The sequence below is a fragment of the Bradyrhizobium sp. 160 genome (assembly GCF_023073735.1).
Taxonomy (GTDB): Bacteria; Pseudomonadota; Alphaproteobacteria; order Rhizobiales; family Xanthobacteraceae; genus Bradyrhizobium.
Genome location: NZ_JADPKD010000004.1, coordinates 1 through 57,671 on the forward strand (window position 1 = coordinate 1; position 57,671 = coordinate 57,671).

Consider the following 57,671-nt stretch of genomic DNA (forward strand, 5'->3'; position numbering starts at 1 on the left):
GCGGATCTTTGAACCGCAGAGGACCTGAACTGAGTCGCTGCATAAAACCCCCGTTCTGACCGTGTCGCGAGGGGGTCAATTCCTCGTGTCGTCAGGGGGGCAATTTTCCACGTCGCCCGACACCCGGAAGAGATGGTGCAGCTCAATCACCACTTTCTTAGGATCGATCGCAAACACCATGCGCGCATCTACGTGCGCTGAAGTCTCGTGGGATCGCTCGATGGGTGCGCCAAGCAAAGCTGCCGCACCGGAGTGACGTCGGCGCGCGGGAAGAATTTAGCCATCTCGCTGGCGGAGAGCGCAAGTGATTGTTTTGTTTCAGACAGGGCTTTAGCGGGTAAGCCTGTCGGTGCCACGCAGGGTCAGTTTTATAACAATCCGCATCCTAGCAGCTATCTAGCTCTACAGACGTGGGTTTTTGTATTCAACCACCGCTGGCACACTCGTTGCAGACCCTCGCGCAACAGGCGGCTGTTAGCCCTTTGCATCGACATGAAGAGGGGCAGGCCGCCCCCCTGATGGCACGCGAGCGAGTAAAGAAGACGATATGACCAATCGCTGGAGGGCAGGCATGACATCACCGAGACGCGTCTTGGTCAGCGATTCCGTCGACAAATCAACAGCGTCACGCATGGTGCTCGCAAGCGCTTAGCCGAGATGAGCTGCAACATCCTGATCGGCCGCTGGATCCGGAAGCCCGCGAAGTTGCGTTCGGTAGGACCGGCCATGGAGATTTGCACGCTTTACACCTCAACGCCGGATCGGAAATCCGTCGATCTACCGGAAAAGCGTCGCTTCTTCATTTGAGACGACAATGGAAAGGAAATTCGTATGAGCCGAGCAACTACCGAAAGCGTCGCAGAGATCAAGGCGCGCAACAAGCAGCTAATTGATGAGGTGTTGAAGGTCTACCCAGAGAAGACCGCCAAAAGGCGCGCCAAGCATCTGAGTGTTCACGAGGCGGGAAAGTCGGATTGTGGCGTCAAGTCCAATATTAAGTCCATTCCGGGCGTAATGACCATCCGCGGCTGCGCCTACGCGGGCTCCAAGGGCGTGGTCTGGGGGCCGATCAAGGACATGATCCACATTAGTCACGGTCCGGTCGGCTGTGGTCAGTACTCATGGGGCTCGCGGCGCAACTACTACGTCGGCACGACCGGCATCGACACGTTCGTGACACTGCAGTTCACTTCCGATTTCCAGGAAAAGGATATCGTGTTCGGCGGAGATAAAAAGGTCACAAAACTCATCGACGAGCTGCAGGAGCTGTTTCCTCTCAACAGGGGCATTACCATTCAGTCCGAATGTCCAATTGGTTTGATCGGTGACGATATCGAGGCAGTCTCCAGAGAAAAGTCAAAGCAATATGGCGGCAAAACCATCGTGCCTGTGCGGTGCGAGGGTTTTCGTGGAGTGTCACAATCGCTCGGCCATCACATCGCGAACGACGCCGTTCGAGATTGGATCTTCGACAAGAGCGCCCCAGAAGCCAGCTCTAAATTTGAGCCGACCCCATATGACGTCGCCATCATCGGTGACTACAACATCGGCGGCGACGCCTGGTCGTCACGGATCCTGCTCGAAGAAATGGGCCTGCGCGTCATCGCCCAGTGGTCCGGGGATGGATCTCTCGCTGAATTGGAGGCGACGCCGAAAGCGAAGCTCAACATATTGCATTGCTATCGCTCGATGAACTACATCTCACGGCACATGGAGGAAAAATTTGGGATTCCCTGGTGCGAGTACAACTTCTTCGGGCCTTCCAAAATCGCGGAGTCGCTGCGCAAAATTGCAAGCTTCTTCGATGATAAGATCGAGGAGGGCGCCGAGCGCGTCATCGCGAAATATCAGCCGCTGGTCGATGCGGTGACCGCGAAATACCGGCCGCGGCTCGATGGCAAGACCGTAATGCTGTTCGTAGGCGGCCTACGTCCTCGCCACGTCATCGGCGCGTATGAGGACCTCGGCATGGATGTTGTCGGCACAGGCTATGAGTTCGGTCACAACGACGACTATCAGCGCACCGCCCAGCACTACGTCAAGGACGGCACGCTGATCTACGACGATGTCACCGGCTACGAATTCGAGCGCTTCGTAGAAAAGATCCGGCCCGATCTCGTCGGCTCCGGTATCAAGGAAAAATACGTCTTCCAAAAAATGGGCGTGCCGTTCCGCCAAATGCATTCCTGGGACTACTCGGGTCCTTACCACGGTTATGACGGCTTCGCGATCTTCGCCCGAGACATGGATATGGCAATCAACTCCCCGATCTGGGGGAAGACCAGCGCACCTTGGAAGGACGCTCCGCGGCCGAGCCTCATGGCGGCGGAATAGGAAAGCCGACGCTCGGGCCCTTTCTTCCGCAGAGGAGGGAAGGGCAGGAGAACGAACACAAGAACCTGAAGAGTGCCATGATGACACAGAACGCCGAACACATCCTCGACCACTCTGAGCTTTTCCGGGGAGACGAATACCAGCAGATGCTGGCCAATAAGAAGGCGCTATTTGAGAATCCGCACGATCCCGCCGAAGTCGACCGTATTAGAGAATGGTCCAAGACCCCCGAATACCGCGAGAAGAACTTCGCCCGCGAGGCGCTAACTGTTAATCCGGCGAAGGCCTGCCAGCCGCTAGGTGCGGTGTTCGCCGCGCTCGGGTTCGAGCGCACACTGCCGTTCGTCCACGGCTCCCAGGGTTGCGTCGCGTATTATCGCAGCCATTTGTCGCGGCACTTCAAGGAGCCGACCTCGTGCGTCTCCTCGTCCATGACGGAAGACGCGGCTGTGTTCGGAGGGCTCAACAACCTGACCGACGGGCTTGCCAACAGCTACAACATGTACAAGCCGAAGATGATCGCGGTCGCCACGACCTGCATGGCGGAAGTCATTGGCGACGACCTCAACGCCTTCATCAAAACATCAAAGGAAAAAGGCTCAGTCCCCGCGGACTACGACGTACCATTCGCTCACACTCCTGCATTCGTCGGTAGCCACATTACGGGCTACGACAACACGCTCAAGGGCATCCTCGAGCATTTCTGGGATGGCAAAGCCGGCACGGCGCCTAAACTCCAGCGCAAAGCGAACAACTGGATCAACTTCATCGGTGGCTTCGATGGCTACACTGTCGGAAACATCCGTGAGATCAAGCGCATCTTCGAGCTGATGGGGATCGGCTACACGATCCTCGCGGATAACAGCGATGTGTTCGATACCCCCACCGACGGCGAGTTCCGCATGTATGATGGCGGCACCACACTAAAGGATGCCGCGAACGCAGTCCATGCGAAGGCAACCATTTCCATGCAGCAATATTGTACGGAGAAGACGTTGCCCTTCATCAAGGGGCACGACCAGGAGGTCGTCGCCTTCAATCACCCGCTGGGTGTCAGCGCCACGGACGATTTCCTGATGACGCTGTCGCGTATCACCAACAGGGCAATTCCCAATGCGCTGGAGCGGGAGCGCGGGCGTCTGGTAGACGCAATGGCTGACTCTAGCGCGCATGTTCACGGCAAGAAGTTCGCGATCTACGGCGATCCCGACCTCTGCTATGGCCTGGCCGCATTCTTGCTGGAGCTTGGCGCTGAGCCGACGCACGTGCTCTCGACCAACGGAAGTAAGGCCTGGGAGCAGAAGATGCAGGCGCTGTTCGCGAGCTCGCCGTTCGGTAAAAACTGCCGCGCCTTCCCGGGCAAGGATCTCTGGCACATGCGTTCGCTCCTGTTCACAGAACCAGTCGATTTCCTGATCGGTAACACCTATGGCAAGTATCTCGAGCGTGACACTGGAACGCCGCTAATCCGCATCGGGTTCCCCATCTTCGATCGCCATCATCACCATCGTTATCCAGTGTGGGGCTATCAGGGTAGCATGAATGTGCTGGTCAAGATTCTCGACAAGATCTTTGATGAGATCGATCGAAAAACCAGCTCAGTTGGCAAGACAGACTACAGCTTCGACATCATACGTTGAGGCGAGCGCCCCGCCTCATCGTCCGCAGGAACAGCGGCGCTGTGGCGGGGATCCCGGGTTATCCGCCGGACCATCCTCTTGGTCTGTGCGAATGTCTTGACATCCCCGAAAGAGACACCATGACTTCGCTTCCCGCGACCATACAGGACGTCTTTAACGAACCGGGCTGCGCTAGGAATGCGAGCAAGTCGAACGTCGAGCGCAAGAATGGATGCACCAAGCAGCTGAAGCCGGGCGGCGTCGCCGGTGGGTGTGCCTTTGATGGCGCCAAAGTCGCACTGCAGCCCTTCACCGACGTCGCCCATCTTGTGCATGGTCCAATCGCCTGTGAGGGCAATTCTTGGGACAATCGCGGTTCCGCCTCCTCCGGCTCCGAGCTGTGGCGCAGAAGCTTCACCACGGACATGAGCGAGACCGACATCGTGTTCGGCGGCGAGAAGCGGCTGTACAGGGCAGTCAAGGAGATCACAGAGAAATACGACCCGCAGGCCATCTTCGTCTACCAGACATGCGTGCCCGCAATGATCGGTGACGATATCGATGCGGTCTGCAAGGCAGCCTCCGCCAAACTTTGCAAACCGGTCATTCCCATCAATGCACCGGGATTTGTGGGGTCGAAGAACCTTGGCAACAAGCTCGCGGGCGAAGCACTGCTGGAGCACGTCATCGGTACCGGAGAGCCCGATTACACCACTGCGTATGACATCAACATCATCGGCGAATACAACCTGTCCGGCGAACTCTGGCAGGTCAAGCCGCTGCTCGATGAGCTCGGAATCCGGGTCCTGTCGTGCATCTCGGGGGACGGCAAGTATCGCGAGGTCGCTTATTCGCACCGAGCCAAAGCCGCGATGATGGTCTGCTCAAAGGCAATGATCAACGTCGCACGCAAGATGAGGCAGCGCTACGGCATCCCGTTTTTTGAAGGCTCATTCTACGGTATTGAGGATTCCAGCGATTCACTGCGCCAGATCGCGCGCATGCTGATCGAACGCGGCGCGCCGGCTGAGCTGATGGAGCGCACGCAAGCCCTGATCGCACGCGAAGAGACCAAAGCCTGGGCTGCCATTGAACGTTTCAAACCACGCTTTGCCGCCAAGAGGGTTGTTCTCATCACCGGTGGCGTGAAATCCTGGTCGATGGTGGCCGCTTTGCAAGAGGCCGGGCTCGAGATCGTCGGCACGTCCGTGAAGAAATCGACCAAGAAGGACAAGGAACGTATCAAGGAATTAATGGGCCAGGACGCCCACATGATCGAGGACATGTCGCCTCGCGAGATCTACAAGATGCTGAAGGACGCAAAAGCCGACATCATGCTCTCCGGCGGCAAGTCGCAATTCGTCGCACTAAAGGCGGCGATGCCGTGGCTCGATATCAACCAGGAGCGCTGCCACGCCTACATGGGGTATATCGGGATTGTCAATCTCATGGAGGAGATCGAGAAAGCGCTCTACAATCCGATATGGGATCAGCTCCGCCAACCCGCGCCATGGGATGAGTTCGACCGGAAGCGTCAGGCAAGGACGGTTGCGCAGATGTATGCGCAAGCCGCTGATCCAGTTCGGGACGCGAGCAAGAACGGCGTCAATACGATAAGTTCCTCCAATGAAAGTGAGGCCAGCGGTGGTGAGAGCGCGATTGAGGCGCATGGCCCGAATCTCGCCAAGCCCGCCAGGCCGTGCACCAATTCCACCGCACGGTGCGTTGCTTGTAAGGACATTCGTTCCGATCTGCAGCCCCCGGCACTGCAGGCGGCGGAGTAGGGGGACGACATGGCGATCGTCACTACCTCGAAGAAAGCCTGTTCGGTCAATCCGCTCAAAATGAGCCAGCCGATCGGCGGCTCATTTGCCTTCCTGGGCCTGCGCGGCGCGATGCCGCTTTTGCACGGCCCGCAAGGTTGCACCTCCTTCGGGCTGACGCTGTTCGTGCGCCATTTCAATGAAGCCGTGCCGATGCAGACGACCGCCATGAGCGAGGTTGCCACCGTGCTCGGTGGCCACGAGAATCTCGAACAGGCGATCCTCAACATCTACAATCGCGTCAAGCCCGAGATCATTGGCATCAATTCGACTGGCGTCACTGAGACCAACGGCGATGACGTCGAAGCCTTCATCCGGTTGATCCGACAGAAGCATCCGAAGCTCGAAAAGCTCCCCCTTGTCTACGTCTCGACCCCGGATTTCAAGGATGCCTTTCAGGATGGCTGGGGCAAGACAGTGGCGCGGATGATCGAGGTGCTTGTGGCTCCGGTCGACACAGCGAGATCGCGCGATATCTCCCGCGTCAACGTACTACCTGGTTGTCACCTCACGCCCGGCGATCTCGACGAGCTTCGCACGATTTTTGAGGATTTTGGGCTCAAGCCCTCGTTCCTGCCGGACGTTGCCGGTTCGCTGGACGGTCACATCCCCGACGAATTCACGCCCACCACGATCGGGGGCATTGGAGTGGACGAGATTGCGACCATGGGGCAGGTGGCCTGGACGATCGCGATCGGCGCGCAAATGCGCCGTGCGGCCGAGGCCATGCAGGTGCGGACAGGCACGCCGTTCCGCCTGTTCGAGCGGCTCTGTGGCCTTATCCCAAATGACGAATTCATCGCCTTCCTGAGCCAGATCAGCGGCCGGTCGGTGCCCTGGAAATATCGCCGGCAGCGTGGACAGCTGGCAGACGCCATGCTGGATGCACATTTCCATATCGGCGGCCGCAAGCTCGCGATCGGCGCCGAGCCGGACTTGTTATTCGATCTCTCCAGCTTGCTCCATGAGATGGGCGCACAGGTAAGGGCTGCGGTGACGACGACGAACTCACCGGTGCTCCAGCGGGTCAGGACCGAGGACGTCCTGATCGGCGATCTGGAGGATCTTGAAGAGCTTGCCAAGTCGCGTGACTGCGACCTCTTGATGTCGCATTCACATGGTCGCCAGGCCGCTTCGCGACTCAATGTCCCGTTCTTCCGGGTAGGCTTTCCGATGTTCGATCGCGTTGGCGCTGCGCACCTCACGATCGCTGGCTATCGCGGCACGCGCGATCTGATCTTTGACATCGCCAATTTGATCATCACCGACCGCGAAGCCAACCATGGGCCGACGCCCGACACCTGGCGACCAACCCGCGGCGGCCCGCAGGCCCATCCGCCCCAGTTACATTGAGCAGGGAGAGAAAACAACTCGGATGAAAGTTGCATTCGCCACTCAGGACTTGAAGCACGTCGATGCCCACTTCGGCTGGGCCAAGAACATCGCGATCTACGAGATCGGCCCGGACGGGCATCGATTTATTGAGGCGATCCAGTTCGACGGTGACCTCACCGAAGACGGCAATGAGGATAAGCTCGCGCCGAAGATCGAGGCGATCAGGGAGTGCGCAATCCTCTATGTTGCGGCGATTGGCGGCTCGGGTGCTGCGCGAGTCGTCGCCAGGAACATCCATCCGATGAAGGTGCTGCAGCCAGAGCCCATCCACGATCTTTGCGTCAAACTCGAGACCGTGCTGAAGGGGTCGCCGCCGCCCTGGCTACGGAAGCTGCTCACCAAAAGCCGGGAACGTACGGTGGATTTCGAAGCCTGAAGGAACAAAGATGGCCGATCCGTCTGAAGTCACTCCAGCCGCCGCCGCGGCGGAGGCGCCGTTTCTGAAAGAGCTCATCAAGATCTGGCGCGCCCAGGACACCCACGGCGCCTGGGAGGGCAAAAAGGATCTCGAGCTGCTCGAACCCTACGTTCTCGACAAGCGCAAGCGCCGTGCGTTGCCGATCGTCGGCAATCCCGACCCGGACACGACATGGCGGCTGGAGCTGTTCTTCGACGCCGTTGCGCTCTCGATCGAGAAGGCGACGGGTGTGATGATCTCGCCAATGCTGAAGATGCATCACGAAGGCTTCGGTCGGATCGTGCTGATCGGCGGCCGGCTCGTTGTCGTGAGCAAGCAGCTGCGCGACGTGCATCGCTTTGGTTTCGACGATCTCTCTGATCTCGCCAATCAAGGCGACAAATTCGTCAACAGTGGCGTTGAGATGATCCGTAAGTTCCCGGAAGTGGCGAGTTGTTGAGGCAAGTGTGAGCGATATCGAAACTCTGAAAGCGGAAATAAAGAAGCTGTCGGCCAAGGCGACCCAGGCCAAGATGGACCTCCACGACCTCTCCGAGGAGCTGCCGATCAACTGGTCGTCAATCCTGAGCGTGGCCCAGAAGGCCCACGCTGCCTTCAGCGAGCTCGAAAGCAAGCGCCAATATCTCCAGGCGCTGGACAAAACATAATGGACGGTTAGCCATGTCATTCAGGACCCGCGACGGTCGCAATTGGAGGCCGGACTACCTGGTTTCTATCGATCCCAAGAAGTGCATCGGCTGCGGCCGCTGCTACAAGATCTGCGGCCGTGAAGTCATGACGCTGAAGGGGCTAAGCGAGGGTGGCGAGATCATCGATCTCGACGAGGACGACGATGAGCTCGAAAAGAAGATCATGGTGCTGAAGGACGAAGGCGCTTGCATCGGCTGCAGCGCCTGCGCCCGGGTTTGCCCAACAAACTGTCAGACCCACACACCACCTGGTTGATTTAGCTTTCTCCGACGAGATCGACGAGTCAGTTGTCAGAAACAAGCTGGTAGGGAACGCCCAGATCCGACCTGTTCTGGCGTGAAGCCGGCAGTTGCCGAATCGGCCGCGACCTCGCATGGGCCCCGGCGGCGAAGGCCAGCAGGATCGTGAAAACGACAATGCCGACACCGTCGTTGAAGAGTGACTCGCCCTGCATCTCGACCTCGAGACTTTCAGCTGCCTTTACATTTTGAGCGTACGCATGACCGCCGATCGGATCGGTCAGGCTGATGAGCGCGCCAAACACCAGCGCCCAGGACAGCGGCAGCGACTGACCAAGGAGACCAGCGGCCTGCCAGAATAGAAAGCCAAGGATAAACGTCGACATGATCGTTGCGGAAGGTGGCAAGCACGATTACAGGGACGGCGCGGCTTACGAATGTTGCGAGATCGTCGTGGAGCGCTCCCGCGAAGAGCAAGAATGCTAGCATCCCATTCATGACGACCGACGTGAAGTCGATCTGGAGCACTGTCTTTGTTAGCGCTCCGAACAGATGCTGTTCTGGCGACGAACGCAGAGTTTCCGCGTTTACCTGACGCTTCTGGCTCGATTGCAAGGCTCGGGAATAGTGATGACGAAACAGTGGATCAGCATACCGTAGTCCTGTGCAAAAAAGCGGGCTTCGTGCCCCAACCATTTATTGGGTACGGTGTGCGCGGATCTCATCATGGCCTGGCTGCAACAGCAGTCCACTTGCGAGAGGCCGGATATATTTAAGCAATTGGAAGCATCATTCAGGAGAACTGATAACGAAGGTGTCGCCGGTCTGGCGTCTGACGACTATCCGACACTGTTCTGTCGCCTTTGTTGGTCCGCGACACCGGCCTATTTCGCCGACCTCTTGTCTGGCCTCAGGCTAATCCGCTGAAAAGCAATTACAATCTTTTTCTTCCGCTGGGTCGGCCAAATTGGCATGTGTATTGAAACCCTTCGTTGCGAGCTGGGAGCCGCCGACCGACCTTCATTTCATGGATGACACTGGCGATCGATGGAAAGAAGAAAGAAAAGCAAAATGTCAAATCCGCATCAGATAGCATTCTATGGGAAGTGGCCTCGGCGAAATCGCCCCGATGTTCTCCGCAATTTGCCGGCGCGCCTGGCGCGCGCCGGTCAGATCAGCCAGCCAACAGGTAACCAAGATGGACGTGCAAGAAACGACGGCAGCATGCCGGGACGCCTTCGCCGAACTGGCGTCGCCAAGGCGCATCCACGACCCGTATCCGTTTATGCACTGGTTGCGCGAGCACGATCCGGTGCATCGCGCGGCGTCGGGCCTCTTTCTGTTGAGCCGCCACTCCGACATCTACTGGGCGCTCACGGCCACGGGCGATGCGTTTCGGGCACCGGCGCCGGGCGAACTGGCGCGCTATTTCCCGCGTGCGGCGACCAGCCTGTCACTCAATCTGCTGGCGTCTACACTAGCGATGAAGGACCCGCCGACGCATACGCGTCTGCGCCGGCTGATCTCGCCCGATTTCACCATGCGCCAGATCGACAATCTGCGGCCGAGCATCGCGCGCATCGTCGCAGCGCGCCTGGACGGCATGGCGCCCGCGCTGGAGCGCGGGGAGGCGGTGGACCTGCATCGGGAATTCGCGCTGGCCTTGCCCATGCTGGTCTTGGCCGAACTGTTCGGCATGCCCCAGGATGAAATGTTCGGCCTGGCCGCCGTCATTGACCCCATTCTGAAAGGCCTGGGCCCGCACGCCAGCGAACTCCAGCTCGCCACGGCGGACGCGGCCAGCGCCAGGGTGCAGGCCTACTTCGGCGACCTCATACAGCGCAAGCGCACCGATCCCCGCCACGACATCGTTTCGATGCTGGTCGGCGCACGTGACGACGATGCCGACACGCTGTCGGATGCGGAGTTGATCAGCATGCTTTGGGGCATGCTGCTGGGCGGCTTCGCAACCACTGCTGCGACCATCGACCATGCGGTCCTGGCGATGCTGGCGTATCCCGAACAGCGGCACTGGCTTCAGGGAGACGCCGTGGGGGTGAAGGCATTCGTCGAAGAAGTCCTGCGCCGCGACTCGCCCGTCATGTTCAGCGCCACTCTGCGTATCGCCCAGCGCGACATCGAATTGGGCGGCGTGGTGATCCCGAAGAACGCGGACGTGCGCGTGCTGATCGCGGCCGGCAATCGCGACGCGGACGCCTTCGCCGATCCCGACCGCTTCGATCCCGCGCGGTTCTACGGCACCAGTCCTGGCATGTCGACCGACGGGAAGATCATGCTGAGCTTCGGCCACGGCATCCGCTTTTGCCTCGGTGCGCAACTGGCCAGGGTGCAGTTGGCCGAGAGCCTGCCGCGGATCCAGGCGCGCTTCCCCACGCTGGCATTGGCCGAGCCGCCGACGCGGGAGACCTCCGAGTTCCTTAGGACGTTCCGCGCGCTGCCGGTGCGGCTGCATGCGTAGGGGGGCTGAGATGCGCATCTTGGTCGACCAGGATCTGTGCGCAACCAGCGGGCAGTGCGTGCTGACGCTGCCGGGCACCTTTCGCCAACGCGAACCCGACGGCGTGGCCGAAGTGTGCGTGGCGACGGTCCCGCAGGCGCTGCACGCCGCCGTGCGACTCGCGGCCAGCCAGTGCCCGGTCGCCGCCATTCGGGTCATCGAAAGCGACGATGGTGATGACGAGTGCGCCAGCGTCGACCCTGCGCCTTCTCCTGCGGAGGCCGAGCGACATGCCGCGAAAGACCAACGCAATCCAGGAGGACACGGTGGCACGGTTTGAAGGCAAGGTGGCCGTAGTGACCGGCGCCGGCGCCGGCATTGGCAAGGCATGCGCCCTCGCCATCGCACGCGAGAGCACCAGAGTGGTGGTGGCCGACATTGATGGCTCGGCGGCCATCGCCTGCACCGCGCAGATCGCGGCCGAAGCGGGCCACGCGCTGGCCCTGGCCATGGACATCGCCGATGCGCAGGCGGTTTCAGCGCTGCTCGAGACGGCGGAGCGGCACTTCGCTGGGGTCGACCTGCTGGTGGAGTGACATGCATCTGACCCCGCGCCACCGTGCGATCCTCTACCTGGACCTGGCGGCCTGGGATCAGACCATGGCGACCAATCTGCGCGGCATGCTGCTCTGCTGCCGGCAGGCCATATCGCCCGCGGCGGTGGCGATCGTCAACATGTCGTCGTGCCAAGGGCTCAGCGGTGACACCGCGCAGACGTCCTACGCCGCGTCGAAGGCGGCGATGAAAATGCTGTCGGCCTCGCTCGCCACCCAGTACTGTCATGTGCAGATCCGCTGCAACGCATTGCGCCGGGTCTCGTCGTGACCGAGCGTCTCCTCGCCAAGCTGGACGAGTGCATGCAACGGCATCAGGGCCGGCTCCTGCCGCGCGTCGGCTGCACCGAGGGACGTGGCGGCGCTGGCGGCGCTGGCCGCGTTCCTGCTCTACGACGATGCTGCGTTCATCACCGGCCAGGTCGTGTGCATCGACGGCGGCATGCTGGCGCATGTGCCGACGTACGCCGACGATGGCAACAGCCGCGCCGCGCGGCCTGCCGGCACACCGCCGAAGCGGCCGCGGCGCCGCGCTGCTGATGGACATGCTGCTCAACCCGCTGGACCGTCGGCACCGGCTGCGGCACGACATCCCGGTCGTGCCCGGCGCGTTCCCCCTGGTCGGGCATCTTCCCGCCATCGTCTGCGACCTGCCGCGCCTGCTGCGGCGCGCGGAACGGACGCTGGGCAGCCACTTCTGGCTGGATTTCGGCCCTGCCGGACACCTGATGACCTGCGTGGATCCGGATGCGTTCGCACTGCTCCGGCACAAGGACGTGTCCTCGGCGCTGATCGAAGAGATCGCGCCCGAATTGCTTGGCGGAACGTTGGTTACCCAGGACGGCGGCGCGCACCGGCAGGCGCGCGATGCGATCAAGGCGGCGTTCCTGCCCAAGGGGCTGACCCAGGCCGGCATCGGCGACCTGTTCGTGCCCGTCATCCGGGCACGGGTGCAGGCGTGGCGCGATCGCGGCGACGCAACCATCCTGCGCGAAACCGGCGACCTGATGCTCAAGCTCATATTCAGCCTCATGGGAATCCCCGCGCAGGACCTGCCGGGATGGCATCGCAAGTACCGGCAAGTGGTGCAGTTGATCGTCGCGCCGCCGGTCGACCTGCCCGGACTGCCCTTGCGGCGCGGCCGCGCCGCCCGCGACTGGATCGACGCGCAGTTGCGCCAGTTCGTCCGCGACGTGCGCGCGCATCCCGCGCGCACGGGGTTGATCAACGAGATGGTGAGCGCTTTCGATCGCAGCGAAGATGCGCTCTCCGATGACGTCCTGGTCGCCAATATCCGCTTGCTGCTGCTTGCGGGTCACGACACCACTGCCTCAACGATGGCCTGGATGGTGATCGAGCTGGCGCGGCAGCCTGTGCTGTGGGACGCCCTGGTCGAGGAGGCGCAACGCGTGGGCGCGGTGCCGACCCGGCACGCGGACCTGGCGCAGTGTCCGGTCGCCGAGGCGCTGTTCCGCGAGACGCTGCGCGTGCATCCGACGGCCACGCTGCTGCCGCGTCGCGCGCTGCAGGAATTGCAACTCGGCCAACGGCGCATTCCCGCGGGCACCCATCTGTGCATCCCGCTGCTACATTTCTCGACCTCGGCGCTGCTGCACGAGGCGCCTGATCAGTTCCGCCTGGCGCGGTGGCTGCAACGCACGGAGCCGATCCAGCCGGTGGACATGCTGCAGTTCGGTACCGGCCCACACGTCTGCATCGGCTACCACTTGGTATGGCTGGAACTGGTGCAGTTCTGCATCGCCTTGGCGCTGACCATGCACAAGGCCGGGGTGCGGCCGCGGTTGCTGAGCGGCGTCGAAAAAGGCCGGCGCTATTACCCGACCGCACATCCGTCCATGACAATCCGCATCGAATTCTCATGAGCTGGCATCGCATCCCCGTGTGGCGAGGCAGCGGCGCCGGCGACGCGCGGCATTGCTGCACTCGGCGCGTGCGCTCGGTGCGACGCCGGCAACACCGCGGCGGCTCGGCGCTCGCCGTGGCCGTGTCAGGTACAAGGACATGAACAACATGCAGATCGGTTCTACGCTACAGGACGACCGAACTGGCGTTTCCGCGCTCGGCGGATTGGGCGCGCAGGTGCGCGGCGCGTCCGGCAGGCTGCTGCCGGAGATCTGGATGCAAGACGGCGCAAAGCGGGTCGAACAGACGCTGGCGCGTCTTCTCTGCGCCGAAGACAACGGTGAGACCGAGCTGATGGCGGCGATGCGCTACGCCACCTTGAATGGCGGCAAGCGCAGCCGCGCCTTGCTCTGTCTGGCTGCCGGCGCACTGGCTGACACGCCGGCGCACATGCTCGACAACGTCGGCGCCGCCATCGAGATGATGCATGCCTGTACCCTGGTCCACGACGACCTGCCCGCGATGGACGACGACGTGCTTCGCCGCGGCCTCCCGACCGTGCACGTCAAGTTCGGCGAAGCCACTGCGATCCTGGTCGGCGATGCGCTGCAGGCGCACGCCTTCCTGACCCTGGCGAGCCTGGATGCGCCGGGCGACAACCGTATCGCGCTCGTGCGCGAACTGGCGCAGGCGGTGTCCGCCGAGGGTGCCGCAGGCGGGCAGGCCATGGATCTGTCGCTGGTCGGAAAGCACGTCGAGCTGGACAGGATCGTGGCGATGCACCGGATGAAGAGCGGAGCGCTAGTGCGCGCGTCCGTTCGCATGGGCGCGCTATGCGCCATCGCGGAGGATGCCGCGCACGCTGCGCTGTACTGTGCGCTCGATCGCTACACCGCCTGTTTCGGCCTGGCGTTGCAGGTGGCCGACGACATTCTCGACGCGACAGCTGATACCGCGACGCTGGGCAAGACCCCCGGCAAGGACGCGGCGGCGCAGAAGCCGACCTGCGCGTCGATCATGGGGCTGCAGGCAGCGCGCCAGTTCGCGCTGGATTTGTTGCGCGACGCCGGGGAGGCCATCGCCCCGCTGGGCCCTCGTGCGGAACGGTTGGCGCAGATGCTGCAGCGGGCCAACGCGTATCTGTTCAAGCACGCGCCATGCGCATGAGCGCGCCCGTCCGCATGGAGTCGCCCCTGTGCCGCTGCGATCGCCCGGCGGCAGCGGTACATGCTGCATTGTGTCCGAATCCGCGGCGCCGATCGCAGCCGTTGCCCAGCACGGCCGCGGCGCGCTGCGCGCAAGCCTATGCGGCGGACCGGCGCCAGCATCGGCGCGTCGCCGCGCCGGAGCAGGGCGACCGTCCGGCGCTGCCCATGCGCCGGGCCGCGACGGGCCTGCGGCGACGTGCGCGGCGTCTGCCCGAACCGTCTGCAGAAGGAACATCCCGAGTGAACGCGCTGTCTGAACAGATCCTTTCCGAATTGCGCCACCTGCTGAGCGAGATGAGCGACGGCGGCAGCGTCGGCCCGTCCGTCTATGACACGGCGCGAGCTCTACAGTTCCGCGGCAACGTCACCGGTCGGCAGGACGCATACGCGTGGCTCATCGCGCAGCAACAGGCCGATGGAGGATGGGGAAGCGCGGACTTCCCGCTGTTCCGCCATGCGCCCACTTGGGCGGCGTTGCTGGCATTGCAGCGTGCCGATCCTCTTCCCGGCGCTGCCGACGCAGTCCAGGCTGCAACCCGGTTCCTCGAGCGCGAGCCCGATCCCTACGCGCAGACGGTGCCGGAAGACGCGCCGATCGGCGCGGAGCTGATCCTGCCGCAGTTGTGCGGCGAGGCCGCATCCTTGCTGGGCGGCGTGGCGTTTCCGCGCCACCCGGCGCTGTTGCCGTTGCGGCAAGCGTGCCTGGTCAAGCTGGGGGCGATGACGACGTTGCCGAGCGGCCATCCGTTGCTGCACTCCTGGGAAGCCTGGGGGACGTCGCCGACCACCGCATGCCCGGATGACGACGGCAGCATCGGCATCAGTCCGGCGGCCACCGCCGCGTGTCGTGCGCACGCCGTGACACAGGGGAGCACGCCGCAGGTCGCGCGCGCCGACGCGTATCTGCAGGCGGCATCGCGGGCGACGCGCAGCGGCATCGAAGGTGTCGTTCCCAACGTCTGGCCGATCAATGTGTTCGAGCCATGCTGGTCGCTCTACACCCTGCATCTGGCGGGGCTGTTCGCGCATCCCGCGCTCGCCGAGGCGGTGCGTGTGATCATCGCGCAGCTCGACGCCCGCCTGGGCATGCGCGGTCTGGGCCCGGCCTTGCACTTCGCGGCCGATGCGGACGACACCGCCGTTGCGTTGTGCGTCCTCCGCCTTGCAGGCCGCGACCCGGCGGTCGATCCGTTGCGCCATTTCGAAATTGGCGAGCTGTTCGTCACCTTCCCCGGCGAGCGCAATGCCTCGGTGTCGACCAACATCCATGCCCTGCATGCGTTGCGACTGTTGGGAAAGCCCGCCGCCGGCGCCAGCGCCTACGTCGAGGCCAATCGCAACACGCACGGTCTATGGGACAACGAAAAATGGCACGTTTCGTGGCTGTATCCCACCGCGCATGCGATCGCTGCGCTGGCGCAAGGCAAGCCCCAGTGGCGCGACGAGCGCGCGCTGGCGGCGCTGCTGCAGGCGCAGCGCGACGACGGCGGCTGGGGCGCCGGTCGCGCGTCCACATTCGAGGAAACCGCCTATGCGCTGTTCGCGTTGTACGTGATGGACGGGAGCGAAGAGCCGACGGGGCGCCGGCGCATCGCGCAGGCGGTGGCGCGTGCACTGGAGTGGATGCTCGCCCGCCATGCGGCGCATGCATTGCCGCAGACGTCGCTGTGGATCGGCAAGGAACTGTATTGCCCCACCCGGGTCGTGCGCGTGGCCGAACTCGCCGGGTTGTGGCTGGCGCTTCGTTGGGGGCGGCGCGTCCCGGCCGAGGGAGCAGGAGCGGCGCCATGAATCAGACCGAACGCGCGCTGCAGCAGGTGCTGGAGTGGGGGCGTTCCCTGACCGGGTTCGCCGACGAGCATGCCGTGGAAGCGGTCAGGGGCGGCCAGTACATCCTGCAGCGCATCCACCCGAGCCTGCGCGACACCAGCGCCCGCACCGGCCGCGATCCGCAGGACGAAACGCTGATCGTGGCGTTCTATCGCGAACTGGCGCTGCTGTTCTGGCTCGACGATTGCAACGACCTTGGCCTGATCGCGCCGGAGCAGCTCGCTGCGGTGGAGCAGGCGCTGGGGCAGGGCGCGCCGTGCGCGCTCCCCGGATTCGAGGGCTGCGCTGTGCTGCGTGCTTCGCTGGCCGCGCTCGCCTACGATCGTCGCGACTATGCTCAGCTTCTCGACGATACCCGGTGCTACTGCGCGGCGCTGCGCGCCGGACACGCGCAGGCGGCAGGGTCGGAACGCTGGTCCTACGCCGAGTACCTGCACAACGGCATCGATTCGATCGCCTACACGAACGTGTTCTGTTGCCTGTCGTTGCTGTGGGGGCTGAACATGGCGACCTTACGCGCGCGTCCGGCGTTTCGCCAGGTCCTGCGGCTCATCTCCGCGATAGGGCGCCTGCAGAACGATCTGCATGGACGCGACAAGGACAGGTCGGCCGGCGAGGCCGATAACGCGGCGATCCTGCTGCTGCAGCGCTATCCGGCTATGCCTGTGGTGGAGTTCCTCAACGACGAGCTGGCCGGCCATACGCGCATGCTGCACCGGGTGATGGCTTCAGAACGCTTTCCCGCGCCGTGGGGACCGTTGATCGAGGCCATGGCGGCCATCCGCGTGCACTACTACCAGACCTCGACCAGCCGCTACCGCAGCGACGCTGCGGGGGGAGGCCAGCGTGCGCCAGCCTGAACGCGCGGGAGGCGGCGGCGTTCGCGCGCTGCCGTCGGTCCGATCCGACGCAACGCCGTCGCCCGATGTGACGGATGGAGCGAGCATGAGCGACACCGCCCTGAGCCGGCGCAAGGACGACCATCTGGACATCGTGCTGGATCGGCGAACGGCGCCGGCCACGATCGCCGCCGGCTGGGAGTACATCCGTTTCGAACACAGCGCATTGCCCGAGTTGGACCTGACGCAGATCGACCTGCTCGCCTCGCTGCTGGGCAAGACCATGCGCGCGCCGCTGCTGATCAGCTCCATGACCGGCGGCATGTCACGCGCCGAGGCCATCAACCGGCATCTGAGCGAGGCAGCGCAAGCCTTGGGGATCGCCATGTGCGTCGGTTCGCAGCGCGTGAGCCTGCAATCCCGCAACTCCCAGGGGCTGACGCGGGCGCTGCGCCGCCTGGCCCCAGACATTCCCTTGCTGGCCAATATCGGCGCCGCGCAACTGCGCGAGACCGACGGCCTGGACCTGGCGCGCCGGGCGGTGGATGCGCTGGAGGCCGATGGACTCATCGTCCATCTCAATCCGCTGCAGGAAGCGGTACAGCCGGAGGGCGACCGCGACTGGCGCGGCGTCCTGGCGCAGATCGCTCGCGCCGCGCGTCGCCTCGCACACGCGGGGCGGAAAAAAAGAATCAACGGGCCTCCGCCTCAGCCAACCATGCCCGCAGTACGTCACGCCATCGTCGATCTCATCCTACGGCAGCGATCGCAGCGATGCCCCTACTGCAGAAGACGTATCCGTAAAAAACTGCAGCGCAAACCATTTCTGCCAAAGTAGTGCTAGGGTCCAGACTCAATTGAGCCAATATGCGACGAGAGCGGCGAGATGAACAGCGGCCAAGAAATTCCGGACGAGCTTGTCATATCGTGTGGCGATGCGCCGGAAGTCCTTGAGCCGGCAAAAGCAGCGTTCGATGACATTGCGGCCTTTGTAGGCGCGTTTGTTGAAGCGATGGATGACGACACGGTTGGATTTATTGGGAATGACGGGCTTGGCGCCGTGTCTAGCGATTTCGGCGCGAAGGTTGTCACCGTCGTACCCTTTGTCTGCGAGAAGCGCGCTCATGGGTGGTGCGAGCGCCAGAACATCGGGCGCAGCAGCGATGTCGGCATCCTGACCTGGGGTCAGATGCAGGACAACCGGTCGGCAGAGCGGATCGCTCAGCGCATGGATCTTTGTCGTACGGCCTCCCCGCGAGCGGCCGATTGGCTGATTGTGCTCCCCCCCCTTTTCCGCCGGAGCCACACCGATGAGCTTTGATCGAAGTCGAGTCGAGCGAGAGCACGACACCGTCCTTGCCAGGCTTAGCCAGCGCTTCGAAGATTGTGAACCATCGCCCGCGCTTGGCACCGCGGTTGAAGCGATTGTAGACGGTCTTGTAAGGGCCGTATTCACGCGGACAATCACGCCATCGCGCACCCGATTGCAGCATGTGAATGATGCCGCTGATGATGCGCCGGTCGTCGTCCCGATCGGGCCCCGTCAGTCCCGTCGGCAGACGAGGCTCGATACGTCCCCATGCTGATCATTCAGCCAAAACAACCCGCGCGCATTCTCTCGCCCAAAAATCAAAAATTCGCAGGAGAGGGAATCACGTGGCGCTATTTAGGTACAGTCCCTGGAACAGCTTCGGTTGGGCATTCTGTATAGCTTCGCTTCGTTCTCACAACATTGAGGACGTGCGGCCAAGTCTGCTCAGCTATCGCTTGGCCTGGCTCGATCAACCGGCACCCCGCCGTCGCATTTGAAGGCTCTGCGGAATTACATGTACGAGGCAAACCGCTTGACACTGGCTCGCTGGGTTCTCTCGAACGATGCAGCCTGCGCGTTATCCAATCTACGGGTCAGTTTCCATTATCCATGGGCGCAGCTCGTCGACAACTATCGGCTGGCGAGCATACGCGCGACATCTCTGCGCCACGCAGGCTGGCAAAGGCCTGGCGCACAGCCCCAAAGCCGATCCATACATCGTCGATCTGCCCTCTCAAATGTGACCGCGATCATGAACCGATGAGCATTGGAATGTCCGAATCCCCGTGGATGCAGTCAGCCAGACCGGCGCGGCCAGCCGCCCCTCGGCGCAATTGACGACGGTCGTCTTGGCCAACACACGACTAGCAGAGTGGCCGTGTGATCTCCCGAAAGCTAGGCCGATAAGTCCATCACCAGGTTGTCGGAGCCGGTTCCGGCGAAGCGGGTGCAGTGACTCTCTCCGCGGCATACTCGTCGAGCTGGCGAGAGAGAGGGTCTGAGGCGATGCTTCAGACGGGGCGATTTTCGCTTCTGTTCTTCACCGGCTCCATTTTGGCCAGGCCGTCCTCGTATGAAATTTCCGTGTATGATCCACCGATGTCCTTGGCCGCGTCGAGCAAGTAGTCGAGCCTACCGGCCGTACCAAGCTTCTTGATGTCATTCTTGTCGACGCCGGCGAGGTCCATCATCTCCTTCCACACAGTTGATTCGTCACAAGGCAGAATGCGGAAGGTGATGTCGCCTATCTTGGTGCGGTACTTCGCGAGCAGATCAATGTTGTTGCAGAACATGAAATAGCTGCCTTTGGGGCTCAGCCTGCCATCCAGAACCTTTGCGGCCTGAGGTAGATAGGCGAAGGAATGCAGATATCCGGCAAGGACTGGGATGGTCGGTTCGCCTTCCTGCGCGATCGCAAGAACTTGTTCGATGGAATAGTCCGGCGGTCGTTTTTCGTCAGCGAGCTGGGCTTGGAACTTCAGCGCGATGTCGCCCCGAAATCCAAATCGCCCCGACTTCGTTGTCTCGGTCTTAAGCACCGCATTCAGCAACCGCCCCTCCTTGTCCAGCTGGCCAAGAGCGGTGTTGTCGATCGACGTCATGGAAGGCTCCTCATCAATGTGTCGTGTACATGCATCGCCCAATGCGGCGTGTCCGCTAACCTTATGCAAGTTGTTTGCCGTGCGCCTATGTCTGCAGCGACCCACAGCGTAAGCGGCGGCTTGCCGCGATGTGCATGAATACGTGCTGGCACCATCACGAGGTCTCGGCCGGATGAGGTCGGGACGCCGGAAAACCGCCTGTCGCAAAGCCGACAGGTCGCAAAATCGTATGGTCGCCGCCTGCAAAAACCAGTTGATTTCAGCTGCATCTCGACTGGCATGGGATTTGCGAATTGTGCCTCGCGACAGAAACTGAGAGCGAGCCAGAAATGATCAACCTAACGGATAGCGCCATCAACGCACTGAAGGCCGCAATCTCCTCGACAGCCCAGCCGGCAAGCGGTTTGCGGGTCATGGTCGAAGGCGGCGGTTGCCAAGGGTTCACATACAAAATGGGTCTTGCTCATGAGCCGGTCTCCGATGAGCCCGTGTTCGAGCAAGACGGGATCAAAGTCTTCGTCGACAAGGCGAGCCGGGCGCATCTCAACGGCACCACGATCGATTTCGTGGTGTCGCTCGAAGGATCAGGGTTCCGCTTCGATAACCCAAATGCCAAATCGAGCTGCTCCTGCGGCAAATCGTTCAGCTGAGCCGCCTTCGGACCATTCGCAATGGAAGGAGCATCGAACATGGGCCTGAAGGCTGAACGAACGAAGCACATCTTCGACTGCAGAGCCTTCCGATCGCGAGCGGATTGTCCGCGCCGTGCTCGATGAGAGTCGGCCAAGCCTCAGGCGTGATCGTGGGGATTGTGAGCTCGTCGAAATCGAAGGCATCAAGATCATGGTCAGGCTCACCGGCGCCTGCATGTTATGCAAGCTTGCGGGAACGACGCTCGCAGCCATTCAAGCGCGCCTGATCGAGCGGCTCGGCGAGTTCGTCCGCCTGATCCCGCTCCCCGGAGCTGCCAAAGTGGGGCCTTAAGTGCAGAGCGGACAGTCCGTGCGGCCGATCTACCTGGATAACAACGCGACGACCCGTGCCCATCCTTTGGTGGTCGCGGCAATGCTGCCGTTCTTCTCTGGGCAATTCGGCAATGCGTCGTCCGCGCATGCATTCGGCATTGAGGTTGCGCCGGCATTGAAGCAAGCGCGCCAGAAGCTGCAGGCCCTCGTTGGCGCGGCATTCGATCACGAGATCGTCTTCACGTCGGGCGCGACTGAATCCGACAACACAGCGATCCTGTCCGCGCTCGCGGTGCAGGAGGGGCGCGACGAGATCGTCACAACGGCCGTTGAGCATCCAGCCGTGCTGTCCCTTGCCGAGGAGCTGGGCCGACGAGGAATCAAGACCCATGTCATTCCGGTCGATGCAAGCGGCCGATTGAACATCGAGGCTTATCGCAACGCATTGTCGAGGCGCACGTCAATCGCCTCGGTCATGTGGGCCAATAATGAGACCGGTACGATCTTTCCGGTGAAATCCCTCGCCAGGATGGCGCGCTCAGTCGGCGCGCTCTTTCACACGGACGCGGTCCAGGCGGTCGGGCGGATTCCGATTGACCTGAAGACTACGGACATCGACATGCTGTCGCTCTCCGGCCATAAGCTTCATGGTCCGAAGGGGATCGGCGCACTGTATGTGCGCAAGGACATCAAGTTCCGACCGCTGATCTTCGGCGGCGCACAGGAGCGGCATCGCCGCGGTGGCACCCAAAACGTTCCGGGCATTGTTGGGCTCGGCAAGGCGGCGGAACTCGCTGCGGCACACCTCATACAAGAGCAGATGCAGATTGGCGTCCTTCGCGACCGGCTGGAGCAAGGCATTCTCGCTCTCGGCTGTTGCATCGTGCTTGGTCATGTCAAGAGCCGCTTGCCAAATACGTCTAACATTGCATTCGAGCATCTCGAAGCAGAGGCCATCGTCGACCACCTGAGCCGCAACGGAATTGCCGTCTCACTCGGTTCAGCCTGCGCGTCCGGCTCGATGGAGCCGTCCCATGTCCTGCGCGCGATGAGAGTACCACCGGCCTTTTTGCGGGGTGCGGTTCGCTTCTCGCTGTCGCGCGAGACGGCGGCGGATGAGATCGATCGTGTCCTGCAAGTCCTGGCCGACATCAATGCCAAACAGAGAGCCTTGTGGCGTGCGCGTCAGGAGCGCGCGGGCGAGAGATCACAACTTGCGGAGCTCCTATGAAGGTCATGATTCGCCGTTCGCCCGAGACGGGGCTTTCGATTTACGTGCCCAAGAAGGATCTTGAGGAGTCGATTGTCGAATGTGAGCACGAGACGCTGTGGGGTGGTTGGATTCGAATCGCGAATGGCTGGGTGCTCGACCTACCCGCGATGGCGAGTGACACCATCCTTCCAATCACTATCAACGCCAAGAAGCGCGGCGGCGAAGCAACCGAATGATGAATGCTGCGACTCCACAGAACCTCGCCAAACCGGCGGATGCGGAAGCTCTTCTTGGCGAAGCGGTTTGGCCCCTGCGAGGAAGGCCACATCATTCTCTGGCTTTGGCTTGGCGTGACCGAAGGTTCCAGCCGAGCGTGCCGATGACTCCGGAAGCGCTCGAAGCATTCTTGGGAACCAAGAAGGCGCCGACGCGCGGTGCCACACGCAATATCTCGGCCTAGGCCAGCACTGAGGCGTTGGGCCAGCGAGATGGCGTTGATGGGAAGGCCCTCGCGAGGGACCTTTGTGCTGACATCGCCAGCCCGGTCGTTGCATTCCGCACATCTTCACAGCGTCAGGCCAATTGCTGCAACTCCGCAAGATTCAGTTTCGAGAGGATTGAATCTCGGGCCAGCTTGTAGGGCAAATTGTGATGCGACCTTTGCGATGCAAATCCATGAAGCAGTCGAACTACGCGTCAAGACTACGGTTGTAAATGAAGCATGGTCAGACAAGGAGCGTCGATGGCGCGCGAATTGGAAGGCCAACGCCCTCCGCTCCCGACGATGATCCCTATCTGTGGTTGGAACAGATCGAAGGCGCGCGGGCGCTGAACTTCGTCGAGCGGCAGAATAGCAGAACCCTGGAGGTGTTTGGCGGACCCGCAGCCGAACGAGACGGAGATGCGCTGACAGCGATTTACGACCGACCTGACAATATCCCCTATGTCAGCCGGCGCGGCCGGTATCTCTACAATCTGTGGAGGGACGCCAATAATCCACGCGGCCTCTGGCGGCGAACCACTCTGAAAGAGTATCGCACGCTGAAGCCGTCTTGGGACATCCTGCTCGACCTCGATCAACTTGCCGTCAGCGAAGGCAAAGACTGGCTTCTGAATGCCACGGCCGCACCGCCTGGAAATCACTCGCGATGGATCTTGAGTCTATCGCGCGGCGGAAGCGATGCCGTCACTTTGCGTGAATTCGATTCAGACACGAAGCTCTTCATCCACGATGGCTTTATCTTGCCGGAAGCCAAAGGCAGCGGCGTATGGCTCGATTCCGATACGCTGGTGTTGTTAAGCTCCCATGGCGACGGCATGGCCGCGACCACCGGCTATGCGCGCACGGTGAGGCTGTGGCGGCGTGGTACGCATGTTGACGAAGCGGCAGTGATCTTTGAGGCCAAGGCCGCTCATGTGTCTGTCGGTTGCAGTGTTGACGACACTGTCGTGCCGCCCAGGATCTGGTTCCTCGATGCGACAGACGTCTCCAACTGCGTGGTCTGGCTGGGCGATGAAACGGGCGCCAAGACGAGGCTCGACTTGCCAAGTAACATCTGGATGCGGTCGCATCGCAACTGGCTTGCCCTGAAGCCGCGCGAATCCTGGTCTGTGGCAGGGCAGACCTATGCCGCGGATACGGTGCTCGTCATCCCGCTGCCGGCATTCCTGGCGGGCAGCCGCCAGTTCGAGATTCTCTTCGAGCCGGGGCCGCGCCGTGCGCTGCAGAGCTTCTTTTGGAGTGCGGGCAAAGTTGTGCTTTGTATTCTCGACGAACTCCGGCCAGTCTTCGAGATCTGCACGCCATCCGAGCATGGCTGGAACTGCGAGCAATTGGGCGGGCTTCCTGATCTTGGCGTGGTCGACATCTGGTCTCTCGACCGCAATCCATCCGAGAGCAATGGCGACTTGCTGGCTCACGTCGAGGATCCGCTCACCCCGCCGTCCCTCATCCTGATGGAGCGGGGCGTTGGCAGTCCCGCCGTGCTGAAGCAGGCGCCGAAGACGTTTGCCGCGGAGCACTGCGTGGTCACGCGGCACGAGGCCATCTCGATCGACGGTGAGCGAATTCCCTACCTACAGACCGGCCCGGTCAGACAGACCGGCAACGCGCCGGTCCATCTGAGCGGATATGGCGGGTTTGGGATCTCCGTTAAACCGTATCACAATTCCGCGCTCGGTAAGCTTTGGCTTGAATGCGGCGGCACCACGGTTCAGGCAAATTTGCGCGGCGGCGGTGAGTTCGGCACGCGCTGGCACGACGCCGGCCGGCTGGCCGGCAAGAGATTGTCGCATGACGATTTCGCAGCCGTCGCCGTCGATCTCGTTAAGCGCGGCGTGACACAGGCCAAGCGGATCGGGGCCGAGAGTGGATCGAACGGCGGCATCCTCATTACCAACATGCTAACGCGATATCCCGGGCTCTTTGGCGCACTGTTCTGCACCGTCCCGCTGATCGACATGCGCCGCTACACCAAACTGCTCGTCGGGGCGAACTGGCTCGCCGAATATGGCGATCCCGACAACGCTGAGGAGTGGGAGTGGCTGAAGACCTATTCTGCCTATCATGCCGCAAGACCCGGACAGTCCTATCCGCCGATCCTGATGGCCACCAGGCGGCGGGACGATCGCGTCCATCCCGGACATGCGCGCAAAATGGCAGCGAAGCTGCAGGCGATGGGCTATGAGGCTTATTTCTACGAGCATGCCGCCGGCGGCCACGGAAATGGCAAGGACAACAGGGAGCACGCCAGCTTGTTGGCGCTGGGCCTGCGTTTCCTGAAGAGCAGGATAGGCTGGCTGGATACCGAGACGTCAGCGACGTAGTGTAGTTGTTGGACGGCAGTTCGTGCGATGTCGACCGAGGCGGCTGCAGCCTTACGAATCTGATCGGCGTCCAAACCCGCACGACCTATTCGAGATGCCAACCAACATTTGGACGCACGGTCCAATTCGTGGCCGTCGGCACCCTGGCCACCCGGCGTTTCTCTTCACCCCGACAATGCCTTCCGGAGTGTCAGGGCAGGGGCCCGCGTGATCTTCACGACATAGGTCGGTAACAGGGGCTGCTTCTTGTCTGCATCTACGTAGGATCGCCCGTTCAAGTTGTCCTTCAAAGCGTCCGGAAACGTCTTTTGCGGATTGTGCTTTGCATACGCGTCACATTTCGGCGACAAGATCAACTCACCAGCCGCCATGCTCTTGGCCCAAGGGCATAGATGAAGCAGCGTACCCGCCGTCATCATAGCGCGGCCAGCGCTCTTGTGATCGCAATTTTTGTCAGCTTTCCAACATGAGTTGATAAAACGGACATTCGAGCAGGCGTTATCTAACTGCTTGAAGCGAACCAAAAAATTCGTTTGTGGCAGGTATGGCACGCCAGTTGCTCTTGGCTTTTCAGAAACGATTCTGGGGATGCTTGCCTGGAAGGATTCGACTTGCGAAGAGAATTGGAAAAATGAGTACTTCAGCGCAACACCAGGTATCCTGCGGCGGCGGCGAGATCAGCGAGACCATGCAAGTCATGGCTAAGCACAAGAGCTGCGGTACGGTCGGTGGAAGCGGCAAGGCGAGCTGCGGATCTCAGGCCGGCATCGGCAATGTGCCAAATGAGGTCTGGGAAAAGGTGAAGGACCATCCCTGCTACAGCGAGGAGGCGCACCACCATTATGCCCGCATGCATGTCGCGGTCGCGCCCGCCTGCAATATCCAGTGCAATTACTGCAATCGTAAATACGATTGCGCCAACGAATCGCGCCCCGGCATTGTCAGCGAGAAGTTGACGCCGGAGCAGGCCGCCAAGAAGGTGCTGGCGGTCGCTTCCGCGATCCCTCAGATGAGCGTGGTCGGCGTTGCTGGCCCTGGCGACCCCCTGGCGAATCCGGACAAGACATTCAAGACGTTCGAGCTCGTCAATAAACTCGCGCCAGATCTCAAGCTGTGCCTCTCGACGAACGGTCTGGCGCTAGCTGATCATGTCGACACGATCGCAAGACTCAAGGTCGATCACGTGACGATCACGATCAACATGATCGATCCCGATATTGGCGCAAAGATCTATCCCTGGATCTTTTACCGCCACAAGCGCTACACAGGCATTGAAGCTGCAAGCATCCTCAGCAATCGGCAGCTCCAGGGCCTGGAGATGCTCACCGCGCGCGGCATCCTTTGCAAAGTCAACTCGGTGATGATTCCCGGGATTAACGATCAGCATTTGGTTGAGGTTAACAAGGCCGTGAAGTCGCGCGGCGCCTTCCTGCATAACGTGATGCCGCTGATATCGTCGCCCGAGCATGGCACCGTGTTCGGTCTCAGCGGGCAACGCGGCCCGACCGCACAGGAAGTGACAGCATTGCAGGATAGCTGCGAAAGCGAGATGAACATGATGCGTCACTGTCGCCAGTGCCGCGCCGACGCCGTCGGACTGCTTGGGGAGGACCGCGGCGCGGAGTTCACCATGGAAAAGATTATGGCCATGGACATCAAATATGATGAGCAGGCGCGAAAGGAGTATCAGGCCAAAGTCGAGAAGGCGCGCGTTGCAAAGCTTGCGGCCAAGCAGGAGCAGCTTGCGGGGCTCGCCAGCGCGTCCAGCCAAATCAAGGTGTTGGTGGCGGTTGCAACCAAGGGCTCGGGATTGATCAACCAGCACTTCGGTCATGCCAAGGAGTTCCAGATCTACGAGCTCTCGACTTCAGGCGCAAAATTCGTTGGCCGTCGTCCTATTCATCCCTATTGCCAGGGCGGCCATGGCGAGGACAGCAAGCTCGAAATCGCCATCGGCGCCATCAACGATTGTCATGCCGTGTTCGTGTCAAAGATCGGCGGCTGCCCGAAGGCCGAATTGATCAAGGCCGGAATCGAACCGGTCGATCAGTACGCCTACGAGTTCATTGATGGCTCGGCGATCGCCTGGTTCAAATTCTATCTCGATAAAGTCAATGAGGGGAAGATCAAGCACGTTGAGCGGGTCGATCCGGCGGCCTGCCGCAATGCGCTGATTTCCGCCGCCTGAGGATGGGTTCAGACAATGCCGTTCAAGATCATCGCCTCGCAATGCACGGGCTGTTCGGCGTGCGAAACGCAGTGCCCGAACTTTGCTATTTCCGAGCGAGCCGGCGTTTTCCTGATCGATCCTGAGAAATGCACCGAGTGCGCCGCCTACTTTGATGAGCCGCAATGCGTGGCGGTTTGCCCGGTTGACAATACATGCGTGCTAGACACGGCACTGCCGCGTCACCAGGAGCCTGCTTGAGAGCTACGATGGATGTCAACCTAAAGATTCAGAAACTCGGGCGGATGATGCTCCGCCTTGACGAGGCGCCGGCCGCGGCTTTCGCCTTCTCTGACCAGGTGGACGGCTCGCCCTGGTCCCAAATGTTTTTCGCAAGTTGCCAAGTCATATTCTGGCGACGAGCACGTCGGCGGGAGCGCGTCGAGCTATTCCTGTCGGCCCGAAAGCCGCCGTCTTGAGCGTGGAGGATCGATTTCGCAGATGGGCCCACGAAGAGCCGACGCGTCTTCCGCGACATCAATCCAGGCACCTGCGGCCATTGTTGATCAGGCGACATTCATGCCCGAGGCCTTCTTCAGTTGGTCATCCGAAAGAGGGCGTCCTCGCCGAGTCCTGTCTTGGTCGCACGGTGTCGAGTCGGCCGAGCATCATCCCAGGGCGACAGGGCTATCCTATCACCTCGATGAAAGTGCAGAAAGTACACCTGCGCCACGCCAAGGCGTTCGCACCGGATCACGTGATGCGGAAACGAATTTCTTGCCACTGGTGCGCTGGGCGCCACCAAGCCGGAATTCGGCTGCTATGAGAGCACCTCGTGTGGGTCTTCCGTTCTCGCTCGACGCATATTGTCGACTTGCAGATGCGTCTCGGGCAACTGGGGAAGAACGGCAGCTGTCGGGAGACTGCTGGGGCTTTGCCCCGCGGACGAGGCTGGCGCCAAGGTGTTGTTGGGCACGCTCGAGCGTATGGGCGGGACCGTGAGTGATGACGTCCACAATGCCATCGGTTGCCGGGGTAATCAGGTCAACTCTGTCGGCTGTGCGCATCCCGCGCCGAAGCACGCGCCTCGCCGCCGGCTCAAGCACGCCTCCCTCGATGGCAGACGCGCGTGCCGCGTCGATGGCTTCTTCAACATCAACTCATGGGCTCACGACAGTCTCGAGCATCTGGAGTTTAGGTTGCGGGCGTTGATGTTGCTGCACCGGGATCCCGACAGGCTCATGCAATCCGTGATCGCAAGCGCCGCCGTGCGGGAATGGAGGGGGTTGATCGAGCATCATGATAGGGCCGTCCGTAAGGCCGGGCGCCTGCAAGGCGCGGTGCAGTTGAACTATGGAACAGGGACGGCAGCATGAGCAACATCGCCCGTGACAGTGACATCGTCGAGCTGACGGACGCCCCCTTCTTTGATTATGGTGACAACGTGCGGGCCAACCGCACCATCCGTAACGACGGCACCTATGTGGGCAAGGACATCGGTGAGGTTCTGGTCAAGAAAGGCGAGCTTGGCTATGTCATCTCGATCGGCACGTTCCTGCAACAATTTTATATCTATGGAGTCGAATTCCTCGGCTCCGGCAATCGCGTCGGCATGAAATGCAAGGAGCTCGATCTAGTCACGCCAAGCCACGAAGGCGAGGAGCCGTTCTTGCCAGGAGCGGCACCCCGATGATCGAACCAAGATCGCCAAAATACCGGTCAGGCCAACGTGTCAAGGCGGCAATCGATCTGCTCAACGACGGTTCCTTTCCCGGCGCGTCGGCGGAAGAGTGTCTGGTCAGCGTCGGGTACATTGGTGAGATCGTCCAGGTCGGTCGCCATACGGAAGCGAACCTACCCATTTATATGGTCGACTTCGGCAAGCACTTGGTGGTTGGCTGCCTCGAGGCAGAAATCTCTGCAGTCTAGGATATCGCGCAATGAACGCTGCAATCATCAGACGACATCATTCCGGATTGCCTGCGCATCCCAACGAGCTCGACCGGTGGCGGATCGTGCGCGCGCTGACGAAGCGCCAGCACTACCGATATGTCTCGCCAAAGGTGACAGCGGTTGCTGGCGGCTATCTGGTCGAGAGCCCGTGCTGCTCAGGCAATATCAATGCGGAGGGCGGCCTCGTCGACGTCGCGCTGCTGCACCACGATAGGACTGGGTCGGCATGGCAGCTGCTCCGCAAAGATCACCGCAAGGGCGTCTGGGAGTGGCATTCGACCCATCAACGGCTTGGCTTGGCGACAGCGGTTCTGAACGCCGACCCTGAACGTTTGTTCTGGCAATAAGGATTGTGGAGATGGTGCTCGAAGGCGACCTGACGGAGATCGAGCAGACGCTCGCCGCTATAGATACAGCCTCTGAGCCCTGCCTGACGCTCCGGCAGAAAGTTCCACATCTTGCCTTCTTGCGAGGCGTCCGACATGACGCAGAGTCCGTTCCGCCGGCTTGGAGTTCCACCTGCATCTGCTCGACAGTGGAGATCACTGTGTAAAGATCACGAATGATCCACACCGCGCCGCCGGCATTGTGCTGGCCAAGCGCTCTGGCAAGTCATGATCAAGCAATCGCCTTCCGGTGCCAAGCTCACACAGGACGGCTAGGCCCGCGGGTTGCTTGCCATGCCGTAGTGCCCGGCCCGGGAAATATCACGATCAGGTCGCTCGCTCGTTCATCGGGTCCATGTGACGCGGGCAGGCGATGGTCTCGCAGAAGTGTTCGCTGAGGGCGGAATTGCCTGGGTATCTCAACGTGGCTTAACCAAGGATACTGCGGTAGATCAAATGGGGATGAGCGAACCGTGCTCGATCAGCTGACGAGGAGTAACGGTCAGGCATTCCAAGATTTGCCTTTGTGAGTACTCGCCCTTAAGTCCGCAGGACTTGAGAAAATAGGAGAAGACGTTTGCTCTTCGCGCGGTAACGCCGTGCAGTCGCCGTGAAGGCCCGTTGATGCGCGCGTAAGTGAGGCAGTGCGACCGTCCCGGCCGATCCGCGCTACTCCATCAATAGTATTGGCGCCTGGAAATATCATACTACAAAATTGGTGAGTGAAGTCGGCGCATTCAAGCAAGAAGCGCTTTTCGAATTGTTTTTCGAAGACGCATCGAGCTTCCCTTCTCTATGGCTTGCTTCCATGTTGAAGGGGCTGACGTGCACGTCGAAAATCGGGTTTGTCACGCGGATAAAGATCCAGAGGACAGAGGACAAATTCGCGTGTAGTTCCAGTTCTTATCTCGAAGAGAAAAATCCGCTTGAATAGTTCTCGATGACCATTGATATGGTAATGGGAAGCAGTTGCGTCTTCGCCAAGAACAAGACGCTGCAGGCAAATGTGCAAAGCGAAATCGGAGAACACGTGGCAAAAAGCACCAAGCGCAAAGAGTATAGTAAGGATGACGTCAAGCTGCTCAAAGCGCACTCAAAGGCCCGCACCCCTGTAGCTAGGGTTTCAAAGCTTATGAAGCGATCCGAGGGCTCTCTAAGACAGAAAGCACGTACCTTGGGGATTGGCTTGGGTCACCAGCGCTGAGATACGCGTGAATGTTCGGAAATTGACCGGCGTGATGATCGAGGCGGGCCAGGCGGCTTACGACCGCCGGGCCACCTGATCTTTTCAGGTCCCTGCGCCCGAGGGGCAGTTCGCGCGATGAACGAGCTGACCGGTTTGCTGAGCGGCTTACACCGTGAATATAGATTTACTGAGCTGGGAAAATACGGTCCGCGAGCGTGCCGGCGGATCATCATCTCGGCCGGTAGACGTCATTCGGCGCTGAGCCATCTCCCTCTGCCTCTCGAGGCGCGGCGACTGGAACCTAAAATGGTTGCCCTAAGAGGGAGCTTGGCACCATTTTTCCCAGCGCGGGGGCCGACTCGTCGGCAGAAAGAAGGGAATAGCCGCGATCCGGCCTACGGCGACAACATAGGTAGTCCGGCAGGAGATGTGCAGACAGCAGGCGCAGAAGCGTACAAGCATTTTGTATGTTCATGCGGAACCGCGCCGGCATCCTCTTGTATGCGGGATTTGTTGTGAGGTGAGAAAAGCAATGGTGAACATTGTTCATCGTTATCATCGAGACCGTCGATTTCGCCGCCGCGAGTGCCGCGCGCGGACAGCGCGGCGGCCGCGGCAGACTCCATGTCGGTAATGAGAATTGAATTGCGGGCCGCACTCGCTAGCAGCAGGCCGCCGCATTTGCGGTAAGATCGTCTCATCTGGTATCCGACAAACGATTGAATCTGACGTCCTTCGAATGCGGGAGCTGTTCCTTGCTGCACTTTCGATATGTTGCCTCAGGCAATTTTAAGCGTGTCGCCGCCGATTTCGCGGTTGCAAGGGCAGAGCTCATCAGTCTGTATCGCATCCAGGACGCGTAACGTGTCAGTCGGGCTGCGGCCGACATTGAGGCTTGTCGCATAGACATGCTGGATCGTGTTCTCAGGATCGACGATGAAGGTGTAGCGATGCGCGATGCCATCACGCGATCGCACTCCAAGGCCATCGACCAGTGCGCCCTTGGTGTCGGCAAACTGCCAGATCGATAGACGGTGCAGATCCTTGTGCTCACGCCGCCAGGCGAGCTTGCAGAACTCGTTATCGGTCGAGCCACCAAGCACGATTGCATTGCGATCGGCGAACTGCTTGGACAGGCGAGCAAACTCAGCAATTTCGGTTGGGCAGACGAATGTGAAATCCTTCGGGTAAAAGAAGATGACTTTCCATTTTCCGGGGAAACTCCTCTCAGTCAGCGCCTCGAAGGCGCTCAGCCCGTTCTCCTCTTGCAGGTGAAAGCCGGGCTTCACGCCTGTGATGTCGAACGGCGGCAACTTACTTCCAATTCCAGGCATATTGTCCTCACAACATCGCGTCACACGGAAACAGCGTTCCGCGATTGGCAAAGCAAGCGATATGCCACCCATCTGACGGCAAGTACCCATCATGCCGATCGTGGAACATTCGCCTTTTATGATGCCGGTGTCCTTGAACCTCATCTGCACCGTGTGGTCTCCTGAATTGACTCGGCCCAGCATTTCCTGTCCGCGCTCTTTCGCCCGGCACTCGTAGTGGAATCCACGCGCCGGGCTTTGTCGGGTTTGTCTCAGAGCTCCTGCCGCTGTCGGGTCCGCCACAGCATCCAGTCTCGGACATTGCGCTATTAGCCGAGCCTAGTCAGATGCTTAACGCGCGTGCGAACGAATGGCACGCCAGTTGCTAACTGGATGCAGCAACGAGTGAGGGCTGAGGGCACGCCGACGCCGAGGGCGAGCGGTGGCCTCCTTCCCGAAACCCGTGTGCCCACGTTTCTGAGAGAGAAACAGCCTCGCGCGTTCCGCGCCAAAAATTGGCAATCGGTTGATGGAGAGCAACATGTCTTCGCTGAGACAAATCGCATTTTATGGCAAGGGTGGCATCGGTAAATCGACAACGTCGCAAAATACGCTGGCGGCTCTTGCTGAGCTGGGCCAAAGGATTCTCATCGTCGGCTGCGATCCGAAAGCGGACTCGACTCGCCTCATCCTGCACGCCAAAGCGCAGGACACCATTCTGAGTCTGGCGGCGAATGCCGGCAGCGTTGAGGACCTCGAAATCGAGGACGTCATCAAGCTCGGCTACAAGGACATTCGATGCGTCGAGTCCGGCGGTCCAGAGCCGGGGGTGGGGTGCGCCGGAAGAGGCGTGATCACTTCGATCAACTTTCTGGAGGAGAATGGCGCCTATGAGGACATCGACTATGTCTCTTACGACGTGCTCGGCGACGTTGTCTGCGGTGGCTTCGCGATGCCTATCCGCGAGAACAAGGCACAGGAAATCTACATCGTGATGTCCGGAGAGATGATGGCGATGTATGCCGCCAACAACATCTCCAAGGGTATTCTGAAGTATGCGAATTCCGGCGGCGTGCGCCTCGGCGGCCTGATCTGCAACGAGCGGCAGACTGACAAGGAGCTGGAGCTGGCAGATGCTCTTGCCAAGAAGCTCGGCAGCCGGCTGATCTACTTCGTGCCACGAGACAATGTCGTGCAGCACGCGGAGCTGCGCCGCATGACTGTGCTGGAATACGCGCCAGAGTCCAAACAGGCGGATCACTATCGCAATCTCGCGACCAAGATCCACAATAATGCGGGACAAGGCGCCATCCCGACGCCAATCAGCATGGACGAGCTCGAGGATATGCTCATGGAGCACGGCATCATCAAGCCTGTCGACGAGAGCCTGGTCGGCAAGACCGCCGCCGAGCTCGCCGCTGTTTCGGCATAGTTGATGTCGTCGGCCTTCTCGACCGGGGAAGGCCGACATCGTCCACTCAGAAGCTGGGGGACCTTCATGATTGGCACACAAAGCAAATTGGCCGATACGACGTCATCTCCTGTATCAGCAGCTCACATCGCCGAGCAGCGCGATGCAAGTGAGCTCTACGGGCTTCTGACCGGGCGCCGTCCAACAGAAGTCGACATCAGCGACGATGCCGATTTCGATCGCCATGTGCTCGCTTGCGTTCTCGCCGCATCCGCTATGGATGGCGGCCAACTTCCCGAACGGGCTGGCTTGACTACCCAGGAGCTCGATGCGCTCTTGGTGCAATACTTCCCATCCACCCCAGTCAGGAGTTGTACCTGGCGCGAACAGTCCGCGTTACCGGCTCCTGACGAGACGATTATGGTGCGCGACCTCCTGCTTGCGCAACGTTCCACTCATGGCGAGGTCGGCGGTTGGCTCGCGACGATGATCGCGCGGCGCGCCATGGAGCCTAATCACCTGTGGGAAGATCTCGGTCTGCGGGAGCGGCACGAATTGTCCCGCCTCCTGATGCGCCATTTCGGGCCGCTGGCGGCTCGCAACACCAAGAACATGCGCTGGAAGCGCTTCTTCTATCGCACGCTATGCGAAGATGACGGTCTGGTGATCTGTACCACGCCGGTCTGCACGGAATGCAATGATTTTGATCTTTGCTTCGGCGAGGAGAGCGGGGAGAGCCGGATGGCCGGACGCCGGCGGGATCATCTGCGTCGTCTCGATGACTCAGTCCAACCCATCCCAAGTTCGCAAGACTGAGCTCATAATGGATGCCCCCTCCTGCTCGAGTCCCGGTGTGCTGGGCGAGCGAGCCGGCAATGCGCCGCTGGAGGAAGCTGCCGTCGCAGTTAGGCAGCTCTACGGCCGTGATACCGGCGTGCTGGTATCTGAACTGGAAAAGCTCGCGGCCGCCGTTGTAGCCGCAGCGTGCCGCACGATTGCGCTCAACAAGGCGATTGTCGGCGAGCATGTCGTTACCCATAAACCCGGCATCCACAGTGGGCTCTCAAAAAGACCGGCCCACCTACCAAGCGCTGGACCCGGGGTTACTCGGCCGCTCCCACCGCATTGTGATGGGCAAGCATTCAGGCCTTGCCGCTATCACTTCGCTCTTGTCCGAGTTGCAGCTTTCGGTCACCGCCGAGCAAACCGAAACCATTCTCGCGCGCGTCAGCAAGCATGCCATCGAGCACAAAGGTCCGGTTTCGCAGAAAACGGTGGTGGCGATCTGGCGCGACATTCACGAGAGATCGCTCGTCAACCGAGGGCGATCGGGTGGTCAGCCATGCGCATCGCGCGATCAGGTTGGAACATTCGAGCCAGGATGGCTTCTCGGCGCGGATCTAATGGAGGTTGAAAATGACGACGGACGGGATCCTTTCGCAATTGAACAAGGCCTCGGCGGCAGAGGAGTTTTTTGCACTGCTCGGCGTCGAGTACGATGCGAAAATCATCGACGTGGCGCGGCTTCATATCCTGCGTCGCATGGGTCAATATCTCGCCGGCGAGGAGTTTACCGGTGCATCAGATCCTGACATCGCCTCGCGTTGCAAGGCCACGCTTGAGCGCGCCTATGCCGACTTCGTCACGTCCTCCCCGATCGAACAGCGCGTGTTCAAGGTCCTGAAGGATGCGGCCGCACCACAACCGAACAAGCATCCAGCATTGGTGCAGCTCGGTTCTTTGGAGTGAATTGAGTTTATATCTCGTGCTCTGGAGCGTGAAGGTTCAGAGAACCTGCCAACGACCAAAGTTGCAGTTACGGCCTCGCGGATCCGCAGCTTGGACACTCGGCTCCTTAAGGTAATCACGGCTCAGCCCGGATATTTCCGTCGTTTCAAGCTGGTCTCATGGTGCAGCTATCTCCTGCAATGGTACGCCGGCAGCCGGGAGCGCATATTTGGCGAGGAAAGCGCAGCAAGGTTAGGATGAATGTCTTCTGTCGCATTCCGGACACGGGTCAGCACGGTTTCGAATGTTCCGATCCTCGTGAGAGGCTGCCAATCCGATTTCCTTCAGTATGATGCTGTATTGGCGGTCAATTTTCATCGTCTGCGCAATTGGTACGACAATTGCTGACATATGCTCAGCTAGTCTGGAGAAGCGAATGCACATCTTGGTCCGCATCGAGTTTGTTTTGGACGCCACGCAGTTTCGCGCGCGCTGCCTGTCGGCATCATGATGCGTCACGACGCCAAAGCGATGGTTGCATATTCCGGCCTGGCTGAGCTGAAAGCTGCGCTTGATCCGCGCCAAAGATTCGTCGACGAAATCACTCGCGTTGGCCGATCTATGGCCGAGACTTCCCGGGGGGGCCCCTCGCTCTCCAGCGCCGGCCGCGCGGCGTCGTTGACGGGCGGCTTCACCGCCGGCCCTGGTGCACTCGCCAAGAGTTGCGGGCGTGTCGCTGCAATCGGCAAGATTGCGAGGGCATTCAGAGTAACGGATCGCGTTTTCACCGGCAACCTCGCGGCCGACAATGGCACCAGCCGAGCCTCACGTAGGTCCTCGATCTGTTCCAGCTCGGTTGCATCTCCAAGATGAGGGGGAGCAATCGATCGGCTCGCGTGACCGCGCGGTTGCGCGCCTCACCAGTTGCCAAATGGTGGCCCCAGAATGCCGAACCCGGAAAGAACCCGAAGCGCGTGCTCCCGGGCTCGTCGACAAAAGTCCAGCAATGGGTGTCTCGGCCCCGCGCTGCTGCCAGGCGGTGTTGACAAAATGAGGGCGTGCACGCGGCCGAACGTTAACTGAAGCAATCTTCACCCGCGAAGTCAAAGCTGGAGGCGGAGCACGCTTCGCTGGCGAGCCGCTACTGAACTGGCGAGCCGCTACTGAACACGGATGGGAGTACAGATGATGAGCACCGCACCCAAAAGCGCAGCTCCGGCCGCGGGTGGTGGTCGCGCGGCGACCAAGAGGGAGCTGCCCGAACGATTCAAAGCGTATAAGCACGTCTGGGTCTTCATCGAGCAGGAACGCGGGATAGTACACCCCGTCTCCTGGGAGCTGATGGGTGCCGGCCGACGGCTTGCCGACAAGCTCAACGTTGACCTCGCCGCGGTTGTCATCGGCCCAGTCGGGGAGACAACGCAGCAGGCGGTCGCCGAATCCTTCTGCTACGGCGCCGATCTCGCCTATATCGTGGCGGATGATCTATTGGCCGATTATCGCAATGAATCCTACACCAAGGCCCTGTCAGAGCTGGTCAATACGTACAAGCCGGAAATCCTACTCCTAGGGGCAACTACACTCGGCCGCGATCTCGCCGGTTCAGTGGCCACCACACTGCTCACCGGCCTAACTGCCGACTGCACCGAACTCGATGTCGATGCCGACGGCTCGCTTGCAGCGACCCGGCCGACGTTTGGCGGCTCACTATTGTGCACGATCTACACACTGAACTACCGACCACAGATGGCAACCGTCCGTCCGCGCGTGATGCCGATGCCCGAGCGCGTGACCGGCGTGGTCTGGCGCGTCATCTCGCATCCGCTCGGGCTTGTAGAAGAAGATATCGTCACAAAGGTGCTGTCGTTCCTGCCAGACCGCGATTCTAAAAAGTCCAACCTTGCATATGCCGACGTGGTCGTCGCTGGAGGGCTCGGTCTGGGGTCGCCTGAGAACTTCCAACTGGTACAGCAGCTCGCGGACGTGCTTTGCGCCGAATATGGCTGCTCGCGGCCGCTGGTCCAGAAGGGCTGGGTCACCTCGGACCGACAAATCGGCCAGACCGGGAAAACCATTCGGCCAAAGCTCTATATCGCGGCCGGTATTTCCGGCGCGATCCAGCATCGCGTTGGCGTGGAGGGGGGCGACCTCATCGTTGCCATCAACACCGACAAGAACGCTCCGATCTTCGACTTCGCCCACATCGGCATCGTCACCGACGCCATTCGACTGTTGCCCGCATTGACCTCTGCATTCCGCGCGCAGCTGTCGCCGCACTCGCACGACCGCATCGCTGGATAGGGGGAGCTTGTATGATCGAGGAAAGATTCGACGCGATCGTCGTCGGTGCTGGCATGGGCGGGAATGCGGCAGCGCTGATCATGGCCGAACGGGGCCTAAAAGTGCTGCAGCTGGAGCGCGGCGAGTATTCAGGGTCGAAGAACGTGCAAGGCGCCATCCTCTATGCCGATATGCTGGAGAAGCTGATCCCGAATTTCCGAGAAGATGCACCGCTTGAGCGGCATCTCGTCGAGCAACGCTTCTGGATCGTGGACGAGCGTTCGCACACCGGGATTCACTATCGCTCCGATGACTTCAACGAGGAAAAGCCGAACCGCTACACCATCATCCGCGCCCAGTTCGATAAATGGTTCTCGCAGAAGGTCCGCGAGGCCGGCGCCACGGTGCTGTGCGAGACGACGGTGACCGAGCTCCTCCAGGATTCCGATGGGAGGGTCGTCGGGGTGCGCACAGATCGAGATGGGGGTGAAATCCATGCAGATGTCGTCGTGCTGGCCGAGGGGGTGAACGGAGTGCTGGGAACGGGTGCGGGCTTAAGAACGCGGCCGAAACCGGACAAGGTCGCACTCGCGGTCAAGGAGATGCATTTCCTATCGCGCGAGACAATCGATGCTCGCTTCAATCTAAAAGGCGACGAGGGGCTCGTCATCGAAGCCGCCGGAAGCATCTCCCGCGGTATGACCGGTATGGGCTTCATCTATTCCAACAAGGAATGCATATCGCTCGGTATCGGCTGTCTTGTTGCCGACTTCCAGCGTACCGGCGAGACGCCTTACGGCCTGCTCGAGGGGTTCAAGCGTCACCCGTCCGTCGCGCCGTTGATCGAGGGTTCGGAAGTAAAGGAATATTCCGCGCATTTGATCCCCGAAGGTGGATACAAGGCGATCCCGCAGCTTTGTGGTGAGGGCTGGGTCGTTGTCGGAGACGCCGCCCAGCTCAACAACGCCATCCATCGCGAGGGGTCCAATCTGGCGATGACGTCGGGCCGTATCGCCGCGGAAGCGATCTGCCTTATCAAATCGCGAAATGATCCGATGACGGCCAAAAATCTTTCGCTTTACAAAAAGCTGCTGAATGATTCGTTCGTGATCAAGGACCTGAAGAAGTACAAGGATATGCCGGCCCTGATGCATACCCACTCGCAGAACTTCTTTCTCACATATCCGCAGCTCTTCTCCAAGGCGATGCAGGATTACGTGCGCGTCGACGGCACACCAAAGCTTGAGAAGGAGAAGCTGATGCTGAGCTCGTTCATCAAGGCGCGGTCGTGGAGTGGACTGTTCAGCGATGCCCTGCGCATTGCCCGGGCCTGGCGCTGATCACAAACCAAAGACAACGACGAACGACGGAGCCAGAAACAATGCCGAGCGAGCCATCCCGACGTGTCGAGGACAAACTATTCTACAACCGCTATCTCGTTGATTCCGGCCGCGCCCATATCAAGGTGCGGCCGCACACCAGACCATCCTCGCGGCTCTTATCGATGCTGAAGGCCTGCCCTGCACGGTGCTACGAGCTCAGCGATAAAGGTCATGTTGAGGTGACAGTCGACGGATGTATCGAGTGCGGTACCTGCCGGGTGATCTGCGAAGAAAGTGGCGATATCGAGTGGAGCTACCCACGTGGCGGTTACGGTGTGCTATTCAAATTTGGTTAAAGCTTCGGGGCAGGGCTGATTGGCAGGCTGCGGCGTTCTCGCCATACAACGAAATCACGCGCGAAGTTGAGATTTCACCTGATTCAATCGAGTCCCAATGTTTCCATCTACCGGGCGGGCCCTTGCCAGGTTCCGCTATAATATGGCCCGGAGATAGGCAAAGCGAGCGGATCCGAAACAGGGCGCAGCGCATTGGCGGATTAGGTCGTCCATGTCGGATCTGTCGACGGATCCTGCTTCTCTTCCCCAATATCTGGCCGGTTCGTCCTCCTTGGAGTTCGCGGCGATCCGCCTGCCGCCACTGCCTCGCGACGCTGCCTATCACCTACAAACGGAACGCTCGAAGCAGGACTTCGCTTCGCGCCGCCGGCCGAGCGGATCACAGAATTAGCGCTTTGTGACTCCTTCGCGCGACCGCCGGTTGCGCGTTCGTCAGGCGGGCTGCGCGCATGCAGCACACAAGTTTGCACTTTCATTCGCCTGTATCGCTGGGATATATGATCGGCCGGAGAGCATGACGATGGTTCGATTACAAAAGAGCAGGGAAGCCGCTAACGCGCGGCGAGCAGAGGCACGCCGTGAGAGTTCGGTCGGCGACGTTCGGGCCTGCATGGCCGAACTGAGAAGCTTGCCGCGCGAGAACCTCGCGGATGCGGTGTTCATGCTCTCGATGAATGCAAGACGGCAGGGCGAGCTGATACGACATGCGATCGAGAAGCGCGCCGAGGTCGACTTGGACTTTGATCCGCCGCCGAATGCTGATTTGGCGACCTATCTCGCGAATGATGTGGTCTCGACCCTACGCCACCACGTTGCTGACCTTCCGACCCTGCTGGACCTGTTGGTTGAGCGAGCGCCTGACATCTGCTTCACCGTCGATCGGGAGGAGGCCGTTTCGCTGCTGGCCGCAATCATTCGCGAACAGCGGCTCGAAGGAGTCCTTGAGGGCCTCAGGCTCGCCGGGCTCCTGAACGAGCCAGCGAAGGATCGCCATGCCGGGATCGGTTCAGAAGCGGATTTGAGAGGAGCTGCCGAGGGCGCGTGAGTGTCCAGGCGCTTTGAGGGACAGTCCTGCAGATGGAATGTCCAGAGCGGATGGGGACGTCAGAAAATCTCGGCGCCTGCTTGCGAGCTCAAAACCGCGTCGAAATTCGCGGCGTAGTTCCTTTGTCATCCGTTTAGTATTTATCGCTGACGCGGAGCCGCTATGCACGCCCGGTCGCAGTCCCCGGCCGCGTCAAGCTCGGCGACCTTCGCGTTAGCCGCAGTTCTGAGCTTTCATGTCCAGTTGCAGCGCGCGTTTTCGCGCTGGCGGATCATGACCGTTCGCTAACAGCCACGCAAGGGAAATCACGGCAGGACACGTCGACCGAGCCGCGGCGATGTGGCAAAACGGCGAAAGGCAGTCGCTCAACATAGTGAGGCGTCCTGGTGAAATCGACCGACCTTGTTTCGGTAGTCGCTGGCTGCGCCTGGGCGGCGGAGGCCTGGCAAGTATTCCGCGACCAAGTCGAGAACAGCAGAGAAGCTGAGTGGCGGCCGCTGCAAATTGGGCAAAAGGGGGCACGGCGAAGACATAGCCGAAATCCGCAGCTGAGTGCGGCCGAACGGCGCGTCCCACGTCAACGCTTGGTCAGGTCGGTCAGTAGGCCCGCTCTAACCCCACGAAGGCGCCTTCACGCGCTACGGCCAGCCGCACTCAGTGAGCTGCTGTAATAATCTGAAAGCATCCGATCGCAACTTCCATCACGATCAGCACGACTATAACGCATTCAAGACGCAGCGAGCGCCGTGTGTCGATGATGTCCGTCAGTGCGTTAGCCGTTCCGGATATGGCCGACAGCTAGCGCTCAAGCATCTCAAGACGCTCCTTCAGTTCGTATTCGTCTTACAGACGCGAATAGAGCCGCTCGAGTTCCGACTTCTCCCAGAGTGCGTCGGGCTTTTTCGGCAATGGCGACGCGGCCCGCGACGTGCTGCTGGACCAGGAGCGCATTGCCGATCAGTTGGAGAATGCCCTTGCGGCCCGCGGCGTCCGGCCGCGCTCGGCTAGTTCGCGTGCAAAGGGTACGATCACGTCGAACACCGCGGCGACACGGCGCTTATCTCGCTCCAGCGCCGTGCTCTTGGCTAGCTATCGGCGTTCAGCAGCCGATCGTCGCTAAATTCTCTGAGACAAAATCCGCCCGCCCGGCAGGATGACCTCGGCGCTCTGGTCGTTGCAGAGCTGCGCCTGCGCGCTCTCCTCCTCATAGGAGCTGAGTTCACCGATGACCCGCGATATCAGGGTTTCGATCGGAGCGGTTCCTTCCGAGGGCGACAATCCGATGAGCACTACAACGCCATAGCGGAAGATCACGACAAGGCCCGCATGAATGCGGAAAGCGATCGGCGTCGAGGACACTAGCCCGCATTTCTCACACGGCCGATAGCTGTGCGACGGAGGATAGAAGGTCTAGCGAAGGTGATGAGGAGCCGTTGCGCTGGAGGCGCGGGTGGCGATTTGGCTTTGAGTGTCTCCTTTGGACCTGTTGGTGATGCCGCCGATTGAGCGCGTCGCAGCTTCGCGTGTCAGGTGGGTGCGGCGCGGGCCTTGGCGGTTTCGGCCAGGCGGCGGGCCACGTGTCCCCATTCCTGGGCGGCTGGGCAGGCCGAAGCCATGGCGATTTTGATGCGGCGGACGCTGATGCGCACCAGTGCGCCGATCTTGAGGAGCTTGAGGCGGATGGTGCCACAGGTGGCGTCGGCAAAAGTGGTTTCGGCAAGGCCGATGCGCCGCAGAGCACAGATCAGCACATAGGCCATTACGGCGAACCACAGCCGCAGTTGGTTGGCGCGCATGGTCGCCGCCGACGTCCGGTCGGCATAGAGGTCGAGCTGGCACTCCTTGATGCGGTTTTCCATGTCGCCGCGGGCGCAGTAAATGTCTTCGTAGAGCTGTCGCGCGCCCGCCTCGGCCCGCTTGAGCGAGGTCACGACGAAGCGCGGATTGGCTTCGCCTTTTGTCCACTCCGCCTTGGCGACGACGCGGCGCCTTCGGCTCCAGGTGCCGAGCGTGCTCCATTGGAAGTCCTTGAAGCGGCGCGCCGGTCGGTCGGTCTTCTCGGCCGCAGCGCGAGCCGTGGCAAGCTCCTCTTCGATCATGGCGACCAGGCGCGTGTTGCGGGCGAGCCCGAACAGGTAGTCCACGCGGTTCTGCTCGCACCACGCCATCAGCGCCTCGCGCGCAAAGCCTGAGTCCGCCCGCAGCAGGATGCGCACGAACGGCCAGCGGGCGCGGATCTGCCGGACAATCCGCTCGACCTCCGCGACGCTGCCCGCGCTGGCGTCGATATCGGAGGGTCGCAGCTTGGCTGCCAACAGATGCCGGCCACAGAACACGTACAGCGGCAGATAGCAGTAGCAGTCGTAGTAGCCGTGGAAGAAGCGTCCCTCCTGATGGCCGTGTAGCGGGTCGTCGGTGGCGTCAAGATCGAGGATGATCTGCGCCGGCGGTCGCTCGTGGGCCTCCAGGAACAGCATCACCGGCAGCGCCTCGATCGCCGCCGCGTCATAGGCAATCTTGTGATAGCGCGAAGGCTCGCTGCGGCTCAGCTCCAGCCGGTTCAGCGTCGACTTGCCGGCCACCGGTGCGCAGTCCTGCCGCCGGGCCGCAAGCTTGCCCGCCAGCACCGCCATCAGCGGATCGTGCCGCAGTTCATCATGGTCGTTGAGATCTTCGTAGCCGAGCGCAATGCCAAAGACCCGCTGTCCGATCAACGTCTCGATCGCATGCTCGATCAGGTCCGCGCGGCGATGATCGCGAAAGCAAGCTGCAAAGCGCCCCACCAGATCGATCGCTCGATCGGTGGCGCCCAGAAGCAGCGCTCCAGCATCCGACGTCACCAGCCCAGCATCAAAGGCCGCTTCCACAGCCCGGCCTTCCACCACTCCAAAATCAAAACGTTCTGCGCTACACTCTGTCGGCATCGGGGCATTCCTTGAATCATCGCAAAGTCCTTCTCGCAAAAGAACTTTCGCTGATTCGCGCCCCGATGCGCCTCAATACTGTGAGAAATGCGGGCTAGCGTTCCGATTTCGAGAGCCGACGGGCTGATGCGATCGCCCAGCATGACTGCGCGAATGCTCAGCATCGAGGCAGCCGCCGTCTGCTCGGAGACGGCAGGCTTACCGGGCGTAAGTTGATCCATGTCCGGTTTGACTGCGACACGATAGCGTCTCCCGGGACCTTCAAACACGTCCAGAACTTCGTCGCAGATGGTGCAGCGGAATTTGCCGGGCGCGTCGCTGAGAGATGATGCTGCGATCCAGAAAATTCCGACTCCAAGTTTGGATGGGTGCGTCGCCATTTCCATGTTCGTGCATGCTTGGCCGCAAGGTCAATCGAACGACCCAGCAAGCTCTTGGAGGATTTCGACGACCCGGCCCGCCAAACATTTGGCTGCGCCATAGGCGTCGTCCTCGAAACAAGGTCGAGCAAGATTGATGCCGAACCGGTGTCTTCGCGCGAACGGCGTCAGGAGTTTCCGCTTCAGTGGGCGAGCGAAAATGATTGTCTGAAACGGCACAGGTTGACCAAAGACTGGCCGCGATGTGTGTCCAATTTCCTCCAGAGCATGTCGGCTACAGAACACGGCGAATCCTGCGCGCCGCCCGATGCTTCAAGGCAATCAGAGCCTTAACCGCCGCAGCGGCGCTGGCATAGCTGTTGCTATGAAATGTCGCAATGACCGAGCGAAGGCGGAGTGCACACCCGGTCCGATCTGGCGAAAACAGGACGTTACAAATGGACCGAGGGTGGCGAAGGTGAAGTGCCATTTCCAACCGTCAGAGACAACGCTCCCGGCAAATTCTTGAGGGAAGGCCCGAGTACAACGGCAGAAAGGACTCAAGACCGTGCATATCGAACCCGGAATAGTAACAGACGCCAAGCTCGTGTTGAGGTACGCGACAGGCATTGCGATGGGCTGCGTCATCGCCAAGCTTGTGGTCGAGACCATACGCGAGCGGGGCGCAATGTCATTTGCTGTGCAAGCCATCGCCGCGACGGGCCTTGTGTTCACGTTTTTCGAAATCCTGCTGCACTTTGCGGTTGGGGTCTCCGAAGTGCAATTCGTCCCGCGCTCGACGCTGTCACTGTTGTTCGGCGCGGCGCCGGCTGCCCTTGGTCTTGCGCTCGGCCTTTTGCTGCAAGGCGTGCTCTTTGTTCCGACCGACCTGCCGCAATATGGTATGAATGCCACGACGCGTCTAGTGCCGCTGTTTGCGATCCGGGCGCTCGCCAAGCGGCTCATTCCATCCAAGGCTGCCTATCGCGATCTGCAGTACAGTAATGCGATTGCGCTCTCGACTGCGTATCAATCTGCTATCGTTGTCTCGGTCGCGTTTTGGGCGCTTTATGGCGCGGGCTTCGGTACCGCCAACCTCGGTGACGTCGCATCGTTCGCGGTTTCCTATGCAGTTGTGGTCTTGGTCGAGCCGCTGGCTGATCTGGTTGTGCTGGCGCTCGCGAAACCAATTGGGCGGCGTGAGTGCGAGGGCATCTGTCGCCCACCGCTCTTAAAAGGCATGTTGCTGTTGATAGCAACGATGGCCGTCATGTCGCCCGTTTTGCTCAAGCGATGCGTACGCTTTCCCCGATAGCAGCCGGCTGCCACGATCCCGCGCGACGCGCGCTCGCTGCTATCCGTGGCAGCGAGGGGGCTGAGCTTATGCTCATTCCGCACAAGGCGACCAGGAAATCATATCTCGACGACCTGCGGCCGGCCGTCCGCGTCGGTCCGGTCGCTAGTGAGCGGACGCGCACTACCGAGTTCGACCGGCTGGTGCGTGATGCGGCCAAAGCGAACTACCGCAACGACCTGGAGGAATGGCGGGATGCGGTCAGCGCAGCAGCCTGGTCGCAGAGCATCCGGGGCGAGGTTGGACGCGAGGGGAGTCTTGCACTGCTGATACACGGGGATTCATCCGTCGAACGAGCTTACCCATGCAACATTAGCAGCCTCCTCAGCACAGCCGCGATGGCAGCCGTTCGGCGGCTTCCCATGCTCTGCAGCACTCGGCCGGAATGTTCGTAGTTCGACAAAGAAGATCGCCATGTATGGATTGATCGTGGTGTTGACCATGCTCGCACTGTGCAGCATCGTGTTTGCCGGCGAATTGGCGGGGCCGGCAAAGGTCATCAGCACCGACACCCTTGAAATTCACGGGACACGCGTTCGGCTCTGGGGCATCGACGCGCCGGACAAAACTCAAATGTGCCGAGATATCAACGTCAATCAATATCGATGTGGCCTCAGGGCCGCGAGCGATCTTGAAAGCTTCGTTGCAGAGCGCGAAGTCAGTTGTCTGTCAGTCCTGGAGGATGAGTGTGGACGGACGATGGCGATCTGTTCAGCTGATGGCATCGATCTCGCAGAATGGTTAGTGCGTAACGGTCTCGTGCTCGATTGGGCGCGATACTCCAGGGGACGATACCACGCTGCGCAACGCGCGGCCGATCGTGCCGGACGGGGCTTGTGGGCGGGCAGCTTTGCCGTACCTTGGCTATATCGAGCGTGCATTCGGTTAGGTGGTCGACCAGCCAGCTGTTCTGACGACGCGAATGCACATCCTTGACTCGTATTCCCCACACCAGAATATATGCCAGAGTCGGTTCCGCACAGAGTGGCAGTCACGGGCGAGCTGGCCTCGACCGGCAGTGAAGCTTACCACTGCCGCCCAACCATGCTCAAAGGAGTAGGATGGTCTCAATCGTAAGCGCGAAAGTCGCAAGACAGAAAATCGCAAGCTCCGCAGGAACGCCATCGTTCTCGGCGTAATTCTTCGGAACCATGGACTCGCGGTCATGCCAAGGCGGCGCCTTTTCGAGTTCGAGAGAGAGCCGCATTTACTCGGAAGAATGGTGGGCTCTCCGGAGCCTAAACAAGACAAAGGCGTGGCACGGAACAACAATCAGATTCCGCTGGGTACAGGTTGAGCGGAAGAAAGAAGGCTACTGGCGTTCAAGGCACCACTGGGCGAGGTAGGCAACACGAATGAGGCTTGGGATGCAGCCTACCTCCACGCCATTCGCCTCAAACTTTTAGGTTTTGACATGCCCAGAGCGCGCAGCTTGATTCCCAAAGGTCGCCAGATTGCTGTCCGGCAAAACTCATACACTCGCGCTCAAATCTTATGGACCAAGCAGGTGCGACGCTTGCTCAACGCTGCCTCCCAGGGGCCATCGAAACGACGGTAGTCGAATTGCGCCCTTTGCCGCGGGAACGCCGCATAGGTACCTTTCCGGACTTCGCTGCTGTTGGCGATATCGGCCGCGATTGCCTTTTCAAGCCACGGCTGCTCCGACATAGGCCAGCATTTGGCCAGGCGGGTAAGAAGCCTAACACCACATGAGCGGTTTCGGTGACAAAGACGTGTGGACCTGCCTTGCACGCGCCGATCACAACAATGCCACAGAAGACAATGCAGCTGTTCGTTCGGTTGGAAACAGCATGGCTCGCTGACAACTGGCTGGAGATCCGCTGAATGAGCAACACCGCATGCGACGAGCGCAACTGCTGCGGCAGCCCGAACAAAAACGTCAGATCGCATATCACCTCCCGAACACGAAGTGCGCGCCTTCCAGAACGAAGCGTGGGCCACTGAACTCGCAGCGTCGCTCCCATGCCCTCGTTGTGTGGAGACTCTGTGGCGACGGGCACGATGCAAGCTCCCGGCGCTTTTCAATCGGGATGTCGTCCACCCGACAATAGCGGTCGTTGTTTAAACAAGCCGCGGGTCTGAGGTCGAACACGAATCGAATGCCGTGCGCCGGTGATTTCATGAACGCTCCTGCGAAAGAGATTGGGTGATGGAGCTTCTTTGGAACCACACAATGAAGTCGCATCAGTAATTCGAGGAGCGGAGCTGAGCTCACTCAGAGATCGCAAGCTCACCTGACTGCGATCAGCTGGGTTCATTGCCGTTCTATTCGCACGGCGATCTCGGCAGCGAATTCTTCGTGCCGTTCTGGGTGGTGCTATTGTGCCAGACCGATGCCGGTGGGACCCTGATGGGCGGCTGGCGTATCGTGCGCTAGGGCTTTCGCGTCACGACCAGGTCGCGGCCAGATGGTCTCGGCCCACAGGCCTTGCATCAGCATCTTGTGCTTGGCCACTTTCCTCGCCATTATCGGCGCCGCGCCCCTCAGCGGTGCGCTGGAACGTGGCCAGCTCGATCGTCTATGCCTGCAGAATGACGTGCCGGCCTCGGCGATCGTTGCGGCGCTGACCTGGTGGGGTCAATGCTTTCGATGTTTTCGTCAGGACACGAGCTTCAGCCCGACAATGCCAGCGACGATCAGCCCGATGCTGGCAAGGCGAAACGCGGCGGCCGGTTCTCCGAACAGGATGATCCCGAGCGCTGCGGTGCCGACCGCACCGATGCCGGTCCAAACCGCATAAGCAGTTCCAATGGGCAGCGTCTTTAGCGCAAGGCCGAGCAGGATCACGCTGCCGGCCATGGCCGCGAGCGTGAGCACGGACGGAACGGGCTTGGTAAAGCCCTCAGTGTATTTGAGGCCGATTGCCCAGGCGACCTCCAGCAGGCCGGCGACCAACAAAATGCTCCAGGCCATGGCGGCCCTCCGTTCATGGCAGGGTCGTCCCGCGGCTGATGTGGTGATGAGCTGGAAGGCCACCCTTGCCAGGGCTCGCGATTCGCTTCGAGGGGTCAACTTCTCTCAAAAATCAGCATTCCGACGTTATTGGTTCGGCGAATTCACACGATCGACAAAGTAGAAAGCCGTCCGTTCCGTTCATGCGATCGGCAATCTTGCAAAAAGCTGCCCCTTCGAAGAGATCCTTGTACCTGTCGCGGAGAAGGTTGCCCAGAACGTGTCGTCGCTCAAAATCCATGCAGCAGAAAGTAACGTCGCCATTTGGGAGAAGAACATTACGATATTGCCGTTCGTCAGGGCATGTCAGTGCTCCAACGATTGGCTGCCGCGCTCCAACCATCTTCTCGCTGTTGCCAGCCCTGCTGCCCGGCGGACGCGAGCGAACCAGCGCTTCGTCAGGAATTATGCCGACAAGTTCGGGATGCACCTCGCCCATGACTATGAAGAGCAACGATGAAATGTCGGCATCGACAAGTTGGCGCATCAAATCGACATAGTTGCGCCTAACGAGACCACTATCCATGTGCGTGCCGTCATCAAAAACATGCACCAGGAAAACGCGGAACTGCAGCGCACGCAAGCGTCTTAGATCCCGCCCGTTCATCCCTACCAGGGTTGTGAAAATTCGGATTCCATGGCCACAAGCATAGGCATGCTCAACCATTTCGGTGCAAGCCGGATTGAGCCAAGGCTCCGAATACCCGGAAAAGCTGATGTCGACAGCTGCTGGTACGCGCGCCAGACATCGCTTGAAATCTTGGAGAGAAAGATGCTTCACGTCGGATATCGCTCTTTGCCGTTCGGCAAACTTGTCCTGCGGGCAATAAGAACATCCGACGACACAGCCCGTTGTCGTAGTTATCTCCAAGACCCTGCCGCCACTGATTGCGGATCGCAGCTCCTGTAGAGTCATCGATTCTATATTGTCCACTTTCGCGCTCCGCGTTTGGAACAAAGAGACCTTGGGGGACCGTCGATTTGCATCTCATGCCGGTTCGCCCATGCATCATTCTCGATTCGTCGTCCATCAGCGCGAAACGGCACGGTCGCAAGCGCGATCGCGACAGATGAAGAAAGCGGCACGGCTCTCTCTCCTTAGCGCCCCAGTCCAGCAGGATTGGACGGCTGTCGAGTGCACATGCGTCGATGGGGTTGGTCTAACGTCTCGCTTATTCCAACAAGCATCAGTCATGCCATTGACGGTACTGTCCATAACTCGATACGTCCGCGATAAATGTCGGTCCAAATGCCGCAACCGAGGCGCAACTCTACGCAATCGATAGCGTACAATATGACGCTACGTGCGATTCAAGCTCTCTCGAGAATGAGTTGAATGGCAGCTTTCTTATGAAAAGTGACGGTGTAGCCGCCGCCCCGAGCGCCACGTCATCATGATCAACGTGGCCGGCATCGACCCGCGAAGTTCCGATTGCGAGTGCCATTGGTCCCGTCGAGAATGCAAAGTCTTGCCTTGATCCAGCAAATCGCGAATTTTAACAGTTGAAAACGCTACTCACCATAGGAGTGAGCGGGCGATTTGCGCGAATCGGGACACCGATTAGCCTATCTGCCGACGAGTGCCGATACGGCCGGGAAGTCCTCTCTTCAGCAAGCTAACACAGATTGTGAGCTCCGCATGTCGCGAGCCACCCGTCGAGTTTTGCGATCGAGAGCTTTCACGAGCCGGGAACCACTCATCCTTTCATCATGGACGCCCTGTTTGGGGCCTCAGGCCGCGGTAATATCATGATCGCGATGACAATCTCGTCATCGAGCCTGACCTACAGGCCATTCACAAATTCCAGGAAAAGCAGAGTGCCTCGGGGCGTCTCTTTCCAGCCTGCTGCGTGGCGCATCTCCGCGGCATTGTTCAGCAATAGCGGCCCCGAACCTAAATCGCATGGGAGGAGGGGCATTCGCAATGGTGCTCGGATGATCCACGAGACAACATGCCATCGCCACGACGGCCATCACTGTGGCTGCACTTTTTTGGCTCGCGCTGCTGGGTATACGGTTCTGATTCCTGGTGGAGCGAGTAGCACCCGAATCTGCAACCAGACCGTTATGAGCGGCAGACTATCGATCAGGTTGGTTGAGTTTGCTGCAGTTTTGTTCGAGTTCGATGGCGTTCGTAGCGGTTTGTTCACGCCGTTTCTGGTGCGAAACTGGTGCGGTTGCCGGCTAGTCCTTCTATAAGATGGACCGCCGCATTGACCGGTGCTGACACCAAAACGTCCCGTCAGTAGTGTGAACCCATCCAACCGCACCAGCAAAATCAAAAATGCGCCTCGCCGTTCGCGATCGCTAGGTGCAGCAAGACCAGCAACAGCCATCAGGAGGTGAGTGCGACATGTCCGGGAACACCATGTCGGATAAACATGTATGCGGCGGCTTCCAGGAGAATGAGGCATCGCAGCCTGGCGCTCGTCCTGAGCGTCGCGCGCGGGACCACCCAGGTGGAAAGACGTCCGGCATCCGCCAGATGTCAGACATACTGCACCAGTCTAAGGTAATCGTCTGTGAGGACAGGTGAGCGAATGGAACAAGCCGCGTCTTGAAGGAAGGTGGTCAGAGTCCGACTAGCCCGATTGCGGGCTTCGACAGATTGCCGTGCCGGCGCGCGAGTACGAAGACTTGCTAGTTCGGAACTGACCAGGTCAGCGGCTGCTGCGGCGCAATCTGAGGCAGAGAAGCAACCCGCAGACATGACAGCCCTTGCCAATCCCAATGTGGTGAGCCAACCCGCATAGATCAGCACGGCACCGTCTGTCTCATTGAGCCCAGAGAGCTCCTCAATTGCAGCAGCATGGACTGACGCCGCTCCAACCGACCGAAAGAGATCGGCTATTTCGTCCCGCGTGGCTTTAGAGAGGAGGCAGCGGCCGAGATGTGATAGGAGCGCCTCAGTCGGACCTTCGAAGATGCGAAGGATGCGAGCGTCTCGATAGATTTTGGCTAAAGGCGCTCCCTCATCGTAACCACGGCCACCTAACAGCTGGACGCATTGATCAGCGACAAGGCCGCACCACTCCGAGGACAAAACCTTCGTTGCCGACGCAAGGTGGACGTTTGGCGCGCCCTGCGCCGAAACAAGTCGGCAGGATGCGACCAGCATCGCCTTCACGACTTCCCGCCGCAGCACCATCTGCCCAAATAACTGCTCGATGTAGCTGTTCTCGATCATACGCAGTTTACCGAGCCGACGATGGCTTGCATAAGAGGCTGCGACCTGGATAGCGCGCTCAAGGGCTCCCAGGCCCATAGCAGCCACACCGACACGACCGCGGTTCATACTAGATGCCGCCGCGCCCCAGCCGTCTTGATCGCGAGAGAGCACGTAAGAACGCGGCACCTCGACATCCTGGAACTCCAGGGTATTCTGAATGATGCCACGTAGACCGAGTGTGCGATGCTCGTGCGTGATCTTGAGGCCTGGAGCTTGCCTGTCCACGAGTACACCAACGAGCCGACCTTTCGCATCCGGTCCAGACGTGCGCGCAAAGCAAACGATCCAGCGAGCCCAGTCAGCGAGGCCGATCCAGATCTTGCGGCCAGAGATACGAACTTTATCTTCGCGCATGAGAGCCGTAGCCTCTATATGCCTCGGGGCCGAGCCTGCTCCAGGCTCTGTCAAAGCGAAAGCACAGAGATCGCCGCGTGTTGCACCCCAAATGATGTGCTTTTGTTCGGGAATGTGCGGTGCCGCTTGGATGCAGGGCAAGGCGAGGAAGTTATGGATGACGAGGGTAGAGGCAGCGGAGACATCGAAGGATGCAGTGGCGGAGATGAGGTTGATGGCTTCTTGCAAGGGAAGAGCTAATCCGCCGTGCTCTCCTGGCGTGGTGAGCCCGAACAGTCCGTGCCTTGCCAATATGCTATGTAGGGTCGGAGGGAATGCTCGGCGGTCATCCGCGTCTGCGAAATTCAGCTGACTGAGGGCAGCGATCAAACTCGAGTGTAATGCAGCTGCACGGCCTTCGGCTGTGCGTTCCTGCGCCGCCGTGAATTGGGCGTAAACCTGAGTATGCATGGCCATAAGGCGACAATGACCCCGGTCGCGCTTCGTGCCAATTCATCCCCGTGGTTAGCTCGGTTACACATTGGTATAGTGTGGATGCAAGCTCAGTGTTAGCACGTTCTCGGGGACTTGGATGTATTGCGGCCGCTGCGCGGGCTCTTGAGCTGAGCGCAATGCCGCGTGAGCAAGAGCGAATCAGGGCGAGCGAAGCGGGCGCACGAGAGTCATCTGGCACGAGCCAGATGGATGGCTGACAAGCGCTATCGACCACGTGCTGCATGGTGATGTCCAAAGTCTAGACTGACGAAGGGCGTATGCGGCTTGCTCCGCGCTTGACCAAGCAGACCCGAAAAGCATCCTGGTGGTCGATCGTGCTCGATTTCATCCCGTTCATGCCGCATTCGCAACTTCCGCAGGCGCTGCATCACGCATGAAGGCAACAGCCAGCCCGACGCCGATGAGACCAATCAGGATGGACGCCACGGCCAGCGATGTGACTCCGCTGATCTCGACGAGGATGCCGCCGAGAAAAGCGCCGATGGCGATCCCTGCGAAGGTAGTCGAGCTGTTCATTGCCAGAACCAGCTTCGACCTATCCCCGGCTAGGCCGAGGAGCCGGTGCTGGATCGGCACCAGATACATGTAGCTGACGTTGCCCCAAAGGAAGGCGATGAGCACGGTGAGGGCACCATGGTGTCCAAATGCAACCAAACCTACGAGCAGGATTAGCTGTGCGCCTATGGCTGCGATGAGGACTTTATAGGGGCCGAAACGGTCAGTCAGAACGCCACACGCTGCGTTTCCCGTCACGGCTCCGAAACCGTAGGCAAAGAGCGCGGCCGAGAGCAGCGGAACCCCGGTGAGCAGAAAACCGGTGATGAAGACGCTCACATAGGAATAAACGATGAACTCGGAAACAACGACGAATAGTGTCACGGAAAGGATACCGTAGATGATTTTGGAGAATTCTTTGGAGGTCGGTCCGTTTCCGCGCTCCGGCATCTTGGCAGGGATTCCAGACATCATCGGGGCGAAGATCATCAATGCGAGAAGCCCGGCAATGACGACGAAACCGAATGCGAAGCGCCAGCCGATAGCACCTGCGATCCAGCTGGTGGCCGGGACGCCAGCAACCTGTGAAACGGTCATACCGCTGAAGATGAGGGACAACGCGAAACCTTTGCGGGTAGGCGGCAGGAGCTCGGCGGTTAGTGCGGTAGCCGCCGGGGTGAACATCGCCGCGCCGTGGGCCGAAATGACGCGACCAGCAGCAAGAATTAGGAAGTTCGGCGCGACCGCGCAGATCAGGTTACCGATGATGAAGATCGAAACGGACAGGATTTGGACATTGCGACGGCTCATGGCCTTGAACATCCAGGCATTCAGCGGCGCGAAGACAGCGTAGCAGAGCGCGTAGATCGAAATGATCCAGCCCGCCGCGCCGGTTGAAATCCCGAGGTCACGAGAGATCACATCGAGCGCCCCAATGATGACAAATGTGTCCAGGCCGATAGCGAAGGCGGCGATGGTCAGAGCGGCAATGACGAGTTTCGTTCGCGCGTCAGGAGGGGAGGAGGTCATGACGGTGCTCGTTCAGGTTCGTGTGTTCAAGGCAGCACGTCATGCAACTCAGGATAGGGGCTGGCGATGATCGTGTCGGAGTAGCGAGGGCGGGGACCGTACAATAGCCAGGTCGTCACCACCTCGCCAATCTCCTGCATGATCTCGAGCTTTTCGGGATGTTCGAGCGCCGATCTGCTGTAAGCAACGCCCGCATCATACACGCCTTCGAGGAGTTGTTTCTCTACAACCGGCTTTGTCGTTTCGAAAATCAGCTCATTCCAAGCATTCTTGTCGTTATACCCCATCGTTGGCTCGGGGAGACTCAGCGACCGAGGCTCCTTTACGTCCTTGCGTTTGACGACCGCGATGCTCTGGGTGGGCAATATGAAGGTGTCGACGACCTGCAGACGGTCGCGGAATTTCTCGGTCACGAGATGGACATTCAGGTGCGCGCTGCATTGGAGGACATAGCTGTCGCCGCGATCTGCGGCCTCGGCCGCGGCAGCCACGAGATCGTCGACGAGTATGATGTCTTGCGGCTCGATCCCTTGGAACTCGAGATATTTCCAGGTCGCATGATGGTGACAGCTTTTCGCTGGGCCGAGCGTGTAGATGCGGACCATCAGGAGACGTCCATCTGCTCGTCTATGATCATGGCTTCGAGCTCGCAGGCTTCTCCTATGATCAGCGAATAAAGATCTTCAGTGAATTCCCTGCGCAGGCCGCGTTCCGCCCCAATCTCGGCGCAACGCGTCTTTACCTCTGTAACGCGATCGGGTTGCGTCATTGCGATCCGCGTTCCTTCTTGTAGCGTGCAACCTCAGCGCAGAGGGAAAGCCTCCGGCTGAGGATGTCCACCAGTTGTTTGTCCAGCTTGTTGATGATCTCCCGAAATGGAAGAAGGCCCGCGTCGGGGTGAAGGTATCAGTCATGCATGGCTCCTGCCCATTTCCTGCATTCCAAGTCGCAGGCCGGCGGCTAGATGCTTGGCGCAGGCCGACAACGTGTCCAGCCGGTAGCCGCCCTCCTGTACGAAGCAGATCGGCTTGCCGATCGAGGCCAATGCCAGGCCGATCTCTCGGTAGATTTCTGGCGGAAGTGTCCAACCACCATGCGGATCTCCGACGACGATGTCGAACCCCAAGCTGACAACCAGAACGTCCAGCGTGGCGGCCCAGTCGGATTCTAAGAGCCCGCGAAGCGCCGATGTGTATGCTGCCGGGCTCGGATCGGTCGGAATTCAAGATACCTGTGGCTGCCGAGTGCTGGTTGAAGTTGCGGGATCCAGGGGAAATCCCCGATCGAACATTGATTGATAGTAAAGTGCCTCGATGAAGGTGTTGGAGCTAACTGATCGGGCTATCTCGCAAGCCAGCATTGCTGCAAAGCGGTGTTTTGCTTGCGGCGGAGCATCCACTAGCGGCAGTGGCGAGCACGTAATTCCGAAGTGGCTTCAGAATGAATGCTGCCTCTTCGATGAACGGCTGACTCTCCAAAATGGAACGTACATTCCGTATCGAAATCTGACAGTCCCTTGCTGCATCGACTGCAATACCGGGTTTTTGTCGAGTGTTGAAAGTGCCGTTCAGCCGCTCTTCCATCGCGGCGATCTGATGCTCCCCAGCGACAGGCTCGTCCTGGCGCGTTGGCTTTCCAAGATATTGATCGGGGTGCTCGTCAAAGAAACAGCCTCTTGTTCGACCGTACGCAGCCGGGTCGCGGGTCAATCGTCGATCCAGGTTTTATCGATGACCTTCGCCAGTGTCACTTCGTGTTGCAAAGCGCGAGAAAGCCTACCTCATTCACCTGCCTTCATGGTGATTTTCCTTTCTCGTTCTATTCTTACAAGATACCAGAGTACAGAGAGGATCATGAGTTCGATCTCTCGACAAACGTTGCCGGACAATCAATTGCGATAAGGGTTGGCCAACTGGGCGTCATATTTGTCAACGATGGCGGCTTCCAGATGCATGTCGGTTCGACAGGGCCTTTCGAATTGGCAGGCAGGGAGCTGTCGGAGATCCAGTTCAGGGAAGTTGCGGCGCGGGTGCACTACAAGGCGGCTCTCAGAGACGCAACTCATTTCTATCTGACGGTTGAGAATGAAGAACGAATCCAGGTGGACCAACTCCATGTAAAGTCCTTTTCCGGATACCTGCCGGCGAGTGATGAGCTCCGGATATTCCGCGATTGGGACGAAGCCGAGCTTAGCTATGCCATGTCGGCGTATATGCGCGTAGATCGATCTATGATCTTCGACGAAGAGACGCACGCGTGTCGGACAACTCTCCTGCGGCCACCGAACAATTCAGCCTAAATTTTACCGTCAGAGCCGACCACCGATCGTTCGGCTCGCAGCCTGCGCGCGCTTCGGCTTAGGCAAGAAGAGAAAACCGAGTCGTCGAAGCATTTCCTCGACGATCCGAACATCCGCCAGGTCGTCAAAGGCTGTGCGTTTGAGCTTCGTGCCGTTTGTGACCGCGTCGATGACCGCGACTTCTCGATCAGAAGGTAGAAATTTCGCGACCGCCACGACTAGCCCAATGCTCTGTTTACACGCGCCGATTAGCAACGGCACAATGAGGGCTCGTCGTTTTGGCAGGACGCTGAGTGCCCGCGCGGTTTCAATCACGTGATCATGCCGAGTACACGCTCCGATATGCTTCAGCAGTCCCCAAATAGCGGCGGCCCAAGCCCATGCTTGCTTGCCATCGACTTGCTGGAGAATTGTCTGCTCAATCGCATCCCTGTGAGCTTCGGATAGGCAGCGCTCGATGTATTGACGATCGTTCTCGTCCTCGGTGCGGCCGGTTGCCAAGTTGTCGAAAAATTTCTGCATCTCCAAGCGGCTGCGGAGGCGATGAAGCGCATCGGCTCGGGATCGCGCAGCAGCCGCTTGAAGTGGACGCGGAAGTGCTGGCAGGCGGTTCTCGAATAGTGTCGCGCGCTCCTTAGGGCCGTAATTCTCGGCCTCCAATGTTATGTTCCATTTCTTCGGGAGCTTCTTTGTATGGCTTTCCGCGAGTACATCGGAGCGGCTTGTGATGATGAAACGGCGGTCGCCGTTGGCGGTCCCAAGCAGCTTTTCGATCTCATCGTTCCAAGGCGCAGACCGCGGTTTAAGACGATATTTTCCCCATCGATCCTCAATGACGAAAACCACGGCGCCAGCCTTATTGGCGGCTCGTACTTCTTCCGGTCCGTGGAGGATGTGGATGGGTGTGATCCCCAGAACCTCGGCCCGCAGCTCTCCGAGTAGCACGTTGGCGGCCGTCGTCTTCCCGGTGCCGGACGAGCCGGTGATGATAACCGCGTTGTTTTCAGTCAACGCGCGCTTGAGATCGCTCCAGTTCGTCGGTTTCACGAACGTCTCGGCCTCGAGCGATGTGGCCAAGTACCCGTCATGATCCTTGATGATTTGCGCGAGTTGCTCGCGCGTCCAGACACCGCCACCGATCCCGCGCATCCGTTCCAGGGCTGCCTTCCTCAGCGCACTCTTGCACGCTTCAAGTCGCGAGTGGGGGACCCGGAATGCTTCCTCAAGCAACTCACGCAGTTTCCACTGCACCCGTTCGAAGTCGGCGTTTGACAGAATTCCGATGCGACCGACAGCATCCTTCGGGACAGCTTTCGCGATCGTTGCAGGTAGCTTGAGTGCCTTGGACCTCTCCGCGAAGCTGCTCAACCGCAGTGCCCGGGCGACGCCGTCCACGTCCGCACTCGTAACGAGGAGGTAATGGACTTTGGGATCCTTCAGCCTCTCGGCGGCTGACAGACGGTCGGTCCCGTGCTGGAGGAGGGAGGCCAGCTCTCCGACCTTCCAGGGCCCGGTGTTCCGAAGCTTGGCCTGTACGACGAGAAGCTTCGATGTGCCGACATCTACGACTGTGGCAAGGCGCCCCGGCTGTTCATCCGAAAGTGGAGCTTCGAGATCTTCCTTGCTTGCGGTTCAAGAACCACCTGCTGGCCAAGTTTCTTGGCGAGCAGTAAGTCGAGTGCTGCCCAGATCGAGATATCGACCTGGTACAAATAGCCATCCAGCGAGGCTCCGCCGCCTGATGCGTTTTGTGTGATGTCTTCGT

The 57,671-nt window shown here is 60.2% G+C and carries 51 protein-coding genes and 7 pseudogenes (1 of these 58 running past the window's edge); 41 read left to right on the plus strand and 17 right to left on the minus strand.

The window, feature by feature from the left end:
- The first annotated feature begins 831 nt into the window (after positions 1 to 831).
- From nifD to fdxB, 8 genes are all read left to right on the plus strand, one after another.
- Positions 832 to 2,334: a nitrogenase molybdenum-iron protein alpha chain gene (nifD, locus tag IVA98_RS00565; RefSeq protein WP_247354171.1), complete on the plus strand. Its 1,503-nt coding sequence runs from the start codon at positions 832 to 834 to the stop codon at positions 2,332 to 2,334.
- A gap of 80 nt (positions 2,335 to 2,414) precedes the next feature.
- Positions 2,415 to 3,974 (plus strand): nitrogenase molybdenum-iron protein subunit beta, encoded by a 1,560-nt coding sequence (gene nifK / locus IVA98_RS00570; RefSeq protein ID WP_247354219.1) that lies wholly within the window; start codon positions 2,415 to 2,417, stop codon positions 3,972 to 3,974.
- Between the two features lie 119 nt (positions 3,975 to 4,093).
- Positions 4,094 to 5,737, plus strand: coding sequence for a nitrogenase iron-molybdenum cofactor biosynthesis protein NifE (nifE, locus tag IVA98_RS00575; protein WP_247354220.1), 1,644 nt, complete (start codon positions 4,094 to 4,096; stop codon positions 5,735 to 5,737).
- A gap of 9 nt (positions 5,738 to 5,746) precedes the next feature.
- Positions 5,747 to 7,129 carry a nitrogenase iron-molybdenum cofactor biosynthesis protein NifN gene (gene nifN, locus IVA98_RS00580; protein ID WP_247354172.1) on the plus strand — a complete coding sequence of 461 codons (1,383 nt, stop codon included), beginning with the start codon at positions 5,747 to 5,749 and terminating at the stop codon, positions 7,127 to 7,129.
- A gap of 22 nt (positions 7,130 to 7,151) precedes the next feature.
- A complete protein-coding gene (nifX, locus tag IVA98_RS00585; protein WP_247354173.1) occupies positions 7,152 to 7,547 on the plus strand; it encodes a nitrogen fixation protein NifX in 396 nt (131 codons plus the stop codon).
- A 10-nt stretch (positions 7,548 to 7,557) separates the two neighbouring features.
- Positions 7,558 to 8,028 carry a NifX-associated nitrogen fixation protein gene (locus IVA98_RS00590; RefSeq protein ID WP_247354174.1) on the plus strand — a complete coding sequence of 157 codons (471 nt, stop codon included), beginning with the start codon at positions 7,558 to 7,560 and terminating at the stop codon, positions 8,026 to 8,028.
- A gap of 7 nt (positions 8,029 to 8,035) precedes the next feature.
- On the plus strand, positions 8,036 to 8,236 hold the full coding sequence (locus tag IVA98_RS00595; RefSeq protein WP_247354175.1) for a CCE_0567 family metalloprotein: 201 nt from the start codon (positions 8,036 to 8,038) through the stop codon (positions 8,234 to 8,236).
- 13 nt (positions 8,237 to 8,249) lie between these two features.
- Complete coding sequence (gene fdxB, locus IVA98_RS00600; protein ID WP_247354176.1) at positions 8,250 to 8,534, plus strand: ferredoxin III, nif-specific; 285 nt, start codon at positions 8,250 to 8,252, stop codon at positions 8,532 to 8,534.
- 28 nt (positions 8,535 to 8,562) lie between these two features.
- Here fdxB and IVA98_RS00605 read toward each other — a convergent pair whose 3' ends face one another.
- The gene (locus IVA98_RS00605) at positions 8,563 to 8,904 is read right to left on the minus strand and encodes a cation:proton antiporter domain-containing protein (RefSeq protein ID WP_247354177.1); all 342 of its coding nucleotides are present in this window, start codon (positions 8,902 to 8,904) and stop codon (positions 8,563 to 8,565) included.
- An 812-nt stretch (positions 8,905 to 9,716) separates the two neighbouring features.
- On the opposite strand from IVA98_RS00605, the gene IVA98_RS00610 reads away from it, so the two are divergent.
- The 8 genes and pseudogenes from IVA98_RS00610 to IVA98_RS00650 all read left to right on the plus strand — a co-directional run.
- Positions 9,717 to 10,997, plus strand: a complete 1,281-nt coding sequence (locus tag IVA98_RS00610; RefSeq protein WP_247354221.1) for a cytochrome P450 — start codon at positions 9,717 to 9,719, stop codon at positions 10,995 to 10,997.
- 10 nt (positions 10,998 to 11,007) lie between these two features.
- Positions 11,008 to 11,316 (plus strand): ferredoxin, encoded by a 309-nt coding sequence (locus IVA98_RS00615; RefSeq protein ID WP_247354178.1) that lies wholly within the window; start codon positions 11,008 to 11,010, stop codon positions 11,314 to 11,316.
- Positions 11,303 to 12,130 (plus strand): annotated as a pseudogene (locus IVA98_RS00620) (SDR family oxidoreductase). Before IVA98_RS00615 ends, IVA98_RS00620 begins: the two are co-directional and overlap by 14 nt.
- Positions 12,130 to 13,473 carry a cytochrome P450 gene (locus IVA98_RS00625; protein ID WP_247354179.1) on the plus strand — a complete coding sequence of 448 codons (1,344 nt, stop codon included), beginning with the start codon at positions 12,130 to 12,132 and terminating at the stop codon, positions 13,471 to 13,473. The pseudogene IVA98_RS00620 and the gene IVA98_RS00625 overlap by 1 nt, the downstream one beginning before the upstream one ends.
- Before the next feature lie 148 nt (positions 13,474 to 13,621).
- Positions 13,622 to 14,620: a polyprenyl synthetase family protein gene (locus IVA98_RS00630; protein ID WP_247354222.1), complete on the plus strand. Its 999-nt coding sequence runs from the start codon at positions 13,622 to 13,624 to the stop codon at positions 14,618 to 14,620.
- Positions 14,621 to 14,901: 281 nt separating this feature from the next.
- Entirely contained in the window at positions 14,902 to 16,452 is a 1,551-nt protein-coding gene (locus tag IVA98_RS00635; RefSeq protein ID WP_247354180.1) for a hypothetical protein, read from the plus strand.
- Positions 16,449 to 17,351, plus strand: a complete 903-nt coding sequence (locus tag IVA98_RS00640; protein WP_247354181.1) for a terpene synthase family protein — start codon at positions 16,449 to 16,451, stop codon at positions 17,349 to 17,351. Before IVA98_RS00635 ends, IVA98_RS00640 begins: the two co-directional genes overlap by 4 nt.
- A 595-nt stretch (positions 17,352 to 17,946) precedes the next feature.
- Positions 17,947 to 18,134: pseudogene (locus IVA98_RS00650) on the plus strand (IS701 family transposase); the annotation flags it as partial.
- A gap of 49 nt (positions 18,135 to 18,183) precedes the next feature.
- On the opposite strand, the pseudogene IVA98_RS00655 reads toward IVA98_RS00650, so the two are convergent.
- Positions 18,184 to 18,963: pseudogene (locus IVA98_RS00655) on the minus strand (IS5 family transposase).
- A gap of 689 nt (positions 18,964 to 19,652) precedes the next feature.
- Positions 19,653 to 20,243 (minus strand): hypothetical protein, encoded by a 591-nt coding sequence (locus IVA98_RS00660; protein ID WP_247279047.1) that lies wholly within the window; start codon positions 20,241 to 20,243, stop codon positions 19,653 to 19,655.
- 329 nt (positions 20,244 to 20,572) lie between these two features.
- Between IVA98_RS00660 and IVA98_RS00665 the strand changes: the two genes are divergently transcribed.
- The 12 genes and pseudogenes from IVA98_RS00665 to IVA98_RS00720 all read left to right on the plus strand — a co-directional run bounded on the left by IVA98_RS00665 (position 20,573) and on the right by IVA98_RS00720 (position 30,957).
- Positions 20,573 to 20,893, plus strand: a complete 321-nt coding sequence (locus IVA98_RS00665) for an iron-sulfur cluster assembly accessory protein (RefSeq protein ID WP_247279072.1) — start codon at positions 20,573 to 20,575, stop codon at positions 20,891 to 20,893.
- A gap of 39 nt (positions 20,894 to 20,932) precedes the next feature.
- Positions 20,933 to 21,227: pseudogene (locus IVA98_RS00670) on the plus strand (NifU family protein).
- 18 nt (positions 21,228 to 21,245) lie between these two features.
- Positions 21,246 to 22,439 carry a cysteine desulfurase NifS gene (gene nifS / locus IVA98_RS00675; protein WP_247354182.1) on the plus strand — a complete coding sequence of 398 codons (1,194 nt, stop codon included), beginning with the start codon at positions 21,246 to 21,248 and terminating at the stop codon, positions 22,437 to 22,439.
- A complete protein-coding gene (nifT, locus tag IVA98_RS00680) occupies positions 22,436 to 22,657 on the plus strand; it encodes a putative nitrogen fixation protein NifT (RefSeq protein ID WP_247279050.1) in 222 nt (73 codons plus the stop codon). The genes nifS and nifT overlap by 4 nt, the downstream gene beginning before the upstream one ends.
- Positions 22,658 to 23,135: 478 nt before the next feature.
- Entirely contained in the window at positions 23,136 to 25,247 is a 2,112-nt protein-coding gene (locus tag IVA98_RS00685; RefSeq protein ID WP_247354183.1) for a prolyl oligopeptidase family serine peptidase, read from the plus strand.
- A gap of 631 nt (positions 25,248 to 25,878) precedes the next feature.
- Positions 25,879 to 27,435 (plus strand): nitrogenase cofactor biosynthesis protein NifB, encoded by a 1,557-nt coding sequence (gene nifB / locus IVA98_RS00690; RefSeq protein WP_247354184.1) that lies wholly within the window; start codon positions 25,879 to 25,881, stop codon positions 27,433 to 27,435.
- Between the two features lie 15 nt (positions 27,436 to 27,450).
- Positions 27,451 to 27,675: a 4Fe-4S binding protein gene (locus tag IVA98_RS00695; RefSeq protein ID WP_247297545.1), complete on the plus strand. Its 225-nt coding sequence runs from the start codon at positions 27,451 to 27,453 to the stop codon at positions 27,673 to 27,675.
- A 737-nt stretch (positions 27,676 to 28,412) separates the two neighbouring features.
- On the plus strand, positions 28,413 to 28,790 hold the full coding sequence (locus IVA98_RS00700; protein ID WP_247354185.1) for a 4Fe4S-binding leucine-rich repeat protein: 378 nt from the start codon (positions 28,413 to 28,415) through the stop codon (positions 28,788 to 28,790).
- Entirely contained in the window at positions 28,787 to 29,107 is a 321-nt protein-coding gene (locus IVA98_RS00705; protein WP_247297548.1) for a nitrogen fixation protein NifZ, read from the plus strand. The genes IVA98_RS00700 and IVA98_RS00705 overlap by 4 nt, the downstream gene beginning before the upstream one ends.
- On the plus strand, positions 29,104 to 29,343 hold the full coding sequence (locus IVA98_RS00710) for a nitrogen fixation protein NifZ (protein ID WP_247279054.1): 240 nt from the start codon (positions 29,104 to 29,106) through the stop codon (positions 29,341 to 29,343). The genes IVA98_RS00705 and IVA98_RS00710 overlap by 4 nt, the downstream gene beginning before the upstream one ends.
- A gap of 11 nt (positions 29,344 to 29,354) precedes the next feature.
- Positions 29,355 to 29,714 carry a DUF3024 domain-containing protein gene (locus IVA98_RS00715; protein ID WP_247297550.1) on the plus strand — a complete coding sequence of 120 codons (360 nt, stop codon included), beginning with the start codon at positions 29,355 to 29,357 and terminating at the stop codon, positions 29,712 to 29,714.
- A 979-nt stretch (positions 29,715 to 30,693) separates the two neighbouring features.
- Positions 30,694 to 30,957 carry a hypothetical protein gene (locus IVA98_RS00720; protein WP_247354186.1) on the plus strand — a complete coding sequence of 88 codons (264 nt, stop codon included), beginning with the start codon at positions 30,694 to 30,696 and terminating at the stop codon, positions 30,955 to 30,957.
- A 761-nt stretch (positions 30,958 to 31,718) separates the two neighbouring features.
- Here the strand turns inward: IVA98_RS00720 and IVA98_RS00725 are convergent.
- Positions 31,719 to 32,273: a peroxiredoxin gene (locus IVA98_RS00725; RefSeq protein WP_247297592.1), complete on the minus strand. Its 555-nt coding sequence runs from the start codon at positions 32,271 to 32,273 to the stop codon at positions 31,719 to 31,721.
- A 520-nt stretch (positions 32,274 to 32,793) separates the two neighbouring features.
- On the opposite strand from IVA98_RS00725, the gene nifH reads away from it, so the two are divergent.
- From nifH to IVA98_RS00765, 8 genes and pseudogenes are all read left to right on the plus strand, one after another.
- On the plus strand, positions 32,794 to 33,684 hold the full coding sequence (gene nifH / locus IVA98_RS00730) for a nitrogenase iron protein (RefSeq protein WP_026233535.1): 891 nt from the start codon (positions 32,794 to 32,796) through the stop codon (positions 33,682 to 33,684).
- Between the two features lie 66 nt (positions 33,685 to 33,750).
- Entirely contained in the window at positions 33,751 to 34,479 is a 729-nt protein-coding gene (locus IVA98_RS00735; RefSeq protein WP_247297553.1) for a nitrogen fixation protein NifQ, read from the plus strand.
- A gap of 40 nt (positions 34,480 to 34,519) precedes the next feature.
- Positions 34,520 to 34,961 (plus strand): annotated as a pseudogene (locus IVA98_RS00740) (homocitrate synthase/isopropylmalate synthase family protein); the annotation flags it as partial.
- 118 nt (positions 34,962 to 35,079) lie between these two features.
- Complete coding sequence (gene nifW, locus IVA98_RS00745; RefSeq protein ID WP_247297554.1) at positions 35,080 to 35,412, plus strand: nitrogenase stabilizing/protective protein NifW; 333 nt, start codon at positions 35,080 to 35,082, stop codon at positions 35,410 to 35,412.
- A 1,164-nt stretch (positions 35,413 to 36,576) separates the two neighbouring features.
- Complete coding sequence (locus tag IVA98_RS00750) at positions 36,577 to 37,692, plus strand: electron transfer flavoprotein subunit alpha/FixB family protein (protein WP_524536337.1); 1,116 nt, start codon at positions 36,577 to 36,579, stop codon at positions 37,690 to 37,692.
- A gap of 11 nt (positions 37,693 to 37,703) precedes the next feature.
- On the plus strand, positions 37,704 to 39,011 hold the full coding sequence (locus IVA98_RS00755) for an FAD-dependent monooxygenase (RefSeq protein WP_247297559.1): 1,308 nt from the start codon (positions 37,704 to 37,706) through the stop codon (positions 39,009 to 39,011).
- Between the two features lie 41 nt (positions 39,012 to 39,052).
- Complete coding sequence (locus tag IVA98_RS00760; protein WP_247354187.1) at positions 39,053 to 39,349, plus strand: ferredoxin family protein; 297 nt, start codon at positions 39,053 to 39,055, stop codon at positions 39,347 to 39,349.
- Positions 39,350 to 39,863: 514 nt separating this feature from the next.
- Entirely contained in the window at positions 39,864 to 40,394 is a 531-nt protein-coding gene (locus IVA98_RS00765; protein ID WP_247354188.1) for a hypothetical protein, read from the plus strand.
- A gap of 1,116 nt (positions 40,395 to 41,510) precedes the next feature.
- Here IVA98_RS00765 and IVA98_RS00770 read toward each other — a convergent pair.
- From IVA98_RS00770 to IVA98_RS00780, 3 genes are all read right to left on the minus strand, one after another.
- Complete coding sequence (locus tag IVA98_RS00770) at positions 41,511 to 41,753, minus strand: RMD1 family protein (protein WP_247354189.1); 243 nt, start codon at positions 41,751 to 41,753, stop codon at positions 41,511 to 41,513.
- A gap of 167 nt (positions 41,754 to 41,920) precedes the next feature.
- On the minus strand, positions 41,921 to 43,318 hold the full coding sequence (locus IVA98_RS00775; protein ID WP_247354190.1) for an IS1380 family transposase: 1,398 nt from the start codon (positions 43,316 to 43,318) through the stop codon (positions 41,921 to 41,923).
- On the minus strand, positions 43,231 to 43,704 hold the full coding sequence (locus IVA98_RS00780; RefSeq protein WP_247354191.1) for a hypothetical protein: 474 nt from the start codon (positions 43,702 to 43,704) through the stop codon (positions 43,231 to 43,233). Before IVA98_RS00780 ends, IVA98_RS00775 begins: the two co-directional genes overlap by 88 nt.
- A 541-nt stretch (positions 43,705 to 44,245) precedes the next feature.
- On the opposite strand from IVA98_RS00780, the gene IVA98_RS00785 reads away from it, so the two are divergent.
- From IVA98_RS00785 to IVA98_RS37420, 4 genes and pseudogenes are all read left to right on the plus strand, one after another.
- The gene (locus tag IVA98_RS00785) at positions 44,246 to 44,992 is read left to right on the plus strand and encodes an energy-coupling factor ABC transporter permease (RefSeq protein ID WP_247354192.1); all 747 of its coding nucleotides are present in this window, start codon (positions 44,246 to 44,248) and stop codon (positions 44,990 to 44,992) included.
- A 453-nt stretch (positions 44,993 to 45,445) separates the two neighbouring features.
- Positions 45,446 to 45,967, plus strand: a complete 522-nt coding sequence (locus IVA98_RS00790; RefSeq protein ID WP_247297568.1) for a thermonuclease family protein — start codon at positions 45,446 to 45,448, stop codon at positions 45,965 to 45,967.
- A 1,351-nt stretch (positions 45,968 to 47,318) separates the two neighbouring features.
- Positions 47,319 to 47,426: pseudogene (locus tag IVA98_RS00795) on the plus strand (inorganic phosphate transporter); the annotation flags it as partial.
- A gap of 98 nt (positions 47,427 to 47,524) precedes the next feature.
- Positions 47,525 to 47,628, plus strand: a pseudogene (locus IVA98_RS37420) (inorganic phosphate transporter); the annotation flags it as partial.
- 23 nt (positions 47,629 to 47,651) lie between these two features.
- On the opposite strand, the gene sugE reads toward IVA98_RS37420, so the two are convergent.
- The 8 genes from sugE to IVA98_RS00830 form a co-directional block, all read right to left on the minus strand.
- Positions 47,652 to 47,966, minus strand: coding sequence for a quaternary ammonium compound efflux SMR transporter SugE (gene sugE, locus IVA98_RS00800; RefSeq protein ID WP_247279066.1), 315 nt, complete (start codon positions 47,964 to 47,966; stop codon positions 47,652 to 47,654).
- A 112-nt stretch (positions 47,967 to 48,078) separates the two neighbouring features.
- Entirely contained in the window at positions 48,079 to 48,786 is a 708-nt protein-coding gene (locus IVA98_RS00805) for an SPASM domain-containing protein (protein WP_247334057.1), read from the minus strand.
- A 1,707-nt stretch (positions 48,787 to 50,493) separates the two neighbouring features.
- Complete coding sequence (locus tag IVA98_RS00810; RefSeq protein WP_346657669.1) at positions 50,494 to 52,044, minus strand: acyl-CoA dehydrogenase family protein; 1,551 nt, start codon at positions 52,042 to 52,044, stop codon at positions 50,494 to 50,496.
- Positions 52,045 to 52,416: 372 nt separating this feature from the next.
- Positions 52,417 to 53,607 (minus strand): MFS transporter, encoded by a 1,191-nt coding sequence (locus IVA98_RS00815; RefSeq protein WP_247354193.1) that lies wholly within the window; start codon positions 53,605 to 53,607, stop codon positions 52,417 to 52,419.
- Positions 53,608 to 53,633: 26 nt separating this feature from the next.
- A complete protein-coding gene (locus tag IVA98_RS00820) occupies positions 53,634 to 54,212 on the minus strand; it encodes a hypothetical protein (protein ID WP_247354194.1) in 579 nt (192 codons plus the stop codon).
- Positions 54,212 to 54,376, minus strand: a complete 165-nt coding sequence (locus tag IVA98_RS00825) for a hypothetical protein (RefSeq protein WP_247354195.1) — start codon at positions 54,374 to 54,376, stop codon at positions 54,212 to 54,214. The genes IVA98_RS00820 and IVA98_RS00825 overlap by 1 nt, the downstream gene beginning before the upstream one ends.
- Positions 54,373 to 54,447, minus strand: coding sequence for a hypothetical protein (locus tag IVA98_RS37425; RefSeq protein ID WP_524536339.1), 75 nt, complete (start codon positions 54,445 to 54,447; stop codon positions 54,373 to 54,375). The genes IVA98_RS00825 and IVA98_RS37425 overlap by 4 nt, the downstream gene beginning before the upstream one ends.
- A 70-nt stretch (positions 54,448 to 54,517) precedes the next feature.
- The gene (locus IVA98_RS00830) at positions 54,518 to 54,829 is read right to left on the minus strand and encodes an arginase family protein (RefSeq protein ID WP_346657672.1); all 312 of its coding nucleotides are present in this window, start codon (positions 54,827 to 54,829) and stop codon (positions 54,518 to 54,520) included.
- A gap of 453 nt (positions 54,830 to 55,282) precedes the next feature.
- Here IVA98_RS00830 and IVA98_RS00835 point away from each other — a divergent pair, with 453 nt between their 5' ends.
- Complete coding sequence (locus IVA98_RS00835; protein WP_247354197.1) at positions 55,283 to 55,906, plus strand: hypothetical protein; 624 nt, start codon at positions 55,283 to 55,285, stop codon at positions 55,904 to 55,906.
- A 9-nt stretch (positions 55,907 to 55,915) separates the two neighbouring features.
- Here the strand turns inward: IVA98_RS00835 and IVA98_RS00840 are convergent, their stop codons facing one another.
- Entirely contained in the window at positions 55,916 to 57,301 is a 1,386-nt protein-coding gene (locus IVA98_RS00840) for an nSTAND3 domain-containing NTPase (protein ID WP_247354198.1), read from the minus strand.
- A 167-nt stretch (positions 57,302 to 57,468) separates the two neighbouring features.
- Positions 57,469 to 57,671, minus strand: partial view of a hypothetical protein gene (locus IVA98_RS00845; RefSeq protein ID WP_247354199.1) — the 3' portion only. Its footprint extends 10 nt past the window's final position; 203 of the gene's 213 nt are visible here — the last part of the coding sequence; the start codon falls outside the window, past its right edge — the gene reads right to left on this strand; the stop codon is at positions 57,469 to 57,471.

Bases quoted from the DNA above. Each gene is read 5' to 3' on its own strand.
- nifD (WP_247354171.1), top strand. From the start codon at position 832: ATGAGCCGAGCAACTACCGAAAGCGTCGCAGAGATCAAGGCGCGCAAC.
- nifK (WP_247354219.1), top strand. From the start codon at position 2,415: ATGACACAGAACGCCGAACACATCCTCGACCACTCTGAGCTTTTCCGG.
- nifE (WP_247354220.1), top strand. From the start codon at position 4,094: ATGACTTCGCTTCCCGCGACCATACAGGACGTCTTTAACGAACCGGGC.
- nifN (WP_247354172.1), top strand. From the start codon at position 5,747: ATGGCGATCGTCACTACCTCGAAGAAAGCCTGTTCGGTCAATCCGCTC.
- nifX (WP_247354173.1), top strand. From the start codon at position 7,152: ATGAAAGTTGCATTCGCCACTCAGGACTTGAAGCACGTCGATGCCCAC.
- IVA98_RS00590 (WP_247354174.1), top strand. From the start codon at position 7,558: ATGGCCGATCCGTCTGAAGTCACTCCAGCCGCCGCCGCGGCGGAGGCG.
- fdxB (WP_247354176.1), top strand. From the start codon at position 8,250: ATGTCATTCAGGACCCGCGACGGTCGCAATTGGAGGCCGGACTACCTG.
- IVA98_RS00605 (WP_247354177.1), bottom strand. From the start codon at position 8,904: ATGTCGACGTTTATCCTTGGCTTTCTATTCTGGCAGGCCGCTGGTCTC.
- IVA98_RS00610 (WP_247354221.1), top strand. From the start codon at position 9,717: ATGGACGTGCAAGAAACGACGGCAGCATGCCGGGACGCCTTCGCCGAA.
- IVA98_RS00615 (WP_247354178.1), top strand. From the start codon at position 11,008: ATGCGCATCTTGGTCGACCAGGATCTGTGCGCAACCAGCGGGCAGTGC.
- IVA98_RS00625 (WP_247354179.1), top strand. From the start codon at position 12,130: ATGGACATGCTGCTCAACCCGCTGGACCGTCGGCACCGGCTGCGGCAC.
- IVA98_RS00630 (WP_247354222.1), top strand. From the start codon at position 13,622: ATGCAGATCGGTTCTACGCTACAGGACGACCGAACTGGCGTTTCCGCG.
- IVA98_RS00640 (WP_247354181.1), top strand. From the start codon at position 16,449: ATGAATCAGACCGAACGCGCGCTGCAGCAGGTGCTGGAGTGGGGGCGT.
- IVA98_RS00660 (WP_247279047.1), bottom strand. From the start codon at position 20,243: ATGACGTCGATCGACAACACCGCTCTTGGCCAGCTGGACAAGGAGGGG.
- IVA98_RS00665 (WP_247279072.1), top strand. From the start codon at position 20,573: ATGATCAACCTAACGGATAGCGCCATCAACGCACTGAAGGCCGCAATC.
- nifT (WP_247279050.1), top strand. From the start codon at position 22,436: ATGAAGGTCATGATTCGCCGTTCGCCCGAGACGGGGCTTTCGATTTAC.
- IVA98_RS00685 (WP_247354183.1), top strand. From the start codon at position 23,136: ATGAAGCATGGTCAGACAAGGAGCGTCGATGGCGCGCGAATTGGAAGG.
- nifB (WP_247354184.1), top strand. From the start codon at position 25,879: ATGAGTACTTCAGCGCAACACCAGGTATCCTGCGGCGGCGGCGAGATC.
- IVA98_RS00695 (WP_247297545.1), top strand. From the start codon at position 27,451: ATGCCGTTCAAGATCATCGCCTCGCAATGCACGGGCTGTTCGGCGTGC.
- IVA98_RS00705 (WP_247297548.1), top strand. From the start codon at position 28,787: ATGAGCAACATCGCCCGTGACAGTGACATCGTCGAGCTGACGGACGCC.
- IVA98_RS00710 (WP_247279054.1), top strand. From the start codon at position 29,104: ATGATCGAACCAAGATCGCCAAAATACCGGTCAGGCCAACGTGTCAAG.
- IVA98_RS00715 (WP_247297550.1), top strand. From the start codon at position 29,355: ATGAACGCTGCAATCATCAGACGACATCATTCCGGATTGCCTGCGCAT.
- IVA98_RS00720 (WP_247354186.1), top strand. From the start codon at position 30,694: ATGACCATTGATATGGTAATGGGAAGCAGTTGCGTCTTCGCCAAGAAC.
- IVA98_RS00725 (WP_247297592.1), bottom strand. From the start codon at position 32,273: ATGCCTGGAATTGGAAGTAAGTTGCCGCCGTTCGACATCACAGGCGTG.
- nifH (WP_026233535.1), top strand. From the start codon at position 32,794: ATGTCTTCGCTGAGACAAATCGCATTTTATGGCAAGGGTGGCATCGGT.
- IVA98_RS00735 (WP_247297553.1), top strand. From the start codon at position 33,751: ATGATTGGCACACAAAGCAAATTGGCCGATACGACGTCATCTCCTGTA.
- nifW (WP_247297554.1), top strand. From the start codon at position 35,080: ATGACGACGGACGGGATCCTTTCGCAATTGAACAAGGCCTCGGCGGCA.
- IVA98_RS00750 (WP_524536337.1), top strand. From the start codon at position 36,577: ATGATGAGCACCGCACCCAAAAGCGCAGCTCCGGCCGCGGGTGGTGGT.
- IVA98_RS00755 (WP_247297559.1), top strand. From the start codon at position 37,704: ATGATCGAGGAAAGATTCGACGCGATCGTCGTCGGTGCTGGCATGGGC.
- IVA98_RS00760 (WP_247354187.1), top strand. From the start codon at position 39,053: ATGCCGAGCGAGCCATCCCGACGTGTCGAGGACAAACTATTCTACAAC.
- IVA98_RS00765 (WP_247354188.1), top strand. From the start codon at position 39,864: ATGACGATGGTTCGATTACAAAAGAGCAGGGAAGCCGCTAACGCGCGG.
- IVA98_RS00775 (WP_247354190.1), bottom strand. From the start codon at position 43,318: ATGCCGACAGAGTGTAGCGCAGAACGTTTTGATTTTGGAGTGGTGGAA.
- IVA98_RS00780 (WP_247354191.1), bottom strand. From the start codon at position 43,704: ATGGAAATGGCGACGCACCCATCCAAACTTGGAGTCGGAATTTTCTGG.
- IVA98_RS00790 (WP_247297568.1), top strand. From the start codon at position 45,446: ATGTATGGATTGATCGTGGTGTTGACCATGCTCGCACTGTGCAGCATC.
- sugE (WP_247279066.1), bottom strand. From the start codon at position 47,966: ATGGCCTGGAGCATTTTGTTGGTCGCCGGCCTGCTGGAGGTCGCCTGG.
- IVA98_RS00810 (WP_346657669.1), bottom strand. From the start codon at position 52,044: ATGGCCATGCATACTCAGGTTTACGCCCAATTCACGGCGGCGCAGGAA.
- IVA98_RS00815 (WP_247354193.1), bottom strand. From the start codon at position 53,607: ATGACCTCCTCCCCTCCTGACGCGCGAACGAAACTCGTCATTGCCGCT.
- IVA98_RS00820 (WP_247354194.1), bottom strand. From the start codon at position 54,212: ATGGTCCGCATCTACACGCTCGGCCCAGCGAAAAGCTGTCACCATCAT.
- IVA98_RS00825 (WP_247354195.1), bottom strand. From the start codon at position 54,376: ATGACGCAACCCGATCGCGTTACAGAGGTAAAGACGCGTTGCGCCGAG.